Below are 54,583 nucleotides of genomic sequence, written 5' to 3' on the forward strand. Positions count from 1 at the left end.
ATATCCGCGAGCATAGCGGGGACGGGCAGGTTTCCAATTACCTGCCGGGTAATCGACACGCCCCCGCCCCGAAAGGCAGCCTTGCCGCATCGAAACGCGATCAAGGAGAAACGTCATGTCCCTCAGCCCCGACAGCTTCACCCGGCGCACGCTGCTGCTCGATGCCGCGATGTCCGGCGCCTGCGCCGTCCTTCTGGTTGCGGGCGCGGGTGCGCTTGCCGACCCGCTCGGCCTTCCCGAAGCGCTGCTGCGCGTCTCGGGCCTCGTCCTCGTCCCCTTCGTCGGGCTTCTCGTCTGGCTGATGCGCGCGGGCAGTCCCTCCGCCATCGGCGTGCGCGCCGTCGTCGCCATCAATCTCGCGTGGGTCGCGGCGAGCGCCGCCTTGCTGTTCTCGGGCCTCGTCGATCCGACGTCGCTCGGCACGGCGTTCGTGATCGTGCAGGCGCTCGCCGTGCTGGTGTTCGCCGAGCTTCAGATCGCGGCGCTCAGGCGGACGGCGTCGCTCCGGGCGGCGTGACCGCGCCGCCGCCGGGCGGCACGCGCTTCTCCACCGGCGGCTGCGCCGCGCTCGGCCGCCGGACGAGGATCATCGCCGCGAACAGGATGGCGATGCCCGGGATATCCGTTGCCGACAGCACCTCCGCGAACCACAGATAGCCGAGCAGCGCCGCGAACACCGGCTGGATGAGCAGCCCTACGCCGCTGGCGAGCGGCGTGAGATGCGGCAGCGCATAGATGATGAGCCCCTGCCCGATCACCTGGCTGCCGAGCGCGAGCAGGATCACCGGCATCCAGTCGTCGGGCCACACATTGCCGGGCGCGATCAGGGCCACCGGCAGCAGGCAGACCGCGCCCGCCAGCGTCACCGGCGCAAGCGTCGCCATCGCCGAAAGGCCGCCGCGTGCCTTGCCCATCACCACCAGATAGGCCGTGTAGAAAACGGCCGCGATGAAGCAGAGCAGATCGCCGAGAAGATGTTCGCCGGACACGCTGGCGGAATCCCCCATCAGCAGGCCGATGCCGAACGCCGCCAGAACGAGCGCGAGCGCCGCGACAGGCGTCGGCCACCGGCGCGCGGCGAAATAGCCGCAGATCGGGAACAGGAAGGCGGCGGCGTTGCCGAGCAGCGCCGCGTTCGCCAGTTCCGTCCGCACGATGCCGAGGTGCCAGGCCGCGAGGTCGGCCGCGAAGAAGAGGCCCGCCAGGAACAGCCACGGCACGCTCTTCAGCGGGGGCAACAGCGGCGCGTCCCGTTCCGTCGCGCGCGCCAGCGCGTAGAGCAGCGGAACAGCCAGCGCGAGGCGCCAGAACGCCGATTGCAGCGCGCCCACGTCCGCGACACGGACGAAGATCGGCCCCGCCGACAGCATTGCGCTGCCTGTCAGAAACATCGGGAAAGCGAAGCGGGGAGTTTTCATTGGCGCGCCCATACCTAATCTTGTTTGTCGCCGCCATCCCGCGCACCCACGTTGCGGGCCGGAGGGACAGCAGGAAGGTTCGTGATGCCGACACTCTTCGACCCCGTTCAGTTCGGCGCGATCGCCGCCGACAACCGCATCCTGATGGCGCCGCTCACCCGCGCCCGCGCCGACCGCGACGGCGTTCCGCAGGCGTTCGTGAAGGACTATTACGCCCAGCGCGCCGGCGCGGGCCTCATCATCTCAGAGGCGACCGGCATTTCCCGTCAGGGCCTCGGCTGGCCGAACGCGCCGGGCATCTGGTCGGAGGCGCAGGTCGCGGCATGGAAGACGGTGACGACGGCGGTGCACGACGCGGGCAGCAGGATCGTCTGCCAGCTCTGGCACATGGGCCGCCTCGTGCACCCCTCGGTGAGCGGGCTGGAGCCGGTTTCGTCGAGCGCGATCGCCGCGCCGCATTATGCCCACACCTACGAGGGCAAGAAGGACTATGTGGTGCCGCACGTGCTGACGGCGGACGAGATCGCCGGCATCGTCGCCGACTACGCCGCCGCCGCCCGCAACGCCATCAGCGCCGGCTTCGACGGCATCCAGCTCCACGCCGCGAACGGCTACCTGATCGACCAGTTCCTGCGCGACAACACCAACAGGCGCACCGACGCATACGGCGGCAGCCCGGAAAACCGCACGCGCTTCCTGAACGAGGTGCTGGACGCGGTGATCGCAGAGATCGGCGCCGACCGCACCGCGATCCGCTTCTCGCCGAACGGCGAGACGCAGGGCGTCGACGACAGCGACCCCGCCACGCTGTTCGACATCGTCGCGCGTCAGCTCGCCGGGCGCGGCCTCGCCTTCGTCGAGCTGCGCGAGCAGCGCCCCGGCGGCACGTTCGGCAAGTCCGATGTGCCGCCCGTGTCGCCGTCGTTCCGGCGCCTCTACGACGGCCCGCTGGTGCTCAACAACGATATCACGCCGGAAATGGCGGCGGAGATCGTGGAAAGCGGCAAGGCCGACGCCATCGCCTTCGGCCGCCCGTTCATCGCGAACCCGGACCTGCCGCTCCGCATCAAGGACGGTCATCCGCTGGCGACGGAAGATTACAAGCTCTGGTACGCGAACGGCCCCGAGGGCTACCTCGACTATCCGACGTGGGAACAGGCGCAGGCCGCAGCGTGATCGCCGACGGCGACCCATTCTAGAGCTTCGGCGCGATCACCATCAGCATCTGGCGCCCTTCGAGCTTCGGATGCTGCTCGACCTTGGCGTACTCGGCGGTGTCGAGCTGAACGCGCTCCAGCAGCTTCATGCCGAGCTGGAGGTGCGACATCTCGCGGCCCCGGAAACGCAGCGTCATCTTGACCTTGTCGCCTTCCTCGATGAAGCGCTGAACCGCCTTCATCTTGGTGTCGTAGTCGTGGTCGTCGATGTTCGGACGCATCTTGATCTCCTTGATCTCCTGCGTCTTCTGGTTCTTGCGGGCGGCGTTCGCCTTTTTCTGCGCCTCGTACTTGTACTTGCCGACGTCGAGGAACTTGGCGACGGGCGGATCGGCGTTGGGCGAGACCTCGACGAGATCGAGGCCGACTTCGGCGGCCGATTCAATCGCTTCTGCTGTGAGCATCACCCCGAGGTTTTCACCTTCGTGGTCGATGACACGGACTTTCGGGGACTGGATGAACTCGTTGTAGCGAGGGCCCGAGAAGTTTTGCGGCACCGGGGGGCGCCGGGTCAGAGGCGGTCGAATAGCGGTCTCTCCATAGTCATTGGCGAAAATCGAAGGCGCCTATGTAGTCGCTGGCCGCGCTTTCGAAAAGGGCGCGCTTGCAACAGGTGCGCGGAAAAATTTCGGGGTCGTTCAGCGCAGGTCCGGCGGCGTCGCCTCCGACCTCAGCCACGCGGCCGCCGCTTCGAGCGGCATCACCTTCTGGCGCTCCTCGCCGAGCGTGCGGATGGCGACGGTGCCCTCCTCGGCCTCGCGCTTGCCGACGACGAGGAGGTGGGGGACCTTGGCGAGGCTGTGCTCGCGGACCTTGTAGTTGATCTTCTCGTTGCGTGTATCCGCCTCGGCGCGGAGGCCGGCGGCGCGGAGCGTCTCGACCACGTCATTCGCGTAGCCGTCCGCGTCGGACACGATCGTCGCCGCCACCGCCTGCACCGGCGCGAGCCACATCGGCAGCCTGCCCGCGAAATGCTCGATCAGGATGCCGATGAAACGCTCGTAGCTGCCGAAGATCGCGCGGTGCAGCATCACCGGGCGGTGGCGCTCGCCGTCCTCGCCCACGTAGGACGCATCGAGCCGCTCGGGCATCACGCGGTCGGACTGGATGGTGCCCACCTGCCACGTGCGGCCGATGGCGTCGGTCAGGTGCCATTCCAGCTTCGGCGCATAGAAGGCGCCCTCGCCCGGCATTTCCTCCCAGCCGTATTCGGGCGTCGCAAGGCCCGCGGCGGCGACCGCTTCGCGAAGCTCGGCCTCCGCCACGTCCCACACGGCGTCGCTGCCGAAGCGCTTTTCCGGGCGCAGCGCCAGCTTGATCGCGTAGGTGAAGCCGAAATCCTTGTAGATGCGGTCGGCGAGCTCGCAGAAGGCGCGCACCTCGTCGACGATCTGGTCCTCGCGGCAGAAGATGTGCGCGTCGTCCTGCGTGAACTGGCGCACGCGCATCAGGCCGTGCAGCGCGCCGTGGGGCTCGTTGCGGTGGCAGCAGCCGTTCTCGTAGAGCCTGAGGGGCAGGTCGCGGTACGACTTGATGCCCTGCCGGAAGATCAGCACGTGCGCCGGGCAGTTCATCGGCTTCAGCGCCATCCACTCCGCGTCCGCCGAGACGATCGGCCCCTCGTCCTCGACGTTCGGCACCTCGTCGGGGATCACGAACATGTTCTCGCGGTACTTGCCCCAGTGGCCGGACTGCTCCCACTGGCGCGCGTCCATCACCTGCGGCGTCTTCACCTCGCGGTAGCCCGCGCCGTCGATGGCGCGGCGCATGTAGGCCTCGAGCTGGCGCCAGACCATGTAACCCTTGGGGTGCCAGAAGACGCTGCCGTGCGCCTCCTGCTGGAGGTGGAACAGGTCCATCTCCTGGCCCAGCTTGCGGTGATCGCGCTTCGCCGCTTCCTCCAGCATGTGGAGGTGCGCGTCGAGCTGCTTCTTGTTCAGCCACGCCGTGCCGTAGATGCGCGAGAGCATCGCGTTCCTCTGGTCGCCGCGCCAGTAGGCGCCCGACACGCGGGTCAGCTTGAAGGCCTGCGGATCGAGCTTGCCCGTGGAGGCGAGGTGCGGCCCCCGGCACATGTCGAACCACGTGTCGCCGGACCAGTAGACGCTGATCTCCTCGCCTTCCGGCAGCTCCGCCGCCCATTCGGCCTTGAAGGTCTCGCCCATTTCGCGCCAGCGCGCGATCAGCGCGTCGCGGTCCCACACCTCGCGCCTGAGCGGCTGGTCGGCGCGGATGATGCGGCGCATCTCCTCCTCGATCGCCGGGAGGTCCTCCTCGGTGAACGGCCGCACCGGCGCGAGGTCGTAGTAGAAGCCGTCATCCGTGGCCGGGCCGAAGGTGATCTGCGTGCCCGGAAACAGGCTCTGCACAGCCTCGGCGAGCACGTGCGCGAAGTCGTGGCGCACGAGTTCGAGCGCCTCCGCCTCGTCCTTCACGGTGACGAGCGCGAGGCTCCCATCGCGCTCGATGGGCCGTTCGAGGTCGATGACCTCGCCGTCCACCTTCGCCGCGAGCGCCGCCTTCGCCAGCCCCGGCCCGATCGCGCGCGCCACGTCGCCGCCCGTCGTGCCGCGCGGCATCTCGCGCACGGAACCGTCGGGCAGGGTGAGGCGGATCATCTCGGACATGGTCGTTTCTGGGCTTTTCTCGGTTGAATGACGCGGGGCTTATGCCTTTTCCATGCCGAGGCTGGCAACAGGCGCTTTGCAGCGGGCGCCGGACGGGAGCCACTTGTCACAAGCCGACAATAAGCGCAGCATATCAAGTATTTCCGAATACAGGGGGATTGTATTCATGGACGACGCGACTCCGGGTCATACGAGAACCGGCGATTTTTCTGACGGCTTTACTTTCCACGGCCGCTGGCAGGAATTCCTGCCGATCGCCGCGACGAACCTGCTGCTCACCATCGTCACGCTCGGAATCTACCGCTTCTGGGCGAAGACGCGCGAACGCAGGTATCTGTGGAGCCGCACGCAGTTCATCGACGAACGGCTCGAATGGGCGGGCACCGGCAAGGAGATGTTCATCGGCTTCCTGATCGTGATGGCGATCTTCGTGCCGCTGCTCGTCGTCGTGCAGTTCGGCGTGCAGGCGCTTGCGTTTCGCGGCCACGCCCTTGCCGCGGGCGTGCTGGGCCTCGGCACCTATCTCGCGATCTTCTACCTCGTCGGCCTCGCGCTGTTCCGCGCGCTCCGCTACCGGCTGAGCCGCACCTACTGGCACGGCATCCGCGGCGGCAGCGACGACGGCGGCTGGAACTACGGCGTCTCGGCGCTGTGGAAATACGTCGTCGGCTTCCTGACCTTCGGCCTGCTCATCCCGTGGACGATGGTGACGCTGTGGCGCGAGCGCTGGAGCAAGATGAGCTTCGGCCCCTTCGCCTTCGAAACCGGCGACAGCCCGCCGACACGGGGGCTGATCGGGCGCTACCTGCTGATCTACGCGACTCCGGTGGTATGGGGATTGATCGTCGCGGTGCTGGGCATGGGCACGATCTTCACGGCCATGACCGAAGCGAACCCCCGGGCAACGTCCGGCATGGCGGGGATGTTCATCCTGTCCGTGTTCAGCTTTTACATCCTCTTCTCGCTGCTCAGCCTCGCCTACTACGCGGCGTTCATGCGCAAGGTGATCGGCGAACTCGGCATCGGCGATCTGCGCTTTTCGTTCGAGGCGCGCACGATGGACTGGGTGATGCTGATCCTCGGCAACTTCGCGCTCGTCATCTTCACGCTCGGCTTCGGCATCATGTACCTCGGCTATCGCCACTGGTCTTTCTACGTCCGGCATCTGAAGGTGCAGGGCGAGGTCGATCTGGCGACGCTGACGCAGTCGACCACGCGCCTCAGGAGCGATGCGGAAGGTCTTGCCGACGCCTTCGACATCGGGGCAATCTGAGGCCGGATGACGCACGCATGGCTGTATGATGGCGAGTCCGCGCTGCGGCGGAGCGTGACGCTCGGTGCCCGCGAAGGTGCGCTGGAGATCGCGGGCGAAGACGGCAGCGCGCGCGTCTCTCCCGCCGATCTTGTCTTCATCGAGAGCCGCCCCGGCGAGACGATCTACGGCCGCAAGGACAAGCCGGGCTGGCGGCTCGGCGTTGCGGCGCCCATACCGGGCGGGATCGCCGCGCTGCTCCCGCAGGCCGAGCGCTACGGCGGCTGGATCGACCGCGTCGGCCTGTGGCGGGCAACCGCCATCGGCCTCGCGGTATCGGCGGCGGTGCTGTTCGCCGTCTACCAGCTCCCGCACTGGCTGGCGCCGCTGGTGCCGGACCGCGTGATGAAGGCCTACGGCAATGCGATGGTCGGCGATTTCGGTGGCAAGTTCTGCGCCGGGCCGGGCGGGCAGCAGGCGCTCGACGCGCTGACGCGGCGGCTCGCACCCGGGATCGAAGGTCTCAACATCCGCGTCGTCGACCTGCCCGTCGTCAACGCCGCCGCACTCCCCGGCGATAACATCGTGATCTTCGACGAGCTGCTGAAGGAAGCCAAAAGCCCGGAAGAGTTCGCAGGCGTGCTCGCGCACGAGATCGCGCACATCGAACACCGCGACGTCGCCGAGGCGATGGTGCGCGAGCTCGGCCTCGGCCTCGTGCTGACGACGCTCGGCGGCGACGTCGCCGGGAACGTCCACGGCCTCCTCTCGCTCAGCTACAGCCGCGACGCAGAAGCCGCCGCCGACGCCGAAGCGATCGCGATGATGAACCGCGCGCGCATCTCGCCCGCGCCGACCGCGGGCTTCTTCGAACGGCTCGCGAAAAGCGAGGATGCGATCGGCCGCGCGGACATGCTCGTCTACCTCTCCTCGCACCCGGTTTCGAAGGGTCGCGCCGCCGCGTTCCGCAAGGGCGCAGTGGAGGACAACGACTACACCCCCGCGCTTTCCCGCGACGAATGGGACGCGCTGGTCGATATCTGCCATAACGACCCCGACCGGCGAGACTGACGACAGGAGTTCCATGCCCACGATCACGTCGCGCGGCGGCGTTTCGCTTGCCTACGCGCATCGCGCGGGAACCGGCCCGACGCTCGTGTTCCTGCCCGGCTACATGTCGGACATGGAAGGCGGCAAGGCGCTCGCCGTGGATGCGTGGTGCGCCGAAAACGGCCGTGCCTGCCTGCGGCTCGATTATTCGGGCTGCGGCGCGAGCGGCGGCGCGTTCAGGGACGGTACGCTCGCGCGCTGGCGCGACGACGTGCTCGACGTCATCACCGCCGCCGCGCCGCAAGGCCCGCTGGTGCTGATCGGCTCGTCGATGGGCGGCTGGCTGATGCTTCTCGTCGCACTGGCGATGCCCGGGCGCATCGCCGCGCTGGTCGGCATTGCCGCTGCGCCCGATTTCACCGACTGGGGCTTCAGCGACGCGCAGAAGGCCGCTTTCGCGCGCGGCGAGGACCTCGTCGAGCCCTCCGCCTATTCGGACGAGCCCTATGTCACCACCGCCGCCTTCTGGCGCTCGGGCGAGGCGAACCGGCTGCTGGACGGGCCGATCCCGCTTGCCTGCCCCGTGCGGCTGCTGCACGGGCAGGCCGACCCGGACGTGCCCTGGTCCGTCTCGCTCCGTCTTGCCGGGGCGCTCGGTTCAGCCGACGTACAGACGCTGCTGGTGAAAGACGGCGACCACCGCCTGTCGCGGCCGCAGGACATCGCGCTGCTGCTGCGCGTGATCGAGGACCTCTAGATGCTGACGCTCGCCGCCCTCATGCTGATGCAGGTGGTCGCGCCGCTGCCGGGACCGGCCGCGCCCGCCGGCGACCGCGCGCTCTACGCGGACTGCGTGCGCGCCGCGAACGAAGGCGTACCGGGCGCCATCGACGCCGCGACGCGCTGGCTGAACGCGAGCGGCGGCGTGCCCGCGCGGCACTGCCTCGGCCTTGCCTACATGGGCGCGAACCGGCCCGCCGACGCGGCGCGTGCGTTCGAGGACGCGGCGCGCGTCGCCGAATCGAAGGGCGACGCCTCCGCCGCCGAGCTTTACGGGCAGGCGGGCAACGCGCTGCTGCTCGCGGGACAGTACGCGCGCGCCGAGGTGGTGCTGAACAATGCGCTCGTGCTCGCGGCGCAGCAGGGCAAGGCGAAGGGCGAACTGCTGATCGACCGCGCCCGCGCCCGCGAGGCGCAGGGCAACAGCACCGGCGCCCGCGCCGATCTCGAACAGGCGGTCACGCTCGCGCCGAACGACGCGGCGGGCTGGCTGCTGCTGGGCGCATTGGCGCGGCGCGAGGAGCGGCTCGACGACGCGCGCCCGGCAATCGCGAACGCGCTCAGGCTCGCGCCGAACGACCCCGACGTGCAGCTCGAGGCGGGCAACATGGCGGCGATGGACGGCGACTATGCGAAGGCCCGGGCGTTGTGGAACGCCGCCGTCCGCGCCGGGCGCGACACGCCCGCCGGCAAGGCCGCCGACGCCGCGCTGCTCAGGAACCCCGAGTAGCGCTATTCGCCCTTCGGCGGCAGCTCCCACGGCGTGAACGACGACAGGCCGCAGCTTCCCGTGGTCATCTTCGTCGTCGTGTCGAACAGCGTGATGATGTCGCCGCGGCAGTATTGCGCGATCGACGAGCTGTGCCTGAACGCGTCGTTCTTGAGGCCCCGGCAGCTTTGCGGGAAGTCCATCCGGTACACGCGGCTCCCGCGCATGTGGAAGAAGGCCACATAGTCGTTCACGGCCTCGACGCGATCGACGTCGCGCTGCTGGATGCAGGTCACGGGCTCGCCGACGGCCTTGCCGGGCACGGCGCCGAGCGCCTCCTGGCGCGCCGGGCCATCGTTCGCGGCGCACCCCGCGAGGGCGGCCGCAGTGAGCAGAAACAGGCTACGCATGTGTTTGGTCTCCACTGATCCCCACTGCCCGAATCTAGCAGAATCCAAAGGGGTTTAGTAGCCCGCCGCCTGCCCGTCCTTCCGCATTTCGGAGGCGCCGCGATAGACGCCGGTGCCCGGATCGCGCCAGATCGCCTGATAGCCGCCATAGGGGCCGACCGCGTAGCGCACCGTGTGGCCGCGCGCGCGAAGCGCCTCGGCGACCGCCTGCGGCACGCCCGATTCGATCTCGACGACGCCGCCGTCCGTCATCGGCGCGCCGCCTTCGGGGTCGGTGGAGCCGCCGTGGTGGAAACGCGCCGCGTCGCCCGCCGCCTGCACGCCCATGCCGAAGTCGACGATGTTGACGACGATCTGCGCGTGGCCCTGCGGCTGCATGGCGCCGCCCATCAGGCCGAAGCTCATCAGCGGCTCGCCGTCCTTCGTGAGGAAAGCGGGGATGATGGTGTGGAACGGGCGCTTGCCGGGCGCGTAGGCGTTCGGATGCTTCGCATCGAGGCTGAACTGTGCGCCGCGGTCCTGAAACATGAAGCCGAGCGTGCGGCCGCTGCCGTCGTCCGGCACCAGCCCCGAGCCCATGCCGCGATAGTTGGACTGGATGAGGCTCACCATCATGCCGTCCTTGTCCGCCACGGCCATGTAGATCGTGTCCTTGCCCGCGCCTTCGATGGCAAGGCCGGGCATGTCCGTCTTCGCGGCGCGGCCCATGTCGATCGCCGCGCGCAGTTTCGCCGCGCGGTCCTTCGAGAGCAGCTCGGCGAGCGGGATCTTCGCGAAGGCGGGGTCCGCATAGAAGCGCGCGCGGTCGGCGAAGGCGCGCTTCTTCGCCTCGACGAACACGTGCCAGAAGTCGGGCGAAGCGCGGCCCATCGCCTTCAGGTCATAGCCTTCGAGGATATTGAGCATTTGCAGCGCGGCGATGCCCTGCCCGTTCGGCGGCAGCTCCCACACGTCGTAGCCGCGATAATTGACCGAGACGGGATCGACCCATTCGGACCTATGCGCGGCGAAATCCGCCAACCGGTGCGGCGCGCCGATGCGGCGGAAATACCCGTCCATCGCCCGCGCGAGGCTACCCTTGTAGAAGGCGTCGCGTCCGCCTTCCGCGATCTCGATCAGCGTCAGCGCGAGGTCGGGATTCCGGAAGACCTCGCCTTCCTTCGGCGCGCGGCCGCCGGGCATGTAGACCCGGCGCATGTTCCCGATCTCCTCGATGACGCCCGCCTTCGCCAGCGTCTCGAAGCTCGCCGTGCCGCGCGCCCAGTACTCCGCGATCAGCTCGCTGACCGGGAAGCCCTGCTGCGCGTAGCGGATCGCGGGGGCGAGCACGCGCCGCATCGGCAGCCTGCCGAACTTCGCGTGCATCTCGAACCAGCCGTCGACCGCGCCCGGAACCGTGACGGAAAGCGCACCCCAATCGGGAATCGTGCCGTCCGCGTCCTGCGCGCCGCGCGGCGTCTTCGCGATGCGCGCCTTGAGCGCGGCAAGGCTCTGCCCCGAAGGCGCGCGGCCCGAGGCGTTGAGGCCGTGGAGCTTCCCCGTCTTCGGGTCCCGGATGATCGCGAACAGGTCGCCGCCGATGCCGTTCCCGGTCGGCTCCATCAGGCCGAGCGCGGCGTTCGCCGCGATGGCCGCATCGACGGCGCTGCCGCCCTCCTTCAGCACGTCGAGCGCGACCTGTGTCGCGAGCGGCTGGCTGGTCGCGGCCATCCCGTTCAGCCCGAGCACGGCAGACCGCGTGGCGTGCGGCGCGCCCGAATAGCGGTCGCCCTGATCCTTCAGCACGGGCTCAGCCGCGAGGCCGGCCGAGGACAGCATGACGGCACCCATCGCAAGTCCGGCAAGTCGCTTCATGATGCCCCTGTCCCCCTATCGGAAATTGTCCTTCGCCGTGCGCCGCGCCGCGAGTTCGGCAACGCCCTCGGCGCGCGTGAACGGGTTCGTGGCGCGTTCGAGGCCGATGGTGGACGGCACGGTCGGCTCGCCGCGCCCGCGCATGGCGACGACTTCGGCCTGCCGCGCCGCAAGCGCCGCGTTTCCGGGCTCGACCGTCAGCGCGAAACGCCCGTTCGATTCGGTGTATTCGTGCGCGCAGTAGACGCGCGTCTCGTCGGGCAGCGCCATCAGCTTGCCGAGGCTGTCGAACATCTGCGCGGGCGTGCCCTCGAACAGCCGCCCGCAGCCCATCGCGAACAGCGTATCGCCGCAGAAGAGGACGCCGTCTTCGGGGAAGCTGTAGGCGATATGCCCGGCCGTGTGGCCGGGCACGTCGATGACGCGGCCTTCGGCGCCGCCGATCCGTACCCTATCGCCCTCGCCCACCGCGCGGTCGATGCCGGTGATCTTCGCCTGCTCGCCCCTCGGGCCGGTGACGGCGCAGCCCGTGGCCGCCTTGATCTCCGCGTTGCCGCCGACATGGTCGGGGTGCCAGTGCGTGTTCAGGATCTGCGTGATCCGCCAGCCGCGCGCCTTCGCCTCGGCGAGCACCGGCTCTGCGACGGCGGGATCGACCACCGCCGTCTCGCCGCTCGCCGCATCGTGCGCCAGCCAGACGTAGTTGTCGGAAAGCACGGGGATGCGGACGATCTCGAGCATGGCGGCCTACCAGACCCCCGTGTTGGGCATCGAGGCCCACGGCTCGGCGGGCGGCAGGCGCTCGCCCTTTTGCAGAAGCTCGATCGAGACGCCGTCCGGCGAGCGCACGAACGCCATGTGCCCGTCGCGCGGCGGGCGGTTGATGGTGACGCCGCCGTCCATCAGCCGCCGGCAGGAGTCGTAGATGTCGTCCACCGCATAGGCGAGATGGCCGAAGTTGCGCCCGCCCGTGTAGACCTCGGGGTCCCAGTTGAAGGTGAGTTCCACCTGCGCGTCCTCGTCGCCGGGCGCGGCGAGATAGACGAGCGTGAAGCGCCCGGCCTCGCTGTCCATCCGGCGCACCTCGTCGAGGCCGAGCAAATTGTAGAAGGCGATGCTCGCCTCGAGATCGCTGACGCGCACCATCGTATGGAGATACTTCATGCGGCTGCCTTTTCCGCCCTGAGCGGGCGCCCTTCATAATCCTCGAAACAGCGGACGACCCAGTCCGGCACCGGCGCGGGGGCACCGCGTGCTTCGGCGACGTTCACCGCCACCTGCTCGCCGACCGCGCGCAGGTCGTCCGCACCCGCGCCGTGAATCTCGTAGTCGAGGTGGAACGAGCTGTTGCCGATGCGGCGGCAGCGTACGCAGATGTCGATCATCTCGTCGAGCAGCACCGGCTTCTTGTATTCCACGACGTTGCGCGCGACGTGGAACTCGGGGCCCATGCCGGTCGGCGACAGGGCGTAGATGCCGACCGCGCGCCAGTATTCGGTGATGCCGATGTCGAGATATTCGAGATAGCGGGAGTTGAAGACGATGCCCTGCGGATCGCATTCCGCGTAGCGGACGCGCTTGGGGAACGAGAACCGGAAATCGGCGCGCGGCATGGAGCCCTTTCTTCGTTCAGCTGTTGTGCAGCGGCAGGACGCGATAGAGTGCGCCGAAACCGCTTATGGGGCATACAATGGCCGCTGACACCGCCAACCGCAACTCATCACTCATCATAGCCGCCGCCATTCTGGCGATCGGCGTCATCCTCGGCGGCTATCTCCTCGGCGACGGGCTGAAGCGCGCGCGCCTCGCCGACCGCGCCGTCATGATGCGTGGGCTCGCCGAGCGCGACGTGACCGCCGACCTCGCCACGTGGACGATCCGCACGCTCTCGACGGGCAACAACTTCGCCGCCGTGCAGGCCGACGCCGCGCAGGACGCGGAAACGATCCGCACCTATCTCGGCGAGCACGGCTTCACCGCAGCCGACCTCCAGCCCGCGGGCATCAGCGTCAGCCAGTGGAACAACAACGGCATCGACCAGATTCAGGTGCGCCAGCAGTTCCGCCTGCGCACCACCAGAATCGCCGAGGCCAAGGCCGCGCACGCCGGGCAGGCGGCGCTGCTGGCGCGCGGCGTCGCGCTGGAGGACGGCGGGCCCTCGATCGCCTACAGCTTCACGAAGCTGAACGATGTGAAGCCGGCGATGATCGCGGAAGCCACCAAGGACGCGCGCAAGGGCGCCGAACAGTTCGCCAAGGATTCGGGCGCGAGCGTCGGCAGCATCCGCTCGGCGAGCCAGGGCTATTTCTCGATCCAGTCGCGCGACGGCGATTCGGGCGGCCCCGCCGACGCATCGCCGGAGCAGAAGGTGCGCGTGGTGACGACGGTGGAGTTCTACCTGAAAGACTGAGGGGACATGACCTCGACGTCGTGCGTCCCTCGACTTCGCTATGCGTCGATGATCCGCGTCAGCCGCGTGATGTCGGCGTCGAGTTCGCTGTCGTCGGCGCGCAGCTCCTCGATGCGCTTCACGGCGTGCATCACCGTGGTGTGGTCGCGCCCGCCGAAGCGGCGGCCGATGTCGGGGAGCGAGCGCGGCGTCAGGCGCTTGGCGAGGAACATCGCCACCTGACGCGGCCGCGCCACCTCGCGCGCGCGGCGCGCCGACAGGAGATCGCTGAGCTTGATCGCGTAGTAGTCCGCCACCTTGCGCTGGATCTCGTCGATCGTGACCTTGCGGTCGTGCGCCTTCAGCACGTCCGCCAGCACCTGCCGCGCGAAATCGAGGTCGATGGGTTTGCCCACCAGCGTCGAGTAGGCGACGATGCGATTGAGCGCACCCTCCAGCTCGCGCACGTTCGAGGTGATCTTGCGCGCGAGGAAGTCGATCACGTCCTCGCCGACGGTCGCGCCCGGCAGACGCTTCATCTTCTCGAGGAGGATGCTGAGCCGAAGCTCGTAGTCGGCCGGGTTGATGTCGGCGACGAGGCCCCACGCGAGGCGCGAGAGGATGCGGTTCTCGATGCCTTCGAGGTTCTGTGGCGAGCGGTCGGCGGTGATGACCAGCCGTTTCCCCGCCGAGATGATCTCGTTCATCGTGTGGAAGAACTCTTCCTGCGTCGAATCCTTGCCCGCGATGAACTGCACGTCGTCGATCATCAGGAGGTCGGCGGAGCGCAGCCGGTGCTTGAACGACAGCGTGTCCTTGTCGCGCATCGCCGAGACGAACTCGACCATGAACTTCTCGGCCGACATGTAGACGACCTTCGCGCCCGGCATGGCGCTCCGGATCTGCCAGCCGATGGCGTGCATCAGGTGCGTCTTGCCGAGGCCCGTGGTGCCGTGGAGGAACAGCGGGTTGAAGTCGATGGGGCCGCCCTCGGCGACCGTGCGCGCGGCGTTGTAGGCAAGCTCGTTCGCCTTGCCGACGACGAAGCTGTCGAACGTGTAGCGCGGCTCCAGCGCGACGCCGAAAGCCGGTTCCTCGCGCACCGCCGCCGGCGCGGGCGCGGACTCCGCGGCGGCGGCCCGGAGGCCGTTCTCGACGACGATGCGGACATGCCGGACGGCAGGCGACTGCGCCGCCCAGAGCAGCCGCAGCCGCTCCGCGAAATGGCTCCTGATCCAGTCCGCCGTGAAGTGCGTCGGCGAGCCGAGCGTCACCGTGTCGGCATCGACGCTGACGAGGGCGAGCGGCTTCAGCCAGCTGTCGTAGGTGCGCGCGCCGTACTCGGCGCGCAGGTGCGCGCGAATCGTCTGCCAGATCGATTCGGCCGAATCGGTGCCGGAGAGGAACAGGGAGACGCCCTGCGCCGGGCTGCGCCCGGCCGCGTCCGTCACCGGCACGCACCGTTTCCCCGCCTGTTTGCCGTGCGTCATATCCCCCAAACCCAGCATCCTCAGACCAAGGCACACGCACGGCGACTCGCCGAACGCCAAACCAACGAAACAGCATCGTCCCGCCGGTCTATCGGCGGGAACGCGGCGTACTCTTGCGTCACTTTGGGGAAGGAGCGAACTCCCCTTTGGCGCGAAGCCGGGGGCCACCTTAGGCAGGCCCCGGACGGGCTTTCAAGGGCCGCCGGTGCCACGAAAATGAAATAAAAGATTTGACAAGGACGCCCGCCGATTCGCCGCTCCGGGCCCGCCGAAAGGCATGGTCCGTCACGCAGGCGGAACGAATCGCGAATGTGTCCCAAAGCAAAACGCCGCCGGAATCCGGCGGCGTTTGATCCTTGAATTCAAAGGATTTTCAGGCGAGCGCCTTCACGCGCTTGCTGAGTCGCGAGATGGTCCGCGCCACGGTGTTCTTGTGGAGAACGCCCTTGGTGACGCCCCGCATCATCTCCGGCTGCGCGGCCTTCAGCGCGGCGGCGGCCTCGTCCTTCTTGCCGCCCTCGAGCGCGGCCTCGACACCCTTCACGAAGGTGCGGATGCGGCTGACGCGCGACTTGTTGATCGCCTGGCGGCGGCTGTTGCGACGGATGCGCTTGCGCGCTTGCGGTGTATTCGCCATCGGGTCCTCGAATGATCCTGATCCGGACCGGCGCACGGGCCGGCTGGACGCGGGGAGACCCGCGCCCGGGAAAGCGGGCCTCCTACAAGGCGCCGCTGCCGCCGTCAAGCACGCTTTGCCGCCGCCTTCCTCACAAGTTTCGGGATGTACAGCGTCCGGGCCGCCGATAGTCTCCCGGCGTTTTTGAACGGCAAGGACGGAACCGTGGCAACAAGCCTGGGCGCAATGCTCGCCGCCGCGCGCATCGAGGGGGACGGCGCGGGCTACACGATCACCGGGGAATGGATGCAGGGGCGCACCACCTACGGCGGGCTTTCGGCGGCGCTGTGCCTTGCCGGGACGCTTGTCGCCCACGCGGACCTGCCGCCGCTCCGCTCGGCGCAGATCGCCTTCATCGGCCCGGCCGGAGGCGACGTGACGGCGCGCTCGCGCGTGCTGCGGCAGGGCAAGTCGATGACCTATGCGGAGGCCGACCTCCGCCAGGGCGAGGCGCTGGCGACGCGCTGCGTCTTCGCGTTCGGCAGCGGCCGCGAATCGGCGATCGGCATCGACCATTTCCCGATGCCCGCCGTCTCCGCTCCCGATGCGTGCGAGCCGCTATGGCGCAAACGCACGCCGCTGAGCTTCCTCCAGCAGTTCGACGCGCGCGTCGGCTTCGGCGGCAGGCCGGGCGACGGCACGGGGAACGGCGACATCGCCTACTGGTTCCGCCTGCGCGAGCCCGCCGGCATCCCGCCCGCCGTGCGCCTGCTCGCCCTCGCCGACACGCCGCCGCCCGCGGTGATGCCGATGTTCAATACGTTCGCGCCGATCAGCACCGCGACATGGCAGATCGAGGTGCTCGACACCGGGGCGAGCGGCGAGGGCTGGCACCTCATCCGCTCGACGGCGGAGACCGGCGCGAACGGCTACACCTCGCAGACGATGGGCATGTGGGATGAGCGGGGCCGCCCCGTGCTGGCGGGGCGGCAGATGGTGGCGCTGTTCGGCTAGACCCGCGCTATTTCTGGCAGGACGGGCAATAGAAGCTGGAGCGTCCGGACTGGACGATGCGGGCGACCGGCGCGGCGCAGCGCACGCAGGCCTCGCCCTCGCGGCCGTAGACGCGGAATTCGTGCTGGAAATAGCCGAGCTCGCCCGCCACCTGCCGGTAATCGCGCAAGGTGGAGCCGCCCGCGGCGATGGCGCGCTCCAGCACCTCGGGAATCGCGGCGGCGAGCCTTGCAAGCTCGGCGCGCTTCACCTTGCCGCCCTCGCGCGCCGGGTGGACCCCTGCGTCGAACAGCGCCTCGCACACGTAGATGTTGCCGAGCCCCGCGATCAGCCGCTGGTCGAGCAGCAGCGCCTTCACCGGCGCGAACCGTCCCCTGAAGCCGGAGAGATCGACCGGCGCGCCGAGCGGCTCGGGGCCGAGGCCCTTCAGCAGGAAATGGCCGTCGAGGTCGCCCGTCCGCACGAGGTGCACCGAGCCGAAGCGGCGCGCGTCGTTGAGCACGGCGCGGCGGCCCTCGTCCGTCTCGATGACGATATGGTCGTGCTTCTCGTCGGTTTCGGGGTCGACGCGCATCCGGCCCGACATGCCGAGGTGCAGGATCATCGTGTCGCCGCGGTCGGTATCGACGAGGCCGTACTTGGCGCGCCTGCGGATGCCGGTGACGACCGCGCCCGTCAGCCGCTGGCGGAGGTCCGCCGGGATCGGCCAGCGCAGGTCCGGCCGCCGCGCCTCGACGCGCGCGAGGCGGCGGCCTTCGAGGACCGGCCGCAGGCCGCGCATCACGGTTTCGACTTCGGGAAGCTCGGGCATGGCCCGAAGCCTCTATGCCGCGTTTACGAAGGGGGCAAGCGTGGGCTAAGGCAACGTCCCATGTCGGAAACAGTCTCATACGGCTTCCAGGAGGTCGCCCCCGACGAGAAGACGCGGCGCGTCGGCTCCGTCTTCGCGCGCGTCGCGGCGCGCTACGACCTGATGAACGACCTGATGTCGGGCGGGCTGCACCGGCTCTGGAAGGACGATTTCGTCCGCGCCGTGAATCCCCGCGCCGGCGAGCGCGTCCTCGATATGGCGGGCGGCACCGGCGACATCGCCTTCCGCATGGCGAAGCGCGGTGCGAAGGTGACGGTCGCGGACATCAACCCGGCGATGCTCGACGTCGGCAAGGAGCGTGCGGCGAAGCGCGGCATCCCGAACCTCGAATGGTCCGAGCAGAACGCCGAGACGCTGAGCTTCGAAAGCGCGCGCTTCGACGCCTACACGATCGCGTTCGGCATAAGGAACGTCACCGACATCCCGGCCGCGCTCCGCGAGGCGTACCGCGTGCTGACCTTCGGCGGGCGCTTCTTCTGCCTCGAGTTCTCGCGCTGCGAGTGGCCGGTGTTCGCCGACGTCTACGACAGCTATTCGATGAACGTGGTGCCGAAGATCGGCAAGGCGGTCGCGCGCGACGAGGAGGCCTACCAGTACCTCGTCGAATCGATCCGCCGCTTCCCCGACATGGGGGCGTTCAAGGCCATGATCGAAGACGCGGGCTTCGCGCGCGTCTCCGCGCGGCCCATTCTCGGCGGGGTCGTCGCCATGCACGGCGGCTGGAAGATTTGACCGCCTCTCTCGTCCATGCCTTCCGGATGCTGCGCTGGGGCCGGACGCTCGCGCGGCACGGCGCGCTGCGCGAGCTCGAGACCGCGCCGCAATCGCCGCCGCTGCTGCGCCGTATCGCGCGCCTCGCCCGCTTCGGCACCGGCGCGCCCGAAACGCCCGGCTATGCCGACGCCTTCCAGGCGCTCGGCCCCGCCGCGATCAAGCTCGGGCAGGCGCTCGCCACCCGCCCCGACCTCGTCGGGCCGGAGGCCGCGAAGGACCTCACCCGGCTTCAGGACAACCTGCCCCCCGCGCCGTTCGCCGCCGTGAAGGCCTCGATCGAGGAGGCCTTCGGCGTGCCGCTCGACTCGCTCTATTCGAGCTTCGAGGAAACGCCGGTCGGCTCGGCCTCGGTCGCGCAGGTGCACCGCGCCGTCACCACCGATGGCCGCGCTGTCGCCGTGAAGGTGCTGAAGCCGGGCATCGAGGCGGATTTCGCGCGCGCCATCGAGACCTACGAATGGGCCGCCGTCCGCGCCGAAACGATCGGCGGCGAGCTTGCCCGGCTGCGCCCGCGCGCCACCATCGCCTATTTCCGCCGCTGGGTGGAACGCGAGCTGAACCTCCGCATGGAGGCCGCGTCCGCGTCCGAACTCGCGGCGGCGCTCACCCCCGAGACCGGCTTCGTCGTGCCCGAGGTGGACTGGGCGCGCACCAGCCGCCGCGTGCTCACCATCGCGTGGATCGACGGGGTGAAGCTCACCGACCTCGCCGCCGTCGACGCCGCGGGCATCGACCGCAAGCTGCTGTCGCAATCGCTCGTCCGCAGCTTCCTCAGGCAGGCGATCGCGCACGGCTTCTTCCATGCCGACCTCCATCAGGGCAACCTGTTCGCGCTGCCGGACGGGCGGCTCGCGGTCGTCGATTTCGGCATCATGGGCCGCATCAACCGGCAGGCGCGGCTGTGGCTCGCCGAGATCCTGCACGGGCTCCTCACCGGCAACTACGCGCGCGTCGCCGAAATCCATTTCGAGGCGCAGTACGTGCCGCCGCATCACGACATGGCCGAGTTCGAAACCGCGCTGCGCTCGGTGGGCGAGCCGATCCGCGGCCTGCCCGTGAAGGACATCTCGATCGGCAACATGCTCGACGGCCTGTTCTCGATCACCCGCCAGTTCGACATGGTGACGCAGCCGCACCTGCTGCTGCTCCAGAAAACGATGGTGATGGTGGAGGGCGTCGCGCTCGCGCTCGATCCCGACGTCAACATGTGGGAGATTTCCGGCCCCTTCGTACAGGACTGGATGCGCGACGAGCTTGGCCCGGAGGCGGTCGTCGCCGACCGGATCGTCGAAAGCGTCCGCGCCCTCGCCGGTCTTCCCGACGTCCTCAAGCGGCTGGAAGCGATGGTGCCCAATCCCGGCGCCGCGCCGCCGCTGCCGCCGCTCGCCCCCCTGCCTGCGCCGCGGGGGCCTTCGCGCACGGCATGGCTGCTGCTCGGCGCCGGAATCGGCGTGGGCCTTGGCTGGCTGGCGATGACGCTTTAAGTCTCGTGTTCGTGGGCAAGCGCATCCTTCTCATCATCTCGGGCGGCATCGCCGCCTACAAGGCGCTGGAGCTCGTCCGGCTGCTGAGGAAGGACGGCATCGCCGTGCGCGCGGTGCTCACCGACGCGGCGCAGCAGTTCGTGACGCCGCTCAGCCTCGGCACGCTCACCGAGGACAATGTCTACACCGATCTCTTCGACCTGAAGGACGAGCGCGAGATCGGCCATATCCAGCTTTCGCGGCAGGCCGACCTCGTCGTGGTCGCGCCCGCGACCGCCAACATCCTCGCCAAGATGGCGGGCGGCATCGCCGACGACCTCGCCACGACGCTGCTGCTCGCCACCGACAAGCCGGTGCTCGCCGCGCCCGCGATGAACGTCCGCATGTGGCTGCACCCGGCGACGCAGCGCAATATCGTGCAGCTTCGCGCCGACGGCGTGACGATCATGGAGCCGGACGAAGGCGACATGGCCTGCGGCGAATACGGCCCCGGCCGCCTGCCCGAGCCCGAGGCGATCCTCGTGTCAATCCGCGCCATGCTCGCCGCGCCGCTCGATGAAGCGCAGGGCGCGAGCGCACGCTACGGCCTCACGCCGCCGCCGCTTGCGGGCAAGCGCGTGCTCGTCACCGCCGGGCCGACGCACGAGCCGATCGACCCCGTGCGCTACATCGCCAACCGCTCGTCCGGCAGACAGGGTTTCGCCATCGCGGGCGCGCTCGCCGCGCTCGGCGCGGACGTGACGCTCGTCGCCGGGCCGGTGGCGCTCGCGACGCCGCCGGGCGTGCGCCGCGTGGATGTCGAAACCGCGCGCGAGATGGCCGCCGCCGTCGAGGCCGCGCTCCCCACCGACGCCGCCGTGATGGTCGCCGCCGTCGCGGACTGGCGCGCCGAGGCTACGAACCAGAAGATCAAGAAGGACAAGGGCGGCCTCGAAGCGTTGCCGCTCGTCGAGAACCCGGACATCCTCGCCGGGCTCTCGAAGTCCCCGAAACGCCCCGCCCTCGTCATCGGCTTCGCCGCCGAGACCGAGAAGGTCGTCGAGCACGCGCGGGCCAAGCTCGCGCGCAAGGGCTGCGACTGGATCGTCGCCAACGACGTTTCCGGCGACGTGATGGGCGGCGCGAGGAACCGCATCCACATCGTCAGCGCGCGCGGCGTCGAGGACTGGCCGGACATGGAAAAGGACGCCGTCGCCCGGCGCCTCGCACAAAGGATCGCAGATGAGCTCACCGATTGAAATCCGCCTGAAGCGCCTTCCCCACGGCAAGGGCCTGCCGGTGCCCGCGCTCGCGACGCGCGGCGCGGCGGGCATGGACGTGGTCGCCGCCGAGGATGTCATCATCCCGCCGGGCGGGCGGCACGCCGTCGCCACCGGCTTCGCCTTCGCGATCCCCGAGGGCTACGAGGTGCAGGTGCGCCCGCGCTCCGGCCTTGCGCTCAAGAACGGCATCACCTGCCTCAACACGCCCGGCACGATCGACGCGGACTATCGCGGCGAGGTGAAGGTCATCCTCGCGAACCTCGGCGCGGAGCCCTTCGCCGTGAAGCGCGGCGAGCGCATCGCGCAGCTCGTCGCCGCGCCGGTGCAGCAGGCGCGCTTCGCGGAGGTCGACGATCTCGACGAGACGGCGCGCGGCGCCGGGGGCTTCGGCTCCACGGGACGGTGACGCTCACCGACACGCAACTCGAACGCTATGCCCGCCACATCATCCTGAAGGAGGTCGGCGGGGCCGGTCAGGCGAAGCTACTCGCCGCGCGCGTCGCCGTGGTCGGCGCGGGCGGGCTCGGCAGCCCCTGCATCCAGTATCTCGCGGCGGCAGGCGTCGGGCATCTCACGGTCATCGACGACGATGCCGTGGACCTCTCCAACCTCCAGCGGCAGGTGCTGCACGGCACCGATGACGTCGGCCGCGCCAAGACGGAAAGCGCGGCGGATGCGGTCGCCCGCCTGAACCCGGACGTGACCGTGGCGCAGCATCGCGTGCGGCTCGATGCCGGGAACGCGGCTGCGCTTCTGGCAGGCCACGACGTCATCGCGGACGGCTCCGACAGCTTCGAGACCCGCCGCGCCGTCGCCGATGCCGCGCTCGCGCTGCGCATCCCCCTCGTCGCGGCCGCGGTCGGGCCGTTCGAGGGGCAGATCGCCACCTATCGCGGCTGGGAGGCGGACAAACCCTGCTGGCGCTGCTTCGTCGGCGAGGCCGCGGACCGCGAGGGCGCGACCTGCGCCGAGGCGGGCGTGCTCGGCGCGCTCACCGGCGTGCTCGGCGCGATGCAGGCGCTGGAGGTGATCCGCGAGATCGCGCCCTTCGGCGATTCGCTTGCGGGGCGTGTTTTGCTGTATGATGCGCTCGGCGCCCGGGTCCGTACCGTGCGGCTGCCGAAGGATCCCCGATGCCCGTCGTGCGGAAACGTGTGAAACAGCAAGGTCTTGCGCTCGTGTTTGCCGAGGCGAACCACACGCGCCTGCACGGCGGCCTCAGCCTCGCGCTCGCCGCGTCCGCGCTCGGGCGGCCGGTGCGGCTGTTCTTCCAGGGCGAGGCGGTCTGCGCGCTCCAGACCGGACGCCACTGGGCGGGCGACAAGGCCTGCAAGGCGGGCGGCCTGCCGCTGCTCTCCGACCTTCTCGATCAGGCGGTCGGGGTCGGCCTGCCGATGATGGCGTGCGAATCGGGCATCCACCTCTGCGGGCTGAGCGCGCCGGGCCTCATCGCGGGCGTCGAGACCGGCGGCCTCGTCGCCTTCCTCGCCGATGCGCGGAACGACGAGCTGCTGTTCGTCTAGTTTATGGTCTCGCCCTTGTAGACGCCCCACAGGTCGACCGCGAGCACATAGCCGTTGCGGCCGCCGAGCGAGAGGCGGCACCAGCCTTCGTCGCAGACCTGGATGTCCGCGACCACGCCCGGCTCCGCGCGCCACACGGGCGGGCTCGAAAACTCGGCGCGGGCATAGAGGTTCGCGACCTTGCCGCGCACCATCGCCGTGCGCTTGCCGGAAAGCAGGTTCTTGTTCATCCAGCCGGTCTCGCCGTCCGGGTCGCGGACCTGCCGCCAGATGCCCCATTCGCGGATCACCTCCACGGGGAGCCCCTTGCGCCTGTAGGTCCACGTCACCGGATAGGCCTCGCCCGGCCCCGCGCGCATGTTGGCCTCGCCCGAGGCGATCGAGACCCAGCGCGGCGTCGGCAGGCCGGAAAGCCCCTTGGTGGCGTCCGTGTCCTGCGCCGCCGCGGGCGCTCCCGCGAACGCGGCGGCGAGCAGCAAGGCGATGGTGCGTTTCATACCGCTATTGAATCGAAACCACCCCGCCATGCAAGCGCCTCCCTCGATCTCGCGGCCTTGACGTCGCTGCGGGGCGATCCTAGCCACGGGACATGGAAGAACGCCCCCGCCGCCCGCGCGTCGTCGTCACGCGCCGCCTGCCGCAACCGGTCGAAGCGCGCATGACCGAGCTGTTCGATACCGTTCTCAATGCCGATGACATGGCGATGACGCCGGATGCCCTCGCCGCCGCGATGGCCGACTGCGACGTCTTCGTCCCCACCGTCACCGACGCCATCGACGCGGACCTCATCGCCGCCGCGCCGCCGCGGCTGAAGCTGATCGCCAACTTCGGCACCGGCGTGAACCACATTGATCTCGTCGCGGCGCGCGCGAAGGGCATCATGGTCACGAACACCCCCGGCGTCCTCACCGACGACACCGCCGACCTCGCCATGTCGCTGATCCTGTCGGTGCCGCGCCGCCTCACCGAAGGCAGCCGCCAGCTCTATTCGGGCAAGTGGGACGGCTGGAAGCCCTGCGACGTGCACGGCCACCGCATCACCGGCAAGAAGCTCGGCATCATCGGCATGGGCCGCATCGGCCAGGCCATCGCGACGCGCGCGCGCGCCTTCGGCCTGCGCATCCACTACCACAACCGCCGCCCGCTCGCCGACACGGTGGAGGGGATGCTGGGGGCGACCTACTGGGACGATCTCGACGCCATGATCGAGGCGGTGGACATCGTTTCCATCAACTGCCCGCTCACCGACGACACGCGCCACCTGTTCGACGCCCGGCGCATCGCGCTGCTCGGCCCGGACGGCTACCTCGTCAACACCGCGCGCGGCGAGATCATCGACGAGGATGCGCTGGCGGGCGCGCTCGAGAAGGGCATCATCGCGGGCGCCGGCCTCGACGTGTTCGAGGACGAGCCGCGCATCAACCCGCGCCTGCTGCCGCTGGGCAATGTGACGCTGCTGCCGCACATGGGCTCGGCGACCTTCGAGGGGCGGCAGGCGATGGGCGACAAGGTCGTCACCAACATCCGCGCGTGGGCGGACGGGCACCGCCCGCCCGATCAGGTGCTCGAAGGCTGGCTTTAGGACGAACCGCCTCTCCGGCGCGGTAAAGCGCGGGCGACGCCGCTCCGGTCAGCTTCGGTCAATCCCGCATCCGCGAAACTTTCGGAACACGTCGCGTCGCCCGGACGTTCAGATGTGCAAGTCTGTGCATTTACAGGAGAGAAGACATGCGCAAATCCATGATTGTGCTGGCGTCCGGCGCGCTGCTCGTGCTCGGCGCCTGCACCGGCAGCCGCACGGTGGACAGCGGCCTCATCGGCGCCGGCGTCGGCGCCGCGGCGGGTTCGGTGGTGCCGGGTGTGAGCACCACGGAAGGCGCGATCGCGGGCGGCGCGGCCGGCGCGATCTACGGCGCGGTGACGGACGGCGACGCCAAGCGCGGCAGCAAGAAATACTGCCGCGACCGCTATCCGCGCGATTCGCGCGAATACGATCGCTGCCGCCGCGATCGGTAAGGCTCAGTCGCCGGTCTGGATGCGTTCGACGAGTTGCTTCACGGTCGGGATGAAGCCGTTCGAATAGAACGGGTCCGTCGAGAAGTGGTGGGCGCTGTGGCCGGCGAACATGAGGTTGTCCTCGGGCGGCGCGCCGTGCGCGATGTCCTGAAGCGTCTTCTGGATGCAGAAGGAGCGCGGATCGGCGAGCCGCCCGGTGCTGTTCTTTTCCAGGTGCTCGGCCCACGCGCTGAACCGGCACTGCGACAGGCAGCCCATGCAGTCCGCCTGGTCCTTGCGCACGGCGCGCGCCGTCTCCGGCGTTTCGAACACCAGCGTGTCGTCGGGCGTCTTCAGCGCCTCGGTATAGCCCTGCGCGTGCCAGCCGCGCGCGTGCAGCAGGTCGTCGCGCGTGACGTAGTATTTCTTGTTCGCAGGCACGCCCACGTCGAGCAGGTGCGTGCGGTGGTCGTGCGGCTCGGTGGAAATGCCGATCTGCCGCTCGGAGCGGTGGATCAGCTCTTCGAGGAACGGCGTCTTCACGGCTGACGAGTAGAAGCCGGTCGGCGAGAACGCCTGCAGCAGGATGTCGCCCTCGCTCAGCGTCGTCAGCTTGCGCTTCCACACGTCCGGGATCGGGCTTTCCTGCGTCAGCAGCGGCCGCGATCCGAACTGGAAGGCGATGGTGCCGAGCTCCGGGTTGTCGACCCAGTGTTCCCATTCGCGCAGGTACCAGACGCCGCCCGCCATCACGATCGGCACGTCGTCGGAAATGCCGACCTCGCGCATCGTGTCGCGCAGGTCCTTGACGCGCGGATAGGGGTCCTGCGGCCGAAGCGGGTCTTCGGCGTTGGAAAGGCCGTTGTGCCCGCCCGCAAGCCACGGGTCTTCATAGACCACCGCGCCGAGCCACTCGGACGCCTTGCTGTACGCGCGCTTCCAGAGCGCGCGGAAGGCGCGCGCCGAGGAGATGATCGGGTAGTAATAGGTGCGGTGCCGCGCAGCGATCTCGCTCAGCTTGTAGGGCATTCCCGCGCCGCAGGTGACGCCGTCGACGAGTTCGCCGACCTTTTCGAGAACGCCTTCGAGGATGCGCTGCGCGCCGCCCATTTCCCACAGCACGTTGATGTTGATGCCGCCCGCGCCGCCCGCGATCTCGTGCGCGCGGCGAACCTGCTCGACGCCGCCCGCGATGCCGTAGGCGACCAGTTCCTCGTGGCGGTCGCCGCGCGTGCGGCCGCGATAAATCTGGGGGACGATGTTGCCGAGACTGTCATAGCTGTCGGCATTCACCGCCGAAACCGTTCCGAGACCGCCCGCCGCGGCCCACGCACCCGACGACGCATGGTTGGTTGCGGATACGCCCTTGCCGCCCTCGACGAGCGGAAGCAGCTCGCGCCCGCCCATGCGGATGGAATTCAGAAGCTTCATCGTAAACTGTGTCGTTTCTCAGCCGCAGCGCCCCTCCGGCGCCTCCCCGTTTCGCGAGCTATAGACCACGAACGCGCGCTTTGGCGCAAAAAAGTACCGAACCGTGGAATATAGCAGGGGGGAGCCGCCCTTGGCGACTCCCCGGATGCCACGCTCAGTCGCGGTCGCCGGCGATGAAGTCCGGAAGGCCGCCTTCGGCCTCGCCCGACTCCTCGCGGCGGGGGCGGTCGCCGCCACCCTCGCCGCGATCCCGGCGGGGGCCGCGGTCACGGTCACGGTCACGGCCACCGCGTCCACGATCACCGCCACGGTCACGGTCGCGTCCGCCGCGATCCCGGTCGTTGCGCTCGCCGCGCGGACGCTCCTCGCGCGGGGGACGCGTATCCGGCAGCTCCTCGCCCGTCTCCTGGTTGACGAGGCGCATCGACAGGCGGACCTTGCCGCGGTCGTCGACGCCCAGCACCTTCACCTTCACCTCCTGGCCTTCGGTCAGCACGTCGGAAACCTTGGCGACGCGCTCGTCCTTGATCTCGGAGATGTGGACGAGGCCGTCCTTGGCGCCCATGAAGTTCACGAACGCGCCGAAGTCGACCATCGACACGACCTTGCCGGCGTAGATCTTGCCCACTTCCGGCTCGGCGACGATGCCGATGATCCAGTTCCTCGCGGCCTCGATCTTGGCGAGGTCAGACGAGGCGATCTTGATGGTGCCGTCGTCCTCGATGTCCACCTTGGCGCCGGTTTCCGCGACGATCTCGCGGATCACCTTGCCGCCGGTGCCGATCACTTCGCGGATCTTGTCCTTCGGGATCGTCATCGTCTCGATGCGCGGCGCGTGCGCCGACATCTCGGTGCGCGTGCCGTCGAGCGCCTTGTTCATCTCGCCGAGGATGTGCGCGCGCCCGGCCTTCGCCTGATTGAGCGCGACGCGCATGATCTCTTCGGTGATGCCGGCGACCTTGATGTCCATCTGCAGCGAGGTGATGCCGAGCTCGGTGCCCGCCACCTTGAAGTCCATGTCGCCGAGATGATCCTCGTCGCCGAGGATGTCGGAGATCACCGCGAAGTCCTTGCCTTCGAGGATGAGGCCCATGGCGATGCCCGAAACCGGGCGCTTCAGCGGCACGCCGGCGTCCATCAGGGCGAGGCTGCCGCCGCACACCGTCGCCATCGAGGACGAGCCGTTCGACTCGGTGATGTCGGCGATGACGCGCATCGTGTACGGGAACTCTTCCTTGGCCGGCAGCACCGGACGCAGCGCGCGCCACGCCAGCTTGCCGTGGCCGACTTCGCGGCGGCCCGGCGCGCCGAAGCGGCCGACTTCGCCGACCGAGTACGGCGGGAAGTTATAGTGCAGCAGGAAGTTCTCGTGGCTGATGCCGTAGATGGCGTCGATCATCTGCTCGTCGTCGGCGGTGCCGAGCGTCGTCGTCACGATCGCCTGCGTCTCGCCGCGCGTGAACAGCGCGGAGCCGTGCGTGCGCGGCAGCACCTGCACTTCGGCCATGATCGGGCGCACGTCTTCCTTGCCGCGGCCGTCGATGCGGCGGCCGTCCTTCAGGATCGCGCCGCGAACGATGTCGGCTTCCAGCTTCTTCACGAGCTTGCCGAGCTTCAGCTTCTCGGCGGGCTCGGCGTCGGCGAACGAAGCCTTCGCCTTCTCGCGCGCCGCGTCGAGCGCGGCGACGCGCGCCTGCTTCACGGTCAGCTTGTAGGCGGCCTCGATGTCCTTGCCGACGAGCTTCTTGAGTGCGGCCTTCTTGGCGTCGGCACCGTCGTCGAGCTTCAGCTCCCACGGGTCCTTGGCGGCCTTCTCGGCGAGGCGGATGATCGCGTCGATGACCTTCTTGCCGTTCTCGTGAACGAACATCACGGCGCCGAGCATGACTTCCTCGGAAAGCTCGTGCGCTTCCGATTCCACCATCAGCACGGCGTCCGACGTGCCGGCGGCGACGAGGTCGAGCTTGGACCCCTCGATGTTGCGGCTGGGGTTCAGCACGTACTCGCCGTCGACATAGCCGACGCGGCCGCCCGCGATCGGGCCCATGAAGGGCACGCCCGACAGCGTCAGCGCGGCCGAGGCGGCGATGAGCGCCAGCACGTCCGGCTCGTTCTCGCCGTCGTAGCTCAGCACCTGCGCGATGACGTTGATCTCGTTGTAGAAGCCTTCCGGGAACAGCGGGCGGATCGGGCGGTCGATGAGGCGGCTGGTAAGCGTCTCGTGCTCGGTGGGGCGGCCTTCGCGCTTGAAGAACCCGCCCGGGATACGGCCCGCGGCCGAGAATTTTTCCTGGTAGTGCACGGTCAGCGGGAAGAAATCCTGGCCTTCCTTCACCGACTTCGCAGCCGTCACGGCGCAGAGCACCACGGTTTCGCCGAGCGTCGCGAGCACCGCGCCGTCGGCCTGACGGGCAATGCGGCCCGTTTCCAGGGTCAGCGTCTTGCCGCCCCACTGCGTTTCAACCTTGTGGATATTGAACATCTGTTTTCCGTTTCCTTCGCGGCCGGTCAAAAACGGGCCCTATGCCCGCCCGGCCTCCATCATCCGTCCCCGCGCCTATCGCGGCGGACGGTTTGCGCACGTCGGCAGGCATTTTCGCGCCCGCCGTACCTTCAATGCGAAACGGGCGCCGTGCGCGGCGCCCGAGACGAACCTTTTACTTGCGAAGCCCGAGCTTCCCGATGAGGTCGGTATACCGCCCCTCGTCCTTCCGCTTCAGGTAATCGAGCAGCGTGCGCCGCTTGTTCACCAGCATCAGAAGGCCGCGCCGCGAATGGTTGTCCTTGGCGTGGCTCTTGAAGTGCTCGGTGAGGTTGGCGATGCGCTCCGAAAGGATCGCGACCTGAACTTCGGGGCTGCCGGTGTCGCCTTCGGCGCGGGCATGTTCCTTGATCAGCGCTTCCTTGCGCTCGGCTGTAATCGACATCGTGGACTCCTTGTCGTCTAGAGGTTGAAGCCCCGCTCCACACGGACCGTCCCCGCTTCAACGCGGGCGAGCGCGACGGGCACTTCGTCCAGCATCGCGACCACGAGTCCGTCCGGTTCGGGACGTCCGGCGAGCGTCTGGCCCGATTTGAGCCGGGCCGCTTCGCCGGGGTCGACCGCCAGAGCCGGGATGTCGTCCAGCCCTGCGGTCAGCGGCAACAGTGCCGCCATAAGCCGCCGCTCCATAGCGAGTTCGCCGAGTTTGTCCAGCGATATCGCGCTTTCGAGGCCGAACGGCCCCGCCTTCGTGCGCCGCAGCATGACCACGTGCCCCACCGTGCCCAGCGCCTCCGCGATGTCGCGCGCGAGGCTGCGGACGTAGGTGCCCTTGGAGCAGGAGACCGAGAACGTCGCCGTCTCGCCGTCCGTCTCCAGAAGCCGCAGGGCGTGTATGATCACCGCGCGCGGCGGCAGCACGACGGTCTCGCCGGCCCGCGCCCGCGCATAGGCCCGCTCGCCGTCCACCTTCAGCGCCGAATAGGCAGGCGGGCGCTGCTCTATGGCGCCGGTGAAGCGCGGCAGCACCGCTTCGATCGCCGCGCGGGACGGGCGGATGTCCGAAGTTGTCACCACCGCGCCCTCGGCATCGTCGGTCTCAGTCGCAATGCCGAAGCGCACGGTAAATTCGTATACTTTGTCCCCGTTCAGCATCCGCCCCGTCAGCTTGGTCGCCTCGCCGAGCGCGATCGGCAGCACGCCCGTCGCCAGCGGATCGAGCGTGCCGCCGTGGCCGACCTTCGGCCTCGGCAGGCCCGCCTGCCGCCACAGCCGCTTCACGGCGGCGACGCCCTGCGCCGAGGTCAGGCCCAGCGGCTTGTCGAGGATGATCCAGCCATGCACGCGGGCGGCTTTAACGCCGCGCGCCGCGGCTGTCAGTCTTCTTTGCCGTCCTCGGCCTTTTCGGCTTTCACCTTTTTGCCGGGGTCTTCCGCGGTCACGAGGCTTTTCAACTGGCAGGTGCGCCCGTCGACGAGGATCTGCCCGAACCTGTCGAGCGTCCCCGTGCCCTTGGTGATGAAGCCGATCCTGTTCGCGAAGTTGAGGCCGGTGCACGGGCCCAGCGTCTCGGCATAGTACCAGCGCCCGGTCTGCCCCTCGATGTAAAGGGCCTTGTCGCTTTCGGCGCGGAAGTTGCGGATGCCGGTCGTGTCGGCGAACGGTATGCGCGCCTCTTCGCCCAGTTTTGCCGGGGGCTTCGCCTGCGGCTCGGCCGCCATCGCCGGAACGGCGGCAAGGAGCGCGGCGATCACGCCTGCTCCGACAGCATGGAACATCGTCTTCATGCCCTGTCTCCTTCGCGCCCTTATCCTCCCCGCCGGGTGAACGACGACTGAGCGGCAAGGTCAGTCCCCGTTCAGGGCCAGACGCTCCAGAAAATGCTTGCGGCACAGGGCGACGTACCGGTCGTTGCCGCCGATATCGGTCTGCGCGCCTTCATGCACCGGCTTCCCGGCTGCATCGACGCGCAGGTTCATCGTCGCCTTGCGACCGCACGCGCACACGGATTTCAACTCGACGAGCTTGTCGGCGATCGCGAGCAGCCGCGCGCTCCCCTCGAACAGCTCGCCCCGGAAATCGGTGCGAAGCCCGTAGGCGAGCACGGGAACGCCGAGCCGGTCGCAGACCGCCGCAAGCTGGTCGACCTGCTTCCGGCTGAGGAACTGCGCCTCGTCGACAAGCACGCAGTGGATCGGCGCCTGCCCGTGTTCCGCCGAAACGATGGCATCGAGGTCGGTATCGCCCGAAAAGGGGATGGCTTCGGCCTCAAGCCCGATCCGCGAATTGATGCGCCCGTGCCCGGCACGGTCATCCACCGCCGCCGTGAACAGCAGCGTCCGCATCCCGCGCTCGGCGTAGTTGAAGCTCGATTGCAGTAGCGTCGTCGATTTCCCCGCGTTCATGGACGCGAAGTAGAAATACAGCTTCGCCATCAGTCCTCGAGGTCGCGCGCCACCTTCGGGTCGCGCAGCAGCGCGTCGATGCGGCTCGCTTCCTCGTAGCTCTCGTCGAGCCGGAACTTGAGCTCGGGCGTGTATTTCGTGGTCATCGACCGCGCGACCTCGCCGCGCAGGAACTTCGCGTTGCGCCGCAGCGCCGCGAGTACCTCGTCATCGTCGCCGCCGAGCGCCTTCACGAACGCCGTGGCGATGCGGAGGTCCGGCGAGACGCGCACCTCGCTCACCGAGACGATATGCGATTCGAGCACGGGATCGCGCACCTCGCCGCGGCCGAGCACACCCGCGAGCACGTGGCGCACCTGCTCGCCGATCCTGAGCAGCCGGACCGATTTGCCCTCGGGGGTCTGCGTCTGCCGCATAGGCGCCCGCGCGAAACGCCCTAGAGCGTCCGCTCGCGCTCCTCGACCTCGAACGTCTCGAGATAGTCGCCGGGCTTGATGTCCGTGGTGTTCTCCAGCGTGACGCCGCATTCGAGACCGGCGCGCACTTCGGCGACGTCGTCCTTGAAGCGGCGCAGCGAGGCGACGGCGCCGTTGTAGATGATGACGTCGTCGCGCAGCACACGCACCTTGAGCGCCTTGCGGATGACGCCTTCCAGAACGAGGAGACCGGCGGCCTTGCCGTGCTTGCCGGCCTGGAACACTTCCCGGATCTCGGCGCGGCCAACGACGTTCTCGATCTTCTCCGGGCCGAGCTGGCCGGCCATCGCCGCCTTCACGTCGTCCACGAGGTCGTAGATCACGTCGTAGTATTTGAGCGCGACGCCGCGCTGCTCGGCGATCTCGCGCGCCTTGGCGTTGGCGCGCACGCCGAAGCCGATGATCGGCGCGTTCGACGCACTCGCGAGCGTCACGTCCGATTCGGTGATGCCGCCGACGCCCGAATGCAGCACGCGCGCCCTGATCTCGTCGGTGGAGATCTTGTTCACCGCCGCGACGATCGCCTCGACCGAACCCTGTACGTCGCCCTTGATGATGAGCGGGAACTCGAGCGCCTGCTTCTCCTTGAGCGCCGAGAACATCGTCTCGAGGTTCGCGGGCGCCTGCGTGGTGCGCTTGCGCTGGAGCACGGAGGCGCGATAGGCCGCGATCTCGCGGGCGCGCGCCTCGTTCTCGACGACGGCGAACGCATCGCCCGCCATCGGCGTGCCGGAGAGGCCGAGCACCTCGACGGGCTTCGACGGGCCCGCCTCCTTCACCTGCGCGCCGCGATCGTCGACGAGCGCACGCACCTTGCCCCACTCGGCGCCGACGACGAAGATGTCGCCCACGCGCACGGTGCCGCGGCTGACGAGCACGGTCGCAACCGGACCGCGGCCCTTGTCGAGCTTCGCCTCGATCACCGTGCCCTCGGCCGGGCGGTTCGGGTTCGCCTTCAGCTCCAGAAGCTCGGCTTGCAGCAGGATCGCGTCGAGCAGCTTGTCGAGGTTCGTCTTCTTGAGCGCGGAGACCTCCACGTCCTGCACGTCGCCGCCCATGTCCTCGACGACGATCTCGTGCTGGAGCAGCTCCTCGCGCACCTTCTGCGGCTTCGCGCCCGGCTTGTCGCACTTGTTGATGGCGACGATCATCGGAACGCCCGCCGCCTTGGTGTGGTTGATCGCCTCGATCGACTGCGGCTTCAGGCCATCGTCGGCGGCGACCACCAGCACGACGAGATCGGTGACGTTCGCGCCGCGGCCGCGCATCTCGGTGAACGCCTCGTGGCCGGGCGTGTCGAGGAAGGTGACGAGATCGCCGGTGGCGACCTTCACCTGATAGGCGCCGATGTGCTGCGTGATGCCGCCGGCCTCGCCGGTGGCGACATCGGTGCCGCGCAGCGCGTCGAGCAGCGAGGTCTTGCCGTGGTCGACGTGGCCCATGATGGTGACGACCGGCGGGCGCGGCAGGAGGTCGGCGGGGTTGTCCGCCTCGCCCTCGAGGCCGAGTTCGACGTCGGATTCGCTGACGCGCTTGATGTTGTGGCCGAACTCGGTGACGAGCAGCTCGGCCGTGTCCTGGTCGATGGTGGTGTTGATCGTCGCCATCGAGCCCATCTTGAACAGCGCCTTCACGAGGTCGGCGCCCTTCTCGGCCATGCGGTTCGCAAGCTCCTGCACGGTGATCGCCTCGGGGACAACCACGTCGCGCACCTGCTTCGCCTGGTTGGCGCCGCCGATGTGGGCACGGCGTTCCTTCTCGCGCGCGCGGCGGAGCGCGGCGAGGCTGCGGGCGCGGCCGTCCTCGTCGCCTTCCAGCGCGCGGGTGACGGTGAGCTTGCCGGAACGGCGATGGTCGTCGCCGCGTCCGCGCGCGGGCTTCGGCGCTTCCTTGCGCACGGGCGCGGGCGCGCCGCGGCGCACGCCGCGGCCGTTGTCGTCGTCGGCGGCGGGCGCGGCCTCGCGCTTCGCCGCCGGGGCGGGCGCGGCCGAAGCCGCGGCTTCCGGCGCAGGTGCGGCCGCCGGTTCGGGCGCAGGCGGCGCGGCTTCGCGCGCCTCTTCCTCGCGGCGCTTCTCCTCGGCACGGCGGCGCTCGGCGTCGAGCGCCTCGGCACGCGCGGCCTCCTCGCGGCGGCGCTGGTCCTCCAGCGTCTTCAGGCGTGCCTCTTCGGCCTCGCGCAGCAGCTGCGCCTGACGCTCCTGACGCGACATCAGGTCGTTGGGCGCGGCGGCGGGACGCGGCTTCGGCGCCTCGACGGGCTTCGGCGACGCGGCGACGGGCGCCGGGGCTTCCGGCGCGGTCTCTACGACCGGCGTTTCCTCGGGCGCGCCATCGGGCCGTCCGAGCACGCGCCGACGCTTCACCTCGACGACGACGGACTTGGTCCGGCCGTGGCTGAAGCTCTGCTTGACCTTGCCGACGTCGACCGTGCGCTTGATTCCAAGCGGTGCACGCGCGCCCAGCTTCGGTTTGTTATCGTCGCTCATTCGTACCCTTTACAACTCAAGTCCAGCGGGCGGTTCGCCGCCCTCAATTCCGATTCCGTCATGCAGGCCGAGATACGCGCGCCAACGGCCGACCGCAGACTCGACGCGAAGCGCCGCCTGCCGGTCGCGAAGCGCGGCGTGTACCACATTGGCCTGCCCGAGCGCCAAGGACAATTCGTCCCGGCCCGTCGGCAAGGCGATTGCTTTGGCCTTTCCGCCCGCCGAATGCAACCGCTGCGCCAGCTTGCGCACCCCGTCCGGGGCCGCGTCGGCCGCGTGCAGCACGAGCGCCGCCTCGCCGCTATCCACCGCCGCAGCGATACGGTCGCTGCCGAGCAGCAGGTTGCCTGCGCGAAGCTCCAGCCCCAGCCGGTCGAGCGCCGCGCGCTTCAGCCCGGCCTCGATCCGGTCCGCCATGCCTTCCGGCACGCGCCGCACATCGCCCTTGAAGGCGCGTTGCAGCGCACCCTTCAGCTTGCCCTTGGCTTCGGCCTCCGCGACGAGCGCGCGGTCCGGCTTCACCCACGCGCCGCGGCCCGGCGCGCGCGCGCCGATGTCCGGCAGGACCTCGCCGTCGGGGGAAAGGGCAAGACGCACCAGCGCGTCCCGCCCCTCACGCTCACCGCTTATTATGCAGCGACGTTCGGGCTCATGCTTCGGCATCCGCGGGTGCGTCCTCCCCGGATGCGTCTTCGCCCTCGAACCAGTGGGCGCGCGCCGCCATGATGATGCGGTTGCCTTCGTCCTCGCCGAGACCGTACTCCTTGAGCACGCCCTCGCGCTTGGAGACGAGTTCGTCGGTCGCGAGATCGCCGAGATCGTCGAGCGTCTTGATACCGGCCTTGCCGAGCGTGACGAGCATCTTCTCGGAGAGCCCGTCGATGGCAGCGAGATCGTCGGACACGCCGAGCGCACGGCGCTCTTCGCGGGCGGCGGCCTCGCGGCGCTCCAGCGCCTCGGTGGCGCGGTTCTGAAGCTCGCCCGCGAGGTCCTCGTCGAAGCCCTCGATGGCCGCGAGCTCCTCGGTCTCGACGTAGGCGACCTCCTCGAGCGCGGTGAAGCCCTCGGCGACGAGCAGCTGCGCCAGCGTCTCGTCGACATCCAGTTCGTTCATGAACAGCTCGGAGCGCTCGACGAATTCCTTCTGGCGGCGTTCGCTCTCGTCGGCCTCGGTCATGATGTCGATCTGGTGGCCGGTGAGCTGGCTGGCGAGACGCACGTTCTGGCCGCGGCGGCCGATGGCGAGCGAAAGCTGGTCGTCGGGCACCACCACCTCGATGCGCTGCTCTTCCTCGTCGATCACGACCTTCGCCACCTCGGCGGGCTGCAGCGCGTTCACCACGAAGGTCGCGATGTCGGGCGACCACGGGATGATGTCGATCTTCTCGCCCTGAAGCTCCTGCACCACCGCCTGCACGCGGCTGCCCTTCATGCCGACGCAGGCGCCGACCGGGTCGATCGACGAATCGCGGCTGATGACGCCGATCTTGGCGCGGCTGCCGGGATCGCGCGCGACCGCCTTGATCTCGATGATGCCGTCGTAGATTTCCGGCACCTCCTGCGCGAACAGCTTCTTCATGTATTCGCCCGCCGCGCGCGACAGGAATATCTGCGGACCACGGTTCTCGCGGCGCACGTCCTTGATCAGGCACCGGACGCGGTCGTTGACGCGCAGGATCTCGCGCGGGATCTGCTGGTCGCGGCGGATGACGCCCTCGGCGCGGCCGAGATCGACGACGACGTGCCCGAACTCGACGCGCTTCACGACGCCGGTCGTCACCTCGTTCACGCGGTCCTTGAATTCCTCGTACTGGCGCTCGCGCTCGGCATCGCGCACCTTCTGCACGATCACCTGCTTCGCCGCCTGCGCGGCGATGCGGCCGAACTCGATCGGCGGCAGCGGATCGACGACGAAATCGCCGATGGCGGCGCCCTTGTCGCGCTTCTGCGCATCGACGAGGCTGATCTGCTTGAAATAATCCTCGGGCGCCTCGACCACTTCGAGCACGCGCCACAAACGCATCTCGCCGGACTGCGGGTCGATCTTGGCGCGGATGTCGTTCTCGGCGCCGTAGCGTGCCCGCGCGGCGCGCTGGATGGCCTCTTCCATCGCCTCGATCACGATCACGCGATCAATCGACTTCTCGCGCGCAACGGCATCGGCAATCGCCAGCAGCTCGGCCTTGTTGGCGGAAATCGCGGTGGCCATCAGTTGTCTTCCTCTTCCTCGTCTAACTCGTCTGCGCCCTCGCTGGAGAGCGGCTTCGTTGCCTTGATGAGTTCGTCCGTCAGCACCAGCTTGGCGCTGGCGATGCCTGCAAACGGCAGCGCAGCCTCGCCGAGTCCCTCGACCGCGATGCGCACCATAGCATCATCGAGGCCGAGAATGTGCCCCTGAAACCGCTTCCGCCCCTCGACCGGTTCGGCGAGCTGGATCTTCGCGACATAGCCGGCCCAGTCGGCGAAATCCCGAAGGCGGGTCAGCGGCCGGTCGATGCCGGGCGAACTCACCTCGAGGTTGTACTCGTCCGGAATCGGGTCGGCCTCGTCGAGCACGTCCGACACGCGGCGGCTGAGCGATGCGCACTGGTCGATGGTGAGCTGCCGCGTCGCGGGGTCTTCCGCCATCACCTGCAATGTCAGCCCGCCCGGACCGTTCATCAGCGCGACGCGCACGAGATCGAAGCCCATCGCGGTTGCGATCGGCTCCAACAGTGCCTCGAGCGCCTTCGTGTCCGTCAAGCTCCAGCCTCCCTTGCGGATACGACCCTTCGGCGCCGGTCCCGAACCTTGGAACCGACCTCCGCTTGGACTACCCATGTGGAGAATGCCGCCCATATAGGCACAAAACCGCCGTCCCGCAAGAGCAGGCGCGGAGGTGTCATCATGGGCATTTGTCAGCAGCCGAACATCAGGTTAGCCTTCACCCATCCCCGCACGATGGAGACATTGCCTCATGATCCGCACCTTCACCGCGCTCGCCCTCGTTTCCGCCGTCAGCCTCGCCGCCTGCGGCGCGAACGGCAACACGAACCGGGACACCGAGGCCGCCGCACCGACCGCAAAGACGGGCAAGCCCTTCACCGCCGCCGAGATGGGCAAGTTCGAGGAGCCGTGGGCGCTCGCCTTCCTCCCCGACGGCCGCATCCTCGTCACCGAGAAGAAGGGCGCGCTGAAGCTCGTCCGGCTCGGCGGCGACACGCGGGACGTCGCGGGCGTGCCCAAGGTCGACTACGGCGGCCAGGGCGGTCTCGGCGATGTCGCGCTCCATCCCGACTTCGCGAACAACGGCTACATCTACCTGAGCTACGCGGAGGCCGGCGACGGCGACACGCGCGGCGCGGCGGTGGCGCGCGGCAAGCTGGTGCTGGACGGCGGCGCGCCCCGCATCGAGGCACTGCAGGTGATCTGGCGGCAGGAGCCCAAGGTCGCCGGACGGGGCCACTACGGCCACCGCATCGCCTTCGGGCCGGACGGCATGATGTACGTGTCGAGCGGCGAGCGGCAGAAGTTCGACCCCGCGCAAGACCTGAACGCCAACCTCGGCAAGATCGTCCGCCTCTCCGACACGGGCATGATCCCGTCGGACAATCCCTTCTACGATCAGGGCCGCGTGAAGGCGCAGGTCTGGGCCTACGGCATCCGCAATCCGCTCGGCATCGACTTCGACGACGAGGGCCGCCTGTGGGAGATGGAGATGGGTCCGGCGGGCGGCGACGAGCTGAACCTCATCCGCAAGGGCGTGAACTACGGCTATCCGAAAGTCTCGAACGGCGATCACTATGACGGAACGCCCATTCCCGACCATGCGCCGGGCGACGGGTTCGAGCCGCCGAAGCTGTTCTGGAACCCGTCGATCTCGCCCTCCAGCCTGCTCGTCTACAAGGGCGACCTGTTCCCGGAGTGGAAGGGCGACGCCTTCATCGGCGCGCTTTCAGGCGAGGCGCTGATCCGTGTCGATCTCGACGGCGAGACCGCGACCAAGGCCGACCAGTGGCCGATGGAAGCCCGCATCCGCGCCGTGGAGCAAGGCCCGGACGGCGCGATCTGGCTGCTGGAGGACGGCGAGAACGGCCGCCTCCTCAAACTGACGCCCGCGTACTGAGCGTCGAGAATCGGTCCAGACCGGATCGCGCTTCCCGATGAAGGCGCCGATGCCCTCGCAGGCGTCGGCCGCCATCATGTTCTCGGTCATCACCGTGGCCGCATAGGTATAGGCCTCGGCGAGCGGCATCTCGCACTGCGCGTAGAAGGCGCGCTTGCCGACGCCGACCGTGAGCTGCGAGCGCGCGGCGATCTGGCGGCCAAGCGCCATCGTCTCGGCCGTGAGCGATTCGTCCGGGACCACGCGGTTGATGAGGCCGATCTCGGCGGCACGCACCGCGTCGATGAGGTCGCCGGTCAGCAGCATCTCCATCGCGTGCTTGGGCACGACGCTGCGCGTCAGCGCCACCATCGGCGTCGAGCAGAACAGGCCGATGCGCACGCCCGGCGTCGCGAAGCGCGCCGACTCCCCCGCCACGGCGAGATCGCAGCTCGCGACGAGCTGGCACCCGGCCGCGGTCGCAACGCCCGAGACCTCGGCGATCACCGGGCAGCGATGATTGACGACCTGCTGCATGAGCTGGCTGCACGCCTCGAACAGCCGAATGAACGCGGCGCGGCCGCCGTCATCCGCAGCGCGCGCGGCATCCATTTCCTTGAGGTCGTGCCCGGCGGAGAACACATGCCCGGCCGCCGCGATCACGATGACGCGAACCGACCGGTCCGCATCGGCGGCGCGGAGCGCGGCGCGCAGTGCCTCGATCATGGCGAAGGACAGGCTGTTGCGGCTTTGGGGCGCATTCAGGGTGAGGCGACAGACACCACCTTCCAGTATGGAGATTACCGGGGTTTCATTTGTAGACATGTCGCGCGTCCCTCGACTTCGCCCGGGATGAAATAGATTTTTACTCTACGTCCGTCATCCCGGGCGAAGTCGAGGGACGCACCACCATCCTACCGCCGCCGATACCGGAAATACCAGATCGGCCGGCCCTCGCCCGCCGCCCATTCGCCGTAGCGCGTCGGCGGCCAGTCGTCGGGTCGCTTCTCCCAGTCGGACGGACGCTCGGCGAGCCATTCGAAATCAGCCCGCCGCGTCATCTGCATCACCGACCAGCGCATGTAGACGGGATGGTCGGTGGCGAGCCGGAACTCGCTGCCCGGCTTCAGCTTCGCGGCGATGCGGTCGAGCGGCCCCGGATTGACGAAGCGCCGCTTGGCGTGCCGCGCCTTCGGCCACGGGTCGGGATGCAGCAGGTACACGCGCTCCAGCGACGCGTCCGGCAGGCGTTCGAGGACACCCAGCGCATCGCCGTCATGAACGCGGACATTCCTGAGGCCGTCGTCCTCGATGTGGCCGAGGAGCCCCGTCACGCCGTTCAGGAACGGCTCGCAGCCGATGAACCCCGTCCCCGGCCGCGCCTTGGCGTGCGCGACCAGATGCTCGCCCTTGCCGAAGCCGATCTCCAGCTCCAGCGGCCGCGCATCGCCGAACAGGCGCACGCTGTCCAGCGGCCCGTCCTTCGGCACGGCCACCGCGGGCAGCAATTCCTCGACAAGCCGCTGCGCCCGATTGCGCAGCGCGAAGGCCTGTCGCCGCCCGTAGAGGCGGCGGATGGTGGTCGGATCGGACATCGAAACTCGTCGGATCAGTTGGGAGGACGGCAGGCCTTGCCCGCATACTGGTGGCGGTGCAACCGGTATTCCTTGCCGTTCCAGCGTTCGACCGGGAAGCAGAAGCCGGGGCCGCCGATCTCGATGTCGGGCCAGCCGCCCGCGCCCTTCGTGGCGAGCGTGTTCGGAATGCCGGGCCCACCGGTGATCAGTTTCCAGCCGCCCGCCGCCTGCTTGCTGACGATCGCGTAGCCGGTGCCGGTGTTGCCGAAGCAATAGCTGCTGCCCTCGGTGATGATGGCTTCCGGCTGGCCGTCGCCGTTCAGGTCGCGCACCGTTTCGATCGCGCCGGGCGTGTACGACATCGTGCCGGGATCGCCGCAGCCTTCCCAGCGGTTTCCCTTCTTCGCGAATCCCGCCGCCTTGAACGCCGCTGCCGTATCGGCCGGCGACAGCTTCATGTCCGCCGCCGTCGCGGTGGATACCGAAAACGCAAACACACAAACGCCGAGACAGAGAACACGCATGGCTTCCTCCCTCGCCCTGTTGCGAAGCGCGGAGCCTACGCCTTTCAAAGCGAAAGCGGAACGATTCGTCCCTAGTGCCGGAAGTGGCGCATCCCGGTGAACGCCATCGCGAGGCCCTTTTCGTTCGCCGCCGCGATCACTTCGTCGTCGCGGATCGAGCCGCCGGGCTGGATCACCGCGGTCGCGCCCGCATCCGCCGCGGCAAGAAGCCCGTCCGCGAACGGGAAGAACGCGTCGGACGCCACCGCCGAGCCGACCGTCTTCGGCTGCGCCCAGCCCGCTGCTTCCGCCGCATCGCGCGCCTTCCACGCGGCGATGCGCGCCGAATCGAGGCGGCTCATCTGCCCGGCGCCGATGCCCGCGGTCGCGCCGTCCTTCGCGTAGACGATGGCGTTCGACTTCACGTGCTTCGCGACGCGCCATGCGAACAGCATGTCGGCGAGTTCCTGCGGGCTCGGCTGACGCTGCGTGACGATCTTGAGATCATCGACGCCGAGCGCGCCGTTGTCCCGCGATTGCAGCAGGTAGCCGCCCGCGATGGTCTTGAGCGAGAGACCCCCGCGCGCCGGGTCCGGCAGCGCGGTGAGCAGCAGGCGCAGGTTCTTCTTCTTCGCGAAGATGGCAAGCGCGGCCTCGTCCGCATCGGGCGCCACGACGACCTCGGTGAAGATGCCGGTGATCGCCTCCGCCGCCGCCGCGTCGAGCGGACGGTTCACGGCGATGATGCCGCCGAACGCCGAGACGGGATCGCACGCGAGCGCCGCCGCATAGGCATCGGCAAGGCTCGCGCCCGTCGCGACGCCGCACGGGTTCGCGTGCTTGATGATGGCGACCGCAGGCTCCGCGTCCCTGAACTCGGCGATGAGTTCGAGCGCGCCGTCGGCGTCGTTCAGATTGTTGTAGCTGAGTTCCTTGCCCTGCACCTGCCGGGCCTGCCCGATGCCCTTCGCGTGCGGTCCGCGCGGCGCATAGAACGCCGCCGTCTGGTGCGGGTTCTCGCCGTAGCGGAGTTCATCGCCGCACGTCATCGCGACCGTCAGCGTATCGGGGAACGGCACGCCCTGATCGCCGAATGCGAACCACGACGAGATCGCGCTGTCGTAAGCCGCCGTCGCCGCGAACGCCTTCGCCGCGAGCCGCTTGCGAAGCGCAAGATCGGTCGCGCCGTCGTTCGCGGCGAGCGCCGCGATGAATTCCGCATAGTCGACGGGATCGGTGAGGATCGCGACGTAGCCGTGGTTCTTCGCCGCCGAGCGCACCATCGACGGCCCGCCGATGTCGATGTTCTCGATGATCTCGTCACGCGCGGCGCCCTTCGCCACGGTCGCCTCGAACGGGTAGAGGTTCACCACCACCACGTCGATGGCTGCGATGTCGTGGTCGCGCATCGCGGCGGCGTGCTCGGGGTGATCGCGCAGCGCCAGAAGCCCGCCGTGCACCTTCGGGTGCAGCGTCTTCACGCGCCCGTCCATCATCTCGGGAAAGCCCGTGTGCTCCGACACGTCCTTCACGGCGAGCCCCGCGTCGCGCAGCGCCTTCGCCGTGCCGCCGGTGGAAAGCAGCTCCACCCCGCGTCCCGCGAGCGCTTTGGCGAGATCGACCACGCCTGTCTTGTCCGAAACCGAAATCAGTGCCCGAGTGACCTTCACCGGCATCTCGCTCATCGTGACTTTCCTGCCTGTTACTTGCTGGCGCGCTTGAACGACCAGTTGACCGTCGCGCCGCCGTCTTCCGTCTCGCCGCTGATGACGACCTGCGCCACGCCGCGATGCTTGCCGCTTTCGTCGACGAAGATGCTCTCGTCAACCGTCAGGCGGCCGCCGCGCACCTTCATCTGCCACACGCGCCCCGCCGCGAGCTTCACGAGCGCGCCCTTGCCGTCCGCGGTCGGCGTCGCCTCGACGCCGGGCGCAAGGTGGAAGCGCACGTCGAAGGGCAGCGCCCTCCGCCGCCCGAGCAGCCGCGTGACGCGCGCGGGCTCCAGCGCGTCCTCGCCGCGAATGTCGCGCCCGTCGGCCGCGAGGAAGATGCGGCGGCGGTGGATCACGCCGAAGCGCTTCGCATAGCCGTCGTGCGTCGCGTCGAGCCAGCAGCCCTCCTCGCTTTCGTGGCGCGTGACGACCACCTCGCCGACGCCCTTGCCGAGCCCGCCGCCGCCGAGCAGCCGCGTCGAATTGGTGTCGTTCACGACGAGCGTCGAATGCGCGGCCGTCGTGCGCAGCAGCCCCGCGAGCGCATCCGGCAGCGGCACGCCCGCGCCCTCCGCGCCGCCGCAGTTCACGATCATGCGCGCGTCGCCGTCCGACATTTCGAGCGCGAGCGTTCCGGCGTGGGCGCCGCTGGCGGTATCCTTCGCGGGCGGCGGTCCGGCATCGACGACGATGACGGTCTTGCCCGCGTCCATGCGCTGGAAACCCGATGCCGCGCCGTTGCGCGTCGGCCGCACGTTGCCGCCGACGAGCGCGAGCGCCTTTGCGATCCGCTCCGGCGCGCAGACGTTGCCGCCGTGGATGGCGGCAAGCCGTCCGTCGCCGAGCGTCAGTCCCTTGACGCCGGAGGCGAGGCTTTCGATCGCCTCGGCCACCACCGGCGAGACGTCCATCTTCCGCGCCTCGTAGAAGGCGCGCAGCGTCAGCAGGCGTTCGAGCAGCGCAAGCGCATCGGAAGGCCGCCGGCTGGCAACGCCGCCGCCCGGCAGCAGCACGTCCTCCAGCGCCTTCCTCAAAGCGCTTTCGGCGCGCACGCTGCGCGCCGCGCCTTCGGGCAGGATCAGCCCCGCCGCGAGCAGGCCCGCGGCGGCTTCGACACGCGGCAACCCTTCCGGCATCTTGTCCTGCGCGCGGTCCACGTGCCGCGCGGCGCGGGCGAGGTGGTTGAGCACGAGGCTGCGGTAGATGGGCTCGCTGCGCGACAGGATGTAGGGCGCGTAGAGCGGCCAGAACATCAGCCGCCGCCCGGCGAGATCGGCGCGCCACGCCAGTTCGTCGTAGTCGCGGTAGCTGGCGAGCCATGCCTCGACCACCAGTTCGGCGACGATGGCGCCCTTCTTGCGGTCGCTCGCCGCGGCGAGGTCGCGCAGCCATTCGAAGCCGTGCACCCATTCGCGCCACGCGAGCGGCGCGCGCGCGGTCGCGAAGTTGAGCGTGCGGATCGCCTCGACATGCCCGCCGAAACCGAGCTTGCCCGCCGCGATCTCGCGGCCCGCGACGGCATCGCCCGCGATCGGATCGGCCGGCGTGCCGAGCAGCTTCAGCGGCGGACGTCCGCGCAGCTTGCGGTTGTGGAGCGGCGTCGCATAGCCGATGCGCGCGAGCTTTTCTGAGAGGCGCGCGCCGAGCGTCCGCGCGTCGCCGCGCCCGCGCGTCAGCCGCTGGCCCCCGTCGCGCCCGCCGCCGTCCTTGCCGCCCGCATCGCTCACGCCGCGCCGCCCCCTCTCAGCCGCGCGATGTTCGCCGCATAGGCGTCCGGCCCGCCGCGGAAGGTCGCCGTGCCCGCCACGAGCACGTCCGCGCCCGCCGCGATGGCGCGCGGCGCGGTCGCCGTGTCGATGCCGCCGTCCACCTCGAGGTCGATGGTCTTGCCGGTCGCGTCGATCAGCCGCCGGATCGCCTCGATCTTGCGGAGCTGACTGTCGATGAACGACTGCCCGCCGAAGCCGGGGTTCACGCTCATCACCAGCACGAGGTCGAGGTCCTCGATCACGTAGTCGAGCACGTCGAGCGGCGTCGCCGGATTGAGCACGACGCCCGCCTTCTTGCCGAGCGCGCGGATGGTCTGGACGGTGCGGTGCAGGTGCGGGCCCGATTCGGGGTGCACGGAAAGGATGTCCGCGCCCGCCGCCGCGAAGGCCTCGAGATACGGGTCCACCGGCGCGATCATCAGGTGCACGTCGAACGGTTTCGCCGTGTGCGGGCGCAGCGCCTTCACGACGCCCGGCCCGATGGTGATGTTGGGCACGAAATGCCCGTCCATCACGTCGACATGGATATAGTCCGCGCCCGCCGCGTCGATGCGCCGGACCTCGGCGCCGAGGTCGGCGAAATCGGCGGAGAGGATGGAGGGCGCGATACGGACGGGCTGCTGCATGTGACCGGCTTTAACATCCCGTGCCGGGAGGTCAAATTCGCGGCCTAGTCCCTCGCGATGCGCGCCATGAAAAACCCGTCGAGCCCGCCTTCGGCGTCGAGATGGCCGGGCAGGGTCCGCACGAAACCCTCGGGATTCGGCATGAGTCCGGCAGGAAGTTCCCCGGCCTCGACCGGAACCGCCCGCGCCCACGGCGTCCGCGACAGGAACGCCGCGACCTGCGACTCGCCCTCGTCGCGTTCGAGCGAACAGACGCAGTAGAGCATCCGGCCGCCCGGCTTCAGCATGGCGAACGCATGGTCCATCAGCGCCGCCTGCATCCGCACGAGTTCGCCGATCTGCCGCGCCGACTTGAGATGAAGAACGTCCGGGTGCCGCCGGAAGATCCCGGTGCCCGAGCAGGGCGCATCGAGCAGCACCGCGTCGAGCGGCGCGGGCGGTTTCCATTTCAGCGCATCGCCCGCGACCACCTCCGCCGACAGGCCCGTCCGCGCGAGGTTTTCACGCACGCGGGCAATGCGGTTTTCCGAAATGTCGAGCGCCGTCACGCGCGCGCCTGCGGCGGCGAGTTGCAACGTCTTGCCCCCCGGCGCGGCGCAGAGATCGGCAACGGATTCGCCCGGCTTCGGCGCAAGCAGCCGCGCCGGCAGCGACGCCGCGAGGTCCTGCACCCACCACGCACCCTCTTCGAAACCGGGCAGCGCCTCGATGCGGCCGTGCCGCGCCAGCCGCACATGGCCGGGCATCAGCGACGTGCCGCCCAGCCGCTCCGTCCACACCGCCGTCTCGCCCGCATCGCGGAGCGTCAGGTCGAGCGGCGGCTCCGCGCCGAGCCCCGCGGCAGCGGCGGCAACCACGTCCTCGCCCCACGCCTGCCAGCGCAGCGCCCAGAGTGCGGGCAACGTCGGCGGCGACGGCAGGGACGCCCCCTGCTTCAGCAAGGTGGAAAGCACCCCGTGCGCGAGCCTGCGCGGCCCGCCTTCGAGCAGCGGCAGCGCGGTCGCGATCACCGCGTGCGGCGGCGTTTCGAGCAGGATCGTCTGCACGAGCGCCATGCGCAGCACCATGCGCGCCCGCGCATCGTCCGGCAGGGGCTTTCGCGTCGCGCCGTCGATCAGCGCGTCGAGATCGGGGAGGTGCCTGAGCACGCCCGAAACGATGGCGCGCGCGAGACCCCTGTCGGCAGGCGCATCCAGCTTGCGGAACGCGCGCTCGATGGCGCGGTCGAGCGGTTCGCCGCGCCACAGCACGGCCTGCAAGAGCGCAAGCGCCGCCGCGCGCGCGGGTACGCCGGAAATCTGCTCCACGCTCAGCGGCGGCGCTTCAGCGGATCGAGCGCGCTCACCCGGCCGCGCTCGGCGGCTTCATGAATACTTTGCGGTCGCGCACCCTGCCCCATTTCCTGCGCAATGCGGCCGAGCGCCGCGACACGGTTCTCGGGGTTCGGGTGCGTCGAGAACAGGTTGTCCATGCCGCCGCCGATCAGCGGCTCGACGATGTAGAGCTGCGCCGCCGCCGGGTTCTTCCGCGCGTAGGGGTTCGGGATGCGCGACGCGCCCGCCGCGAGTTTCTGGAGCGCGGAAGCGAGCTTCATCGGCTTGCCGCTGATCTCCGCGCCCGCGCGGTCCGCGCCGTATTCGCGCGTGCGGCTGATCGCCATCTGCACCAGCATCGCGGCGAGCGGCGCGACGATCACCGCCGCGATGACCGCGATCGGGTTGCGGTTGTTGCCGCCGGCGAACAGCGCGAAATTGCCGAGCATCGAGATCGCGCCCGCCAGCGTCGCCGTCACCGTCATCAGCAGCGTGTCGCGGTTCTTCACGTGGCCGAGTTCGTGCGCCATCACCGCCTCGATCTCGTCGCGGTCGAGGATGCGCAGCAGGCCGGTGGTCGCGGCAACGGCGGCGTTCTCGGGGTTCCGGCCGGTCGCGAAGGCGTTGGGCGCGTCGGTCTCGATGATGAACACCTTCGGCATGGGCAGGTCCGCGCGCTGCGCGAGGCTCTTCACGAGGCCGACGAACTCCGGCGCGCTCCGCGCGTCCACCTCGCGCGCGTTGTGCATCCGGAGCACGATCTTGTCGGCGTTCCAGATCGCGAACAGGTTCATGCCGCCCGAAATGACGAGCGCGACGAGCGCGCCGCCGCTGCCGCCAAGCATGTAGCCCAGCCCCATGAACAGCGCCGTCAGCGCCGCCAGCAGCATCACCGTCTTCATCTGACCCATGTCACACGAGGCTCCTTCGGTCCTCGTGAACATTATCGGGATGGATCAGCCCCGCTTCAAGACTTTCCGCCGCCGAGGATGAGGCCGATGCGCTTGAAATGGCTGACCGGGAACAGCCGCGTCATCCAGTCGATGAAGCGCGCGTCGGCGCCGATCAGCACGCGGTGCTGGCGCCGTTCCATGCCGCGGATGATCGTCTCGGCGGCCTCGGCAGGCGTGGTGCGCGCCGCCTTCTCGAACTCGTCGCCCGAATCGAGCGCGTTGGTGCGCCCGTCCATGCCCTTGATGAACTTGGCGTTGCGCGCGACGTTGGTCTTGATGCCGCCCGGGTGCACGCGGATCACGGCGATGTGGGGATCGGTCTCGCCAAGCTCCAGATACAGCGCCTCGGTGAGCCCGCGCACCGCGTACTTGGAGGCGTTGTAGGCGGACTGGGTCGGATAGCCCATCATGCCGAACACCGACGAGATGTTCACCAGCCACGCATCGGCGGACTTGCGAAGGTGCGGGATGGCGTGGCGGCAGCCGTTCACGACCGCGCCGAAGTTCACCGCCATCACCCGGTCGAAATCCGCCTTCGGCGTATCGGCGAACGGCGCCACCACCGAAAGCCCGGCGTTGTTGATGATGCCGTCGAGCCCGCCGTATTCCGCCGCGGCCGCATCGATCCAGCCTTTCAGCGCCTCGTCGTCCGTCACGTCGAACGCGGCCGTCGTGTGCGGATAATTGCCGAGCAGCCGCGATGTTTCGGCAAGCCCCGCTGCGTCCTTGTCGGAAAGCGCGAGCCTAGCGCCGCGCTTCGCAAGGCCCAGCGCCAGCGCGCGCCCGATGCCGCTTCCGGCGCCCGTCACCGCGATCGCCCGGCCTTCAAGGCTTTTCATGTCGTCCACCTCCCTCTATCCCGCCTGCATGGTGCCGCGCCGAGCGCGGGGCGCACAGCTATGAATATGGTGGAAGAGCGCGATGGAAGACCCGAAGCCTGCGAAAGCCGAAAAGCCCGCGAAGCCCGATGAGGCGCCGAAGCTGAAGGAGGAAGGCGGCCCCGCCGGCCCCGACCCGGTGCGCTACGGCGACTGGGAAAGAAAGGGCATCGCCGTCGATTTCTGACAGCAATGCCCTTTCAGAAACGCCGCCGACCGGCGGCGGCGTTTCGGGGGAGCTTACGCGGCCTTGCGGCGGCGGCGCGCGGCGAGCGCACCGACGACGCCGAGACCGAACAGGCCGATCATGCCCGGCTCCGGCAGCCAGATCATGCGCAGTTCGCCCCGAAGCATCGCGTAGATCTCGTCGAGATAGAAGGACACGCGCGTGTCGCCCGACATCTCGCCGAAGCTGGAGTTGGTGCAGGCGTTCGACGCCGGCGTGACGCCGGCATCGACACCCGGCGCGTTCGAGTCGGGGTCGATGAACCCGGGACCGCAGGCGCCGTCGAACACCGCACCCGTGATGCCGAACGATGTGATGCCGGCCAGCAGACCGCCGATGAAGGTGGGACCGCCTGAATCGCCGCCGGAGCTGTTCACTTCGGTGCGCACGCCGTCGATGACGACACCGGTGTCATGCGCGAAGCAGAACTCGAGGCCGCCGCAGAATATCCGATCGACCGTGCCGAACACGTCGTTCTCGTCGAGTCCGCTGTCGAAATCGAACAGCAGCACGCCGTCGCCGACATCCTCGAAGATGTCGCTGCCGAGCGCCTCGTAGATGTTGTTGCCCGCGCGCTTGTCGAAATCGTCGGCCGCAGGCGTCAGGCCGCGCGTGCCCGCCGTGCCCTCGCCCGTCGTGCCGAAGCCGACCTTGGTGTGAACCTGTCCGAGTTCGTCGCCGCCGGTGTAGACGCCGTAGATTTCCTCGCCGTTCGACGCCGACGTCTTGAGCTTGATGAAGGCGATGTCGTTCTCGGGGAAATTGAAGCCCGGATGCACCCAGTAGCTGAACGCTTCGTACTCGGCATCGAAGGTTGAGCCGGCAAGGCCGTTGCCCGCACCGGTGCGGAAACGGATGCGGTTGAGATCGGGCGCATCGACGCAGTGCGCCGCCGTGACGACGACATCCGCGGCGATGAACGTGCCGGTGCAGACGGTGATGAAGCCCGCCGCGTCCAGTTCATCGGTGTTCATGATGAGGCCGCCGACGCCCGAGTAGGCGCTTGCCCCCACCTTGAACTGCGGGTCGTTGACCTGGCTGAGGCTGGAAACCACCAGCTTCGGCTGCAACAGGGCCTTGTTGTCGGCCAGTGAAATCTTGGCAATGCCGCCAGCGAGCGCGGACGACGAAGCGATGAGCCCCAGCGCGATCGCGCAAGGCCCGGCAAGACTGGATTTTTTCATTTTTCCCACCCTGACACTAGAGACGCAGACCCCTCCCAGCAGGGGTACGCACGGCGTGCCGCGTGGCGGACACGCAGATGGGATCAGCCAAGCAAGGGCCGGGCCACCTCTGGCGGCGGCCACGAAATCATGCGGTTAACATTCCGGCCCGGAAACATTGTTGTTCGATTGTAAAATATGGCGACAGAGCGCTGCCGACAACGCGCTCAGGCATCCTCGCTGCGCAGCGGCCGCGAGAGCAGCGCGGCGATCACCGTATCCACCGATGCGCTGCCGTCCAGCAGGCTGCACACGGCGCGCGTGATCGGCATGTCGATGCCGAGCTCGTCCGCGGCGGCTTGCAATACCGGCGCGGTGAACGCCCCTTCGGCGACGGTCAGGCGGTCGCTGAGCAGTTCCCGCGCCGTCCGGCCCTCGCCGAGGCCGTGCCCGAGCGAGAAGTTGCGCGACTGCGTCGAGGAACAGGTGAGCACCAGATCGCCGAGCCCGGAGAGGCCGCGCATGGTTTCGGAGCGCGCGCCCTTGGCGATGCCGAAGCGCAGCATTTCCGCAAACCCCCGGCTGATCAGCGCCGCGCGGGCGTTTTCGCCGAGCTTTCGCCCGACGACGACGCCGCACGCGATGGCGAGCACGTTCTTGATCGCGCCGCCGACCTCCGCGCCGATCACGTCGTCCGTCCAGTAGGGGCGGAAGCGCGGCGCGGCGATGCGCGCGATCAGCCGGTCGGCGAGCGCGCGGTCGGCGCACGCGAAGGTGATCGCGGTCGGCAGGCCCGTCGCCACCTCGCGCGCGAACGTCGGGCCGGAAAGCACGGCAAGCGGCGCCTCCGGCAGCACTTCCGCCGCGACCTCGCCGACAAGCCGCCGCGTCGCCGCCTCGATGCCCTTGGCGCAGAGCACGATCGGCGTATCCCGGTTCGGCACGCCGGCGAGCACCGTCCGCACGTGCTGCGCGGGCGCAACGACGAGCAGCATCCCGCAATCGCCGAGCGCGCCGAGGTCGCTCGTGGCAACGATCGCGTCGGAAAGGCGGACGCCGGGAAGGAACAGCCGGTTCTCGCGCGCGGCGTTGATGTCCTGCACCACCTCCGGCTCGCGTGCCCACAGCACCACGTCGCCGCCCGAGGCCGCGACTTCGGCCAGCGCCGTTCCCCACGCCCCGCCGCCGATGACTCCGACCTTCATGCCTTCACTCCCGCGCCGCGCACCGGTTCCGCCGCCGGGTCGAGCGGCCAGCGCGCGCGCGCCGGCACGTCGAGCGCATCCGTGTACCCGGCCCGCAGCCGTTCGATGCCCGCCCATGCGATCATCGCGGCATTGTCCGTGCAGAGCGCGAGCGGCGGCGCAGTGAAGCCGAGGCCGCTTTCATCGGCGAGCCGCTGGAGCGCCGCCCGGATCGCTGCGTTCGCCGCGACGCCCCCCGCCACGACGAGCCGCGTCGCCTCGGGCATCCGTTCGAGCGCGCGCCGCGTCCGGTCGACGAGGCAGTCGACGACCGCCTGCTGGAAACTCGCCGCCAGATCGGGAACGGACGGCGGATTCGCGCCTTCGGCTGCACGCAGCACGGCGCTTTTCAGCCCCGCGAACGAGAAGTTGGAATCGCCGCTCCCCAGAAGCGGGCGCGGCAGCGGCACGGCCTTCGGATCGCCGTCCTTCGCCGCGCGCTCGACGGCGGGACCGCCGGGAAAGCCGAGCCCCAGAATCTTCGCCACCTTGTCGAACGCCTCGCCCGCCGCGTCGTCTATCGTCGTCGCGAGCCGCCGGTAGCGCCCAACGCCCTCCACGCCGAGCAACTGGCAATGCCCGCCGGACGTCAGCAGCAGCAGATAGGGGAAATCGAGCGTGGGGTCCGCAAGCCGCGCCGAGAGCGCATGGCCTTCGAGGTGGTTGACCGCGACGAGCGGCTTGCCGCTCGCCAGCGCCAGCGCCTTGCCGGTGACGAGCCCGACCATCACGCCGCCGATGAGGCCTGGCCCCGCCGTCGCCGCGACGGCATCGAGATCGCCGAAGCCGATGCCCGCCTCCGCCATCACCGCCTCGACGAGCGGGGCCAGCCGGTCGACGTGCGCCCGCGCCGCGATCTCCGGCACGACGCCGCCATAGGGGCGGTGCGCCTCCTCCTGCCCGGCGATGCGCTGGGCAAGGATGGTGCGGTTTCCGTCGACGAGCGCCGCCGCCGTTTCGTCGCAGCTCGATTCAAGGCCCAGAACAATCATGGCAGAACGATCATATTGTCTCCGCGCCCGTAACTAGATACGCCGCCCCCCATGCACAAGGCTGAGCCTCTGAAACTCGGAACGCGCGGGTCGCCGCTCGCGCTCGTCCAGGCGCGCGCCGCCGCCGCCGCGCTCGTCGCCGCGCACGGCTGGCGCGAGGACAGGATCGAGATCGTCCCCATCAAGACCACCGGCGACAAGGTGCAGGACCGCCCGCTCGCCGAGATCGGCGGCAAGGCGCTCTGGACCAAGGAACTCGACCGCGCGCTCATCGCGGGCGAGATCGACTTCGCCGTCCATTCCGCCAAGGACATGGAAAGCATCCGTCCCGAGGCCATCGCGCTCGCAGCGGCGCTGCCGCGCGCCGACGTGCGCGAGCGGATCATCGGCGTTCCCGGCCTCGACGCCCTGAAGCCGGGGATGCGCGTCGGCACCACCTCGCCGCGCCGCGCCGCGCAGCTTCTGGCGCGCGTCCCCGGCCTCGGCCTCGTGCCGTTCCGGGGCAATGTCGCGACGCGTCTTGCCCGCATCGAAGCGGGAGAGGCCGATGCGACGCTGCTCGCGAGCGCCGGGCTCGCGCGGCTCGGGATGCACGATGTCGGCACGCCGATACCGGTCGAGGCGATGCTCCCCGCGCCGGGGCAGGCGATCATCGCGATCGAGGCCCGCGCCGGCGACGACGCCGTGCTCGGCCGCCTCGCCGCGGTGAGCGACGCCGACGCGATGACGGCGCTCGTCGCCGAGCGCGCCTTCGCCGCAGCGCTCGGCGGCAGCTGCCACAGCCCGGTCGCCGCCTATGCCGAGCCGCACGGCGCAGGCTTCCGTCTTCGCGCCGAGATCCTCGGTCCGGACGGTCAGGAACGCATTGCAGGAGAAACGCACTTTCCGGATTCGGATGCGGCAGCAGCCGCCGTCGCGCTTGCAAAAACCCTTCTCAATCGGGCCTCGCCCGCCCTTCGGAGTCTCTTTGTCGCATGAGTCGTGTCCTGATTACCCGCCCGCAGCCCGGCGCTGCGGAAACCGCCGCCCGTCTCCGCGCGCTCGGCCACGAGCCCGTGGTCGTCCCGCTGTTCGAAGTGGCGGCCAGGGACTGGACGCCGCCCGCCGCGATGCCCGACGCCGTCATGCTGACGAGCGCCGCGGCCGCGCGCGAAGGCGGCGCGGCGATGGCGCCCTTTCTGGGGCTGCCCTGCTTCTGCGTGGGCGAACGCACCGCCGCCGCCGCGCGCAGCGCCGGCTTCACCGACGTTCGCACGCCTGACGTCTGCGACGGCGGCGAGCTGCTCGGCGCCATCGCCGCGGCGCTCAAGGGCAACGTGCTGCACCTCAGCGGCCTTGAAATCGCGAGCTATGCGCCGCCGCGCGGCCTGCGGCTCGACCGGCGCATCGTCTACGGCGCCAGCTTCCACGGCTGGTCCGACGCGGAGCGCGCCGCGGCGCTGACGGCCGAGGTCGCGCTCGTCTATTCGCCGCGCGGCGGCGAGGCGCTTGCCGCCGCGCTCGGTGCGGGTCGCAGCGCCGTCCGGCTGGCCGCGATCAGCCGCAACGCGGCAGCCGCCGCGGGCGACGGCTGGGCCGCCCGCGCGATCGCGGCCTTCCCGGACGAGGACGCGCTGTTTGCGGCGGCCGGGCTGTTGTGCGAGAAGCAGGCTGGTGAGGCACCGCTGACGAGGACCGGATGATCGACGACGAAACCCGCGAAGCGCCGCGCCCGCGAAGCGCCGTTCCCTGGGTGCTGGCGGCGGCGCTGCTGCTGTTCGCCGCCGGGCTGCTGCTCAGCCCCTGGTTCGAGACGAACGTGCGCACCCGCCTTCCCGGCGCGCTGCAACGCCCCGATGTCGAATCCATCGCCGCCCGCGTCGAGCGGGAGGCGGGGGCGATCACTGCGCTCGAAGCGCGCGTCTCGGCGCTCGAAGCGCGTCCGGCGGTGCCTGCGCCGCTCGGCGATGCCGCGGCGACGCCCCCAGCGCTCAACGATCCCGTCCCGCTCGCGCTCGGCGCCGGGCCGAATCCCGAACGCCTCGCGCGGCTTGAGGCGCGCATCGAGGCGCTCGACCGGGGACAGGCGCAGGCATCGACGCGGCTCGACAATGTTTCCGCCGAGCTCGCCGGGCTCAACGTCAAGATCGAGCAGGTCGGCGGCAACGCCGCCCGCTCCATCGAGGCCGCCGCCGCCAGCGCCGAGAAGGCGCGCGGCGTGCTGCTGGTGACGGCGGCGCGGCGCGCTGCCGAGCAGGGCCAGAGCCTCGCCGTGCTCGCCCCGGCGCTGCGCCGCCATTTCGCGGCCGCCGACGCCGATGCCGTCGAGCGGCTGCTGACCGCGTCCCCCGGCGCGCCGACGCTCGCCGTGCTGCGCCGCCGTTTCGAGCAGATCCGCCCGCAGCTCGCGGAAAGCGCGGCGCCCGAGCGGCAGGACACACTCTGGCAGCAATTCAAGGCCGGCGTCGCCAGCCTCGTCCAGGTCCGCGAGAAAGGCGCCGCCGCCGCCCGCAGCGCCAACGAGGCGCGGCTTGCCGACATGGCGACGCGGCTTTCGCAGGGCGATGCCGCGGGCGCGCTGCTCGCCATGCAGCGGCTTCCGGCGCGCACGCAGCAGCTCGCCCGGCAGTGGCGCATCTCGGCGGAAGCCTATGCCAACACCTACGGCGCGCTCCAGCAGCTCGAAGCCTCCGTGCTGCTCGAAGACACCGACCTGCCGCTCACCGCGCCCGCGGCCGGGCAGCAGAAGCCGACGCAATCGCTGTAGACGCGCGCCCGCGACCCGGATTCCCGTGCGAAGATCAACCCGAGCCAAGACAGGCGGATGATGGAAGGCCTTATCGAACTGTTCCTGCAGCCGGCCACGTGGGCGGCGCTGGTCACGCTGATCGCGATGGAAGTCGTGCTCGGCATCGACAATCTGGTCTTCATCTCGATCCTGACCAACAAGCTGCCGGACGGGCAGCGGCAAAAGGCGCGCCGCATCGGCATCAGCCTTGCCCTCCTGATGCGGCTCGGCCTGCTCGCGACGGTGGCGTTCATCGTCACGCTGGTGAAGCCGGTGATCGAGCTGTTCGGGCAGGCGTTCTCCTGGCGCGACATCATCCTCATCGCGGGCGGCCTGTTCCTCGTCTGGAAGGCGACCAAGGAAATCCATCACAACGTCGATCCGGCCCCGAACGAGGACGTTTTCAATACCGGGCAGGCGGTGATGTCCTTCGGCGCGGCGATCACGCAGATCATCATCCTCGATCTCGTCTTCTCGATCGACTCGATCATCACTGCGGTGGGCATGACGGATCACGTGCCGATCATGGTCGTCGCCGTGATCGTCGCGGTCTTCTGCATGTTGCTCGCCGCCACGCCGCTCGCCGACTTCATCGAGGCGAACCCGACGGTGGTGATGCTCGCGCTCGGCTTCCTGCTGATGATCGGCATGACGCTGATCGCCGAGGGCTTCGGCACGCACGTGCCGAAGGGATATGTCTACGCCGCGATGGCCTTCTCTGTTCTGGTCGAGGTCCTCAACATCATGTCACGCCGGGCGAA

Annotated in this window: 57 protein-coding genes and 1 pseudogene (2 of these 58 running past the window's edge); 22 read left to right on the forward strand and 36 right to left on the reverse strand. The window is 69.3% G+C overall.

All coding sequences use genetic code 11. From position 1 onward, the window contains the following. Positions 1–2: a 2-nt sliver of a helix-turn-helix domain-containing protein gene (locus PE061_RS02375; protein ID WP_271257622.1), read on the reverse strand. Its footprint begins 775 nt before the window's first position; only 2 of the gene's 777 nt are visible here; the start codon is cut by the window's left edge — 2 of its three bases fall inside, at positions 1–2; its stop codon lies off the left edge, out of view. 113 nt (positions 3–115) lie between these two features. On the opposite strand from PE061_RS02375, the gene PE061_RS02380 reads away from it, so the two are divergent. Beyond that, the gene (locus PE061_RS02380) at positions 116–517 is read left to right on the forward strand and encodes a hypothetical protein (RefSeq protein WP_271257623.1); all 402 of its coding nucleotides are present in this window, start codon (positions 116–118) and stop codon (positions 515–517) included. On the opposite strand, the gene PE061_RS02385 is transcribed toward PE061_RS02380, so the two are convergent. Further along, positions 486–1,418 (reverse strand): DMT family transporter, encoded by a 933-nt coding sequence (locus PE061_RS02385; protein WP_271257624.1) that lies wholly within the window; start codon positions 1,416–1,418, stop codon positions 486–488. The genes PE061_RS02380 and PE061_RS02385 overlap by 32 nt on opposite strands. An 84-nt stretch (positions 1,419–1,502) precedes the next feature. Here PE061_RS02385 and PE061_RS02390 point away from each other — a divergent pair, with 84 nt between their 5' ends. Continuing rightward, on the forward strand, positions 1,503–2,594 hold the full coding sequence (locus tag PE061_RS02390) for an alkene reductase (protein ID WP_271257625.1): 1,092 nt from the start codon (positions 1,503–1,505) through the stop codon (positions 2,592–2,594). A 19-nt stretch (positions 2,595–2,613) separates the two neighbouring features. Here PE061_RS02390 and infC read toward each other — a convergent pair whose 3' ends face one another. Next, a complete protein-coding gene (gene infC, locus PE061_RS02395; protein WP_207791278.1) occupies positions 2,614–3,150 on the reverse strand; it encodes a translation initiation factor IF-3 in 537 nt (178 codons plus the stop codon). A 123-nt stretch (positions 3,151–3,273) separates the two neighbouring features. Further along, a complete protein-coding gene (gene thrS, locus PE061_RS02400; RefSeq protein ID WP_271257626.1) occupies positions 3,274–5,262 on the reverse strand; it encodes a threonine--tRNA ligase in 1,989 nt (662 codons plus the stop codon). 166 nt (positions 5,263–5,428) lie between these two features. On the opposite strand from thrS, the gene PE061_RS02405 reads away from it, so the two are divergent. The 4 genes from PE061_RS02405 to PE061_RS02420 are packed head-to-tail and all read left to right on the forward strand — an operon-like array spanning position 5,429 to position 9,074. After that, entirely contained in the window at positions 5,429–6,535 is a 1,107-nt protein-coding gene (locus tag PE061_RS02405) for a YjgN family protein (protein WP_271257627.1), read from the forward strand. Between the two features lie 6 nt (positions 6,536–6,541). Then, entirely contained in the window at positions 6,542–7,585 is a 1,044-nt protein-coding gene (locus tag PE061_RS02410; RefSeq protein ID WP_271257628.1) for a M48 family metallopeptidase, read from the forward strand. Between the two features lie 13 nt (positions 7,586–7,598). Next, a complete protein-coding gene (locus PE061_RS02415) occupies positions 7,599–8,321 on the forward strand; it encodes an alpha/beta hydrolase (RefSeq protein ID WP_271257629.1) in 723 nt (240 codons plus the stop codon). After that, on the forward strand, positions 8,322–9,074 hold the full coding sequence (locus PE061_RS02420) for a tetratricopeptide repeat protein (RefSeq protein ID WP_271257630.1): 753 nt from the start codon (positions 8,322–8,324) through the stop codon (positions 9,072–9,074). It abuts the gene before it with no gap. Between the two features lie 2 nt (positions 9,075–9,076). Here PE061_RS02420 and PE061_RS02425 read toward each other — a convergent pair whose 3' ends face one another. The 5 genes from PE061_RS02425 to PE061_RS02445 are packed head-to-tail and all read right to left on the reverse strand — an operon-like array spanning position 9,077 to position 12,930. After that, entirely contained in the window at positions 9,077–9,463 is a 387-nt protein-coding gene (locus PE061_RS02425; RefSeq protein WP_271257631.1) for a DUF6491 family protein, read from the reverse strand. Positions 9,464–9,517: 54 nt separating this feature from the next. Further along, entirely contained in the window at positions 9,518–11,317 is a 1,800-nt protein-coding gene (locus tag PE061_RS02430; protein ID WP_271257632.1) for a gamma-glutamyltransferase family protein, read from the reverse strand. Between the two features lie 15 nt (positions 11,318–11,332). Next, positions 11,333–12,058, reverse strand: coding sequence for a hydroxyacylglutathione hydrolase (gene gloB / locus PE061_RS02435; RefSeq protein WP_271257633.1), 726 nt, complete (start codon positions 12,056–12,058; stop codon positions 11,333–11,335). A 6-nt stretch (positions 12,059–12,064) separates the two neighbouring features. Beyond that, a complete protein-coding gene (locus PE061_RS02440; RefSeq protein WP_271257634.1) occupies positions 12,065–12,481 on the reverse strand; it encodes a VOC family protein in 417 nt (138 codons plus the stop codon). Then, positions 12,478–12,930: an acyl-CoA thioesterase gene (locus tag PE061_RS02445; protein ID WP_271257635.1), complete on the reverse strand. Its 453-nt coding sequence runs from the start codon at positions 12,928–12,930 to the stop codon at positions 12,478–12,480. The genes PE061_RS02440 and PE061_RS02445 overlap by 4 nt, the downstream gene beginning before the upstream one ends. 77 nt (positions 12,931–13,007) lie before the next feature. Between PE061_RS02445 and PE061_RS02450 the strand changes: the two genes are divergently transcribed. Further along, complete coding sequence (locus PE061_RS02450; protein WP_271257636.1) at positions 13,008–13,727, forward strand: SIMPL domain-containing protein; 720 nt, start codon at positions 13,008–13,010, stop codon at positions 13,725–13,727. 38 nt (positions 13,728–13,765) lie between these two features. Here PE061_RS02450 and dnaA read toward each other — a convergent pair whose 3' ends face one another. Beyond that, on the reverse strand, positions 13,766–15,196 hold the full coding sequence (gene dnaA / locus PE061_RS02455) for a chromosomal replication initiator protein DnaA (protein ID WP_271257637.1): 1,431 nt from the start codon (positions 15,194–15,196) through the stop codon (positions 13,766–13,768). Between the two features lie 373 nt (positions 15,197–15,569). Further along, positions 15,570–15,833, reverse strand: a complete 264-nt coding sequence (gene rpsT / locus PE061_RS02460) for a 30S ribosomal protein S20 (RefSeq protein ID WP_271257638.1) — start codon at positions 15,831–15,833, stop codon at positions 15,570–15,572. 204 nt (positions 15,834–16,037) lie between these two features. On the opposite strand from rpsT, the gene PE061_RS02465 reads away from it, so the two are divergent. Beyond that, the gene (locus tag PE061_RS02465; RefSeq protein ID WP_271257639.1) at positions 16,038–16,826 is read left to right on the forward strand and encodes a thioesterase family protein; all 789 of its coding nucleotides are present in this window, start codon (positions 16,038–16,040) and stop codon (positions 16,824–16,826) included. A 7-nt stretch (positions 16,827–16,833) separates the two neighbouring features. Here PE061_RS02465 and mutM read toward each other — a convergent pair whose 3' ends face one another. Continuing rightward, positions 16,834–17,637 (reverse strand): bifunctional DNA-formamidopyrimidine glycosylase/DNA-(apurinic or apyrimidinic site) lyase, encoded by an 804-nt coding sequence (gene mutM / locus PE061_RS02470; RefSeq protein ID WP_271257640.1) that lies wholly within the window; start codon positions 17,635–17,637, stop codon positions 16,834–16,836. 60 nt (positions 17,638–17,697) lie between these two features. On the opposite strand from mutM, the gene PE061_RS02475 reads away from it, so the two are divergent. From PE061_RS02475 to PE061_RS02500, 6 genes are read left to right on the forward strand one after another with little or no spacing between them, the layout of a single operon-like run. Then, positions 17,698–18,429 carry a class I SAM-dependent methyltransferase gene (locus PE061_RS02475; protein ID WP_271257641.1) on the forward strand — a complete coding sequence of 244 codons (732 nt, stop codon included), beginning with the start codon at positions 17,698–17,700 and terminating at the stop codon, positions 18,427–18,429. Further along, positions 18,426–19,955, forward strand: a complete 1,530-nt coding sequence (gene ubiB / locus PE061_RS02480) for a 2-polyprenylphenol 6-hydroxylase (RefSeq protein WP_271257642.1) — start codon at positions 18,426–18,428, stop codon at positions 19,953–19,955. The genes PE061_RS02475 and ubiB overlap by 4 nt, the downstream gene beginning before the upstream one ends. 11 nt (positions 19,956–19,966) lie before the next feature. Beyond that, the gene (gene coaBC / locus PE061_RS02485; RefSeq protein ID WP_271257643.1) at positions 19,967–21,193 is read left to right on the forward strand and encodes a bifunctional phosphopantothenoylcysteine decarboxylase/phosphopantothenate--cysteine ligase CoaBC; all 1,227 of its coding nucleotides are present in this window, start codon (positions 19,967–19,969) and stop codon (positions 21,191–21,193) included. Beyond that, on the forward strand, positions 21,177–21,623 hold the full coding sequence (gene dut, locus PE061_RS02490; RefSeq protein WP_271257644.1) for a dUTP diphosphatase: 447 nt from the start codon (positions 21,177–21,179) through the stop codon (positions 21,621–21,623). The genes coaBC and dut overlap by 17 nt, the downstream gene beginning before the upstream one ends. Next, the gene (locus PE061_RS02495; RefSeq protein WP_271257645.1) at positions 21,620–22,375 is read left to right on the forward strand and encodes a HesA/MoeB/ThiF family protein; all 756 of its coding nucleotides are present in this window, start codon (positions 21,620–21,622) and stop codon (positions 22,373–22,375) included. Before dut ends, PE061_RS02495 begins: the two co-directional genes overlap by 4 nt. Then, a complete protein-coding gene (locus PE061_RS02500; protein WP_271257646.1) occupies positions 22,372–22,740 on the forward strand; it encodes a DsrE family protein in 369 nt (122 codons plus the stop codon). The genes PE061_RS02495 and PE061_RS02500 overlap by 4 nt, the downstream gene beginning before the upstream one ends. Here the strand turns inward: PE061_RS02500 and PE061_RS02505 are convergent. Further along, the gene (locus tag PE061_RS02505; RefSeq protein ID WP_271257647.1) at positions 22,737–23,237 is read right to left on the reverse strand and encodes an SH3 domain-containing protein; all 501 of its coding nucleotides are present in this window, start codon (positions 23,235–23,237) and stop codon (positions 22,737–22,739) included. The genes PE061_RS02500 and PE061_RS02505 overlap by 4 nt on opposite strands. A gap of 92 nt (positions 23,238–23,329) precedes the next feature. Here PE061_RS02505 and PE061_RS02510 point away from each other — a divergent pair, with 92 nt between their 5' ends. Both PE061_RS02510 and PE061_RS02515 read left to right on the forward strand, forming a co-directional pair. Then, complete coding sequence (locus tag PE061_RS02510; RefSeq protein WP_271257648.1) at positions 23,330–24,322, forward strand: 2-hydroxyacid dehydrogenase; 993 nt, start codon at positions 23,330–23,332, stop codon at positions 24,320–24,322. 146 nt (positions 24,323–24,468) lie between these two features. Continuing rightward, positions 24,469–24,756 (forward strand): hypothetical protein, encoded by a 288-nt coding sequence (locus PE061_RS02515; protein ID WP_271257649.1) that lies wholly within the window; start codon positions 24,469–24,471, stop codon positions 24,754–24,756. A gap of 3 nt (positions 24,757–24,759) precedes the next feature. Here the strand turns inward: PE061_RS02515 and PE061_RS02520 are convergent, their stop codons facing one another. From PE061_RS02520 to rimP, 11 genes are all read right to left on the reverse strand, one after another. Next, complete coding sequence (locus PE061_RS02520) at positions 24,760–26,166, reverse strand: NAD(P)H-dependent flavin oxidoreductase (protein ID WP_271257650.1); 1,407 nt, start codon at positions 26,164–26,166, stop codon at positions 24,760–24,762. 154 nt (positions 26,167–26,320) lie between these two features. Continuing rightward, positions 26,321–28,648, reverse strand: a complete 2,328-nt coding sequence (pnp, locus tag PE061_RS02525; RefSeq protein ID WP_271257651.1) for a polyribonucleotide nucleotidyltransferase — start codon at positions 28,646–28,648, stop codon at positions 26,321–26,323. Positions 28,649–28,823: 175 nt separating this feature from the next. After that, positions 28,824–29,093 carry a 30S ribosomal protein S15 gene (gene rpsO, locus PE061_RS02530; protein WP_271257652.1) on the reverse strand — a complete coding sequence of 90 codons (270 nt, stop codon included), beginning with the start codon at positions 29,091–29,093 and terminating at the stop codon, positions 28,824–28,826. Between the two features lie 17 nt (positions 29,094–29,110). Next, positions 29,111–29,992, reverse strand: a complete 882-nt coding sequence (gene truB, locus PE061_RS02535; RefSeq protein WP_271257653.1) for a tRNA pseudouridine(55) synthase TruB — start codon at positions 29,990–29,992, stop codon at positions 29,111–29,113. A gap of 32 nt (positions 29,993–30,024) precedes the next feature. Further along, positions 30,025–30,435, reverse strand: coding sequence for a DUF6491 family protein (locus tag PE061_RS02540; RefSeq protein ID WP_271257654.1), 411 nt, complete (start codon positions 30,433–30,435; stop codon positions 30,025–30,027). Positions 30,436–30,495: 60 nt separating this feature from the next. After that, complete coding sequence (locus tag PE061_RS02545; protein ID WP_271257655.1) at positions 30,496–31,083, reverse strand: thymidine kinase; 588 nt, start codon at positions 31,081–31,083, stop codon at positions 30,496–30,498. Beyond that, positions 31,083–31,469 carry a 30S ribosome-binding factor RbfA gene (gene rbfA / locus PE061_RS02550; RefSeq protein ID WP_271257656.1) on the reverse strand — a complete coding sequence of 129 codons (387 nt, stop codon included), beginning with the start codon at positions 31,467–31,469 and terminating at the stop codon, positions 31,083–31,085. The genes PE061_RS02545 and rbfA overlap by 1 nt, the downstream gene beginning before the upstream one ends. Positions 31,470–31,489: 20 nt before the next feature. Then, a complete protein-coding gene (gene infB, locus PE061_RS02555; protein ID WP_271257657.1) occupies positions 31,490–34,015 on the reverse strand; it encodes a translation initiation factor IF-2 in 2,526 nt (841 codons plus the stop codon). Between the two features lie 9 nt (positions 34,016–34,024). Next, a complete protein-coding gene (locus PE061_RS02560; RefSeq protein WP_271257658.1) occupies positions 34,025–34,678 on the reverse strand; it encodes a DUF448 domain-containing protein in 654 nt (217 codons plus the stop codon). Then, positions 34,665–36,224, reverse strand: a complete 1,560-nt coding sequence (nusA, locus tag PE061_RS02565) for a transcription termination factor NusA (RefSeq protein ID WP_271257659.1) — start codon at positions 36,222–36,224, stop codon at positions 34,665–34,667. Before nusA ends, PE061_RS02560 begins: the two co-directional genes overlap by 14 nt. Then, a complete protein-coding gene (rimP, locus tag PE061_RS02570; protein ID WP_271257660.1) occupies positions 36,224–36,757 on the reverse strand; it encodes a ribosome maturation protein RimP in 534 nt (177 codons plus the stop codon). Before rimP ends, nusA begins: the two co-directional genes overlap by 1 nt. A 214-nt stretch (positions 36,758–36,971) precedes the next feature. On the opposite strand from rimP, the gene PE061_RS02575 reads away from it, so the two are divergent. Next, complete coding sequence (locus PE061_RS02575) at positions 36,972–38,120, forward strand: PQQ-dependent sugar dehydrogenase (protein ID WP_271257661.1); 1,149 nt, start codon at positions 36,972–36,974, stop codon at positions 38,118–38,120. A gap of 21 nt (positions 38,121–38,141) precedes the next feature. Here PE061_RS02575 and PE061_RS02580 read toward each other — a convergent pair. The 9 genes and pseudogenes from PE061_RS02580 to PE061_RS02620 all read right to left on the reverse strand — a co-directional run. Continuing rightward, a pseudogene (locus tag PE061_RS02580) lies at positions 38,142–38,924 on the reverse strand (enoyl-CoA hydratase); the annotation flags it as partial. 89 nt (positions 38,925–39,013) lie between these two features. Then, the gene (gene trmB / locus PE061_RS02585) at positions 39,014–39,694 is read right to left on the reverse strand and encodes a tRNA (guanine(46)-N(7))-methyltransferase TrmB (protein WP_271257662.1); all 681 of its coding nucleotides are present in this window, start codon (positions 39,692–39,694) and stop codon (positions 39,014–39,016) included. A 14-nt stretch (positions 39,695–39,708) separates the two neighbouring features. Further along, positions 39,709–40,134 (reverse strand): hypothetical protein, encoded by a 426-nt coding sequence (locus PE061_RS02590; RefSeq protein WP_271259113.1) that lies wholly within the window; start codon positions 40,132–40,134, stop codon positions 39,709–39,711. Between the two features lie 137 nt (positions 40,135–40,271). Further along, positions 40,272–41,864: a bifunctional phosphoribosylaminoimidazolecarboxamide formyltransferase/IMP cyclohydrolase gene (purH, locus tag PE061_RS02595; protein WP_271257663.1), complete on the reverse strand. Its 1,593-nt coding sequence runs from the start codon at positions 41,862–41,864 to the stop codon at positions 40,272–40,274. 17 nt (positions 41,865–41,881) lie between these two features. Next, a complete protein-coding gene (locus PE061_RS02600) occupies positions 41,882–43,618 on the reverse strand; it encodes a heparinase II/III family protein (protein WP_271257664.1) in 1,737 nt (578 codons plus the stop codon). Continuing rightward, positions 43,615–44,286 (reverse strand): ribulose-phosphate 3-epimerase, encoded by a 672-nt coding sequence (gene rpe, locus PE061_RS02605; protein WP_271257665.1) that lies wholly within the window; start codon positions 44,284–44,286, stop codon positions 43,615–43,617. Before rpe ends, PE061_RS02600 begins: the two co-directional genes overlap by 4 nt. 44 nt (positions 44,287–44,330) lie before the next feature. Continuing rightward, entirely contained in the window at positions 44,331–45,593 is a 1,263-nt protein-coding gene (locus PE061_RS02610) for an RsmB/NOP family class I SAM-dependent RNA methyltransferase (RefSeq protein WP_271257666.1), read from the reverse strand. Between the two features lie 2 nt (positions 45,594–45,595). Beyond that, on the reverse strand, positions 45,596–46,510 hold the full coding sequence (gene htpX, locus PE061_RS02615) for a zinc metalloprotease HtpX (protein ID WP_271257667.1): 915 nt from the start codon (positions 46,508–46,510) through the stop codon (positions 45,596–45,598). A 56-nt stretch (positions 46,511–46,566) separates the two neighbouring features. Continuing rightward, the gene (locus tag PE061_RS02620) at positions 46,567–47,391 is read right to left on the reverse strand and encodes an SDR family NAD(P)-dependent oxidoreductase (RefSeq protein ID WP_271257668.1); all 825 of its coding nucleotides are present in this window, start codon (positions 47,389–47,391) and stop codon (positions 46,567–46,569) included. Positions 47,392–47,473: 82 nt separating this feature from the next. On the opposite strand from PE061_RS02620, the gene PE061_RS02625 reads away from it, so the two are divergent. Beyond that, a complete protein-coding gene (locus tag PE061_RS02625) occupies positions 47,474–47,617 on the forward strand; it encodes a DUF1674 domain-containing protein (RefSeq protein WP_271257669.1) in 144 nt (47 codons plus the stop codon). A 53-nt stretch (positions 47,618–47,670) separates the two neighbouring features. On the opposite strand, the gene PE061_RS02630 is transcribed toward PE061_RS02625, so the two are convergent. The 3 genes from PE061_RS02630 to tsaD form a co-directional block, all read right to left on the reverse strand. After that, a complete protein-coding gene (locus PE061_RS02630; RefSeq protein ID WP_271257670.1) occupies positions 47,671–48,840 on the reverse strand; it encodes a trypsin-like serine protease in 1,170 nt (389 codons plus the stop codon). 206 nt (positions 48,841–49,046) lie between these two features. Then, the gene (locus PE061_RS02635; protein WP_271257671.1) at positions 49,047–50,024 is read right to left on the reverse strand and encodes an NAD(P)H-dependent glycerol-3-phosphate dehydrogenase; all 978 of its coding nucleotides are present in this window, start codon (positions 50,022–50,024) and stop codon (positions 49,047–49,049) included. Further along, positions 50,021–51,055 carry a tRNA (adenosine(37)-N6)-threonylcarbamoyltransferase complex transferase subunit TsaD gene (gene tsaD, locus PE061_RS02640; RefSeq protein WP_271257672.1) on the reverse strand — a complete coding sequence of 345 codons (1,035 nt, stop codon included), beginning with the start codon at positions 51,053–51,055 and terminating at the stop codon, positions 50,021–50,023. The genes PE061_RS02635 and tsaD overlap by 4 nt, the downstream gene beginning before the upstream one ends. A gap of 51 nt (positions 51,056–51,106) precedes the next feature. On the opposite strand from tsaD, the gene hemC reads away from it, so the two are divergent. The 4 genes in view from hemC to PE061_RS02660 are tightly spaced (at most 60 nt apart) and all read left to right on the forward strand, a layout consistent with a single transcriptional unit that may run on beyond the window. Further along, a complete protein-coding gene (gene hemC, locus PE061_RS02645; RefSeq protein ID WP_271257673.1) occupies positions 51,107–52,033 on the forward strand; it encodes a hydroxymethylbilane synthase in 927 nt (308 codons plus the stop codon). Then, positions 52,030–52,737 (forward strand): uroporphyrinogen-III synthase, encoded by a 708-nt coding sequence (locus tag PE061_RS02650; RefSeq protein ID WP_271257674.1) that lies wholly within the window; start codon positions 52,030–52,032, stop codon positions 52,735–52,737. The genes hemC and PE061_RS02650 overlap by 4 nt, the downstream gene beginning before the upstream one ends. After that, a complete protein-coding gene (locus PE061_RS02655) occupies positions 52,734–53,801 on the forward strand; it encodes a COG4223 family protein (protein ID WP_271257675.1) in 1,068 nt (355 codons plus the stop codon). The genes PE061_RS02650 and PE061_RS02655 overlap by 4 nt, the downstream gene beginning before the upstream one ends. Positions 53,802–53,861: 60 nt before the next feature. Further along, a protein-coding gene (locus tag PE061_RS02660) for a TerC family protein (protein ID WP_271259114.1) crosses the window boundary here: on the forward strand, positions 53,862–54,583 show its 5' portion. 28 nt of this gene lie beyond the right edge of the window; 722 of the gene's 750 nt are visible here — the first part of the coding sequence; the start codon lies at positions 53,862–53,864; its stop codon lies off the right edge, out of view.

Origin of the sequence: Sphingosinicella microcystinivorans (genome assembly GCF_027941835.1) — a bacterium.
In the GTDB taxonomy this organism is placed as follows: domain Bacteria; phylum Pseudomonadota; class Alphaproteobacteria; order Sphingomonadales; family Sphingomonadaceae; genus Sphingosinicella.

What these genes read in the sequence shown, in the direction of transcription:
- PE061_RS02620 (WP_271257668.1), bottom strand. Translation starts at nt 47,391, where the DNA reads ATGAAAAGCCTTGAAGGCCGGGCGATCGCGGTGACGGGCGCCGGAAGC.
- mutM (WP_271257640.1), bottom strand. Translation starts at nt 17,637, where the DNA reads ATGCCCGAGCTTCCCGAAGTCGAAACCGTGATGCGCGGCCTGCGGCCG.
- PE061_RS02625 (WP_271257669.1), top strand. Translation starts at nt 47,474, where the DNA reads ATGGAAGACCCGAAGCCTGCGAAAGCCGAAAAGCCCGCGAAGCCCGAT.
- PE061_RS02560 (WP_271257658.1), bottom strand. Translation starts at nt 34,678, where the DNA reads ATGCCGAAGCATGAGCCCGAACGTCGCTGCATAATAAGCGGTGAGCGT.
- rpsO (WP_271257652.1), bottom strand. Translation starts at nt 29,093, where the DNA reads ATGTCGATTACAGCCGAGCGCAAGGAAGCGCTGATCAAGGAACATGCC.
- PE061_RS02380 (WP_271257623.1), top strand. Translation starts at nt 116, where the DNA reads ATGTCCCTCAGCCCCGACAGCTTCACCCGGCGCACGCTGCTGCTCGAT.
- PE061_RS02445 (WP_271257635.1), bottom strand. Translation starts at nt 12,930, where the DNA reads ATGCCGCGCGCCGATTTCCGGTTCTCGTTCCCCAAGCGCGTCCGCTAC.
- PE061_RS02650 (WP_271257674.1), top strand. Translation starts at nt 52,030, where the DNA reads ATGAGTCGTGTCCTGATTACCCGCCCGCAGCCCGGCGCTGCGGAAACC.
- PE061_RS02545 (WP_271257655.1), bottom strand. Translation starts at nt 31,083, where the DNA reads ATGGCGAAGCTGTATTTCTACTTCGCGTCCATGAACGCGGGGAAATCG.
- PE061_RS02635 (WP_271257671.1), bottom strand. Translation starts at nt 50,024, where the DNA reads ATGAAGGTCGGAGTCATCGGCGGCGGGGCGTGGGGAACGGCGCTGGCC.
- PE061_RS02450 (WP_271257636.1), top strand. Translation starts at nt 13,008, where the DNA reads ATGGCCGCTGACACCGCCAACCGCAACTCATCACTCATCATAGCCGCC.
- PE061_RS02590 (WP_271259113.1), bottom strand. Translation starts at nt 40,134, where the DNA reads ATGAAGCTGTCGCCGGCCGATACGGCAGCGGCGTTCAAGGCGGCGGGA.
- tsaD (WP_271257672.1), bottom strand. Translation starts at nt 51,055, where the DNA reads ATGATTGTTCTGGGCCTTGAATCGAGCTGCGACGAAACGGCGGCGGCG.
- purH (WP_271257663.1), bottom strand. Translation starts at nt 41,864, where the DNA reads ATGAGCGAGATGCCGGTGAAGGTCACTCGGGCACTGATTTCGGTTTCG.
- PE061_RS02630 (WP_271257670.1), bottom strand. Translation starts at nt 48,840, where the DNA reads ATGAAAAAATCCAGTCTTGCCGGGCCTTGCGCGATCGCGCTGGGGCTC.
- PE061_RS02505 (WP_271257647.1), bottom strand. Translation starts at nt 23,237, where the DNA reads ATGAAACGCACCATCGCCTTGCTGCTCGCCGCCGCGTTCGCGGGAGCG.
- thrS (WP_271257626.1), bottom strand. Translation starts at nt 5,262, where the DNA reads ATGTCCGAGATGATCCGCCTCACCCTGCCCGACGGTTCCGTGCGCGAG.
- PE061_RS02420 (WP_271257630.1), top strand. Translation starts at nt 8,322, where the DNA reads ATGCTGACGCTCGCCGCCCTCATGCTGATGCAGGTGGTCGCGCCGCTG.
- PE061_RS02385 (WP_271257624.1), bottom strand. Translation starts at nt 1,418, where the DNA reads ATGAAAACTCCCCGCTTCGCTTTCCCGATGTTTCTGACAGGCAGCGCA.
- dnaA (WP_271257637.1), bottom strand. Translation starts at nt 15,196, where the DNA reads ATGACGCACGGCAAACAGGCGGGGAAACGGTGCGTGCCGGTGACGGAC.
- dut (WP_271257644.1), top strand. Translation starts at nt 21,177, where the DNA reads ATGAGCTCACCGATTGAAATCCGCCTGAAGCGCCTTCCCCACGGCAAG.
- PE061_RS02475 (WP_271257641.1), top strand. Translation starts at nt 17,698, where the DNA reads ATGTCGGAAACAGTCTCATACGGCTTCCAGGAGGTCGCCCCCGACGAG.
- PE061_RS02510 (WP_271257648.1), top strand. Translation starts at nt 23,330, where the DNA reads ATGGAAGAACGCCCCCGCCGCCCGCGCGTCGTCGTCACGCGCCGCCTG.
- rpsT (WP_271257638.1), bottom strand. Translation starts at nt 15,833, where the DNA reads ATGGCGAATACACCGCAAGCGCGCAAGCGCATCCGTCGCAACAGCCGC.
- hemC (WP_271257673.1), top strand. Translation starts at nt 51,107, where the DNA reads ATGCACAAGGCTGAGCCTCTGAAACTCGGAACGCGCGGGTCGCCGCTC.
- nusA (WP_271257659.1), bottom strand. Translation starts at nt 36,224, where the DNA reads ATGGCCACCGCGATTTCCGCCAACAAGGCCGAGCTGCTGGCGATTGCC.
- rpe (WP_271257665.1), bottom strand. Translation starts at nt 44,286, where the DNA reads ATGCAGCAGCCCGTCCGTATCGCGCCCTCCATCCTCTCCGCCGATTTC.
- gloB (WP_271257633.1), bottom strand. Translation starts at nt 12,058, where the DNA reads ATGCTCGAGATCGTCCGCATCCCCGTGCTTTCCGACAACTACGTCTGG.
- PE061_RS02430 (WP_271257632.1), bottom strand. Translation starts at nt 11,317, where the DNA reads ATGAAGCGACTTGCCGGACTTGCGATGGGTGCCGTCATGCTGTCCTCG.
- PE061_RS02415 (WP_271257629.1), top strand. Translation starts at nt 7,599, where the DNA reads ATGCCCACGATCACGTCGCGCGGCGGCGTTTCGCTTGCCTACGCGCAT.
- rbfA (WP_271257656.1), bottom strand. Translation starts at nt 31,469, where the DNA reads ATGCGGCAGACGCAGACCCCCGAGGGCAAATCGGTCCGGCTGCTCAGG.
- PE061_RS02515 (WP_271257649.1), top strand. Translation starts at nt 24,469, where the DNA reads ATGCGCAAATCCATGATTGTGCTGGCGTCCGGCGCGCTGCTCGTGCTC.
- infB (WP_271257657.1), bottom strand. Translation starts at nt 34,015, where the DNA reads ATGAGCGACGATAACAAACCGAAGCTGGGCGCGCGTGCACCGCTTGGA.
- trmB (WP_271257662.1), bottom strand. Translation starts at nt 39,694, where the DNA reads ATGTCCGATCCGACCACCATCCGCCGCCTCTACGGGCGGCGACAGGCC.
- PE061_RS02575 (WP_271257661.1), top strand. Translation starts at nt 36,972, where the DNA reads ATGATCCGCACCTTCACCGCGCTCGCCCTCGTTTCCGCCGTCAGCCTC.
- PE061_RS02655 (WP_271257675.1), top strand. Translation starts at nt 52,734, where the DNA reads ATGATCGACGACGAAACCCGCGAAGCGCCGCGCCCGCGAAGCGCCGTT.
- PE061_RS02520 (WP_271257650.1), bottom strand. Translation starts at nt 26,166, where the DNA reads ATGAAGCTTCTGAATTCCATCCGCATGGGCGGGCGCGAGCTGCTTCCG.
- PE061_RS02540 (WP_271257654.1), bottom strand. Translation starts at nt 30,435, where the DNA reads ATGAAGACGATGTTCCATGCTGTCGGAGCAGGCGTGATCGCCGCGCTC.
- htpX (WP_271257667.1), bottom strand. Translation starts at nt 46,510, where the DNA reads ATGGGTCAGATGAAGACGGTGATGCTGCTGGCGGCGCTGACGGCGCTG.
- PE061_RS02440 (WP_271257634.1), bottom strand. Translation starts at nt 12,481, where the DNA reads ATGAAGTATCTCCATACGATGGTGCGCGTCAGCGATCTCGAGGCGAGC.
- PE061_RS02390 (WP_271257625.1), top strand. Translation starts at nt 1,503, where the DNA reads ATGCCGACACTCTTCGACCCCGTTCAGTTCGGCGCGATCGCCGCCGAC.
- PE061_RS02410 (WP_271257628.1), top strand. Translation starts at nt 6,542, where the DNA reads ATGACGCACGCATGGCTGTATGATGGCGAGTCCGCGCTGCGGCGGAGC.
- pnp (WP_271257651.1), bottom strand. Translation starts at nt 28,648, where the DNA reads ATGTTCAATATCCACAAGGTTGAAACGCAGTGGGGCGGCAAGACGCTG.
- PE061_RS02405 (WP_271257627.1), top strand. Translation starts at nt 5,429, where the DNA reads ATGGACGACGCGACTCCGGGTCATACGAGAACCGGCGATTTTTCTGAC.
- PE061_RS02425 (WP_271257631.1), bottom strand. Translation starts at nt 9,463, where the DNA reads ATGCGTAGCCTGTTTCTGCTCACTGCGGCCGCCCTCGCGGGGTGCGCC.